This is a genomic window from Legionella yabuuchiae (assembly GCF_900640115.1).
GTDB lineage: Bacteria > Pseudomonadota > Gammaproteobacteria > Legionellales > Legionellaceae > Legionella_A > Legionella_A yabuuchiae.
Genome location: NZ_CAAAIW010000012.1, coordinates 1 through 57,671 on the forward strand (window position 1 = coordinate 1; position 57,671 = coordinate 57,671).

Sequence of the window (57,671 nt, forward strand, 5' to 3'; positions counted from 1 at the left end):
GCTCAATTAGCTCTATTCGATTACATTGAAGTGTTTTACAATCGCAAACGCATCCATTCATCTCTAGGGTTTCAAACTCCCAGCAATTTTGGAATGGTTGCATAATGTTGGTGTCCGGTTTTTCGAGGCAGGATCAGTTTTACGCGCGTGCGTTATATACACACACTAAATATTTATGAGTTATGAGGTAGGTCGGCCTGGAGAATTTGCCTTTGACGGGTTTTTGTATCTTGATCTGAGATAAGTGAAGCTGCATCAGCATTTTGAGCGGACGGGTTTGGGACGGGTTTACATGACGGGTTTGGGTCGGCCTTGTTTTGGATGGATTGATGCATCGAAAAATTTAGTTTTTTTTAAAGCAATTTGCATTTTGCACCCACTGATCCCAGTAATAGATTTTAGGAGTTAACCCAATATTGTCAATAAAGAGATTGGGTTAGTTATTAAATGAACTTGAATGATATTACTACAAAAGGGTGTTATTAAAATTTGCGTTTTACATTTGGTTTCTAGTTCATGTTTGCTCAATGATGTAAAGCCGTAGCATTTGCTCTGTACTTTCATTCATGTTGGTTGGTCCATTGCCCTTTTTTTCCCATTCACTGACAGCTTTTTGCAATTCATGCACCACTTTCTCTGCAAATTCTCTTAATGGCATGGAAAAATAGGAGCGAATAAATTTAACTTGATTGCCTGTTAAAGGAGTTTCTTGGACAGCCAATTGTTTGATGGCTTTATCAGCGACGGCGCGAACATCTATTTTTGGTTGCCATTCACCGCTGATATTAATTATTTCAATATTTTCAAGTTCAATAGGCAATCCCAATCCTTCATAGGAGAAAACAGGTTCGATTTTTGTTGGCATGGTATTTCCTCTTTTCTTAGGGATATTCTCTTCTTTATATTATTCAGTGTTGTTAACAATTTTCTCAATTCGTTTTATATGTTCTAAGGTTTCATCAAAATCAGGGGCATTACCAAAAAACATATCACCCATCTTGGCATGATCGGCTTTTAATTGATCGATAAATGCTTCATTAGGATATAAGCGCAAAGAGCCAATGACTGCTTTATCATAGTTTGCCCATTTTGCAGGAAAGTAAATTGATTTATTCCTTCTGACATCCTCTAGCAATTCAATATCTTGCATGGCTTCTTGGGTTATATTTTTTTTATCCAACATAATAATATCGTAGTAATGTCGATATAATCGACGAGGAAGAGGTTTTTTGGGAGAGCGATGGTATTCTGCATGCAGTAATGTGATCTTTTCCCAATAGGTACGTTTGGCTAATAACGTTGGTACAGTTATTTCTGGTGCTTCCGTACCAAGTTCTGGTAGCAATTGTTGGCAATAAGAAGTTACATTTTTATTTTCATAAGGGCTTATATCCCCACGAGCGCCAAACTCCAATTTGATAGCCGATTGAATGTAGTCATTATCTTTTTTAGGGACATTGGTTGGGTAGTGGAACTTAAGACTTTGAGCATCGTCTTCATCTAGCTCTAATTGCCACTGAGACTCATCAAAGTAATCTGAAAGACCTTTTTCAAATTGAGTCATTAAGATTGGTTTTATCTCTTCACCAACCTTATTTTTAACCTTATTGCTTAACTCATCTAAACGTTTTTTTTGTTGTTTGCCTGATACTCCTTGTGCTGGATCATTTTCACTGTCTATGCCAATATATGTTTTGCTTAAAGTTAAATCAATATCTTCCGAAAAACGTTGGATGATATTGTAACATTTTGACAGTGACGTCCCCCCTTTAAAAATCACATGTGAAGAAAGAGCGGCGTTAGTGAATATTTGACTGAGAGTCCAGCATACCCAAAAATCTTTCTCAATGATGATTGGATTTTTAATTGTTGTGGAGCGAGCCGTAGCTTCTTCAAAAACTTGTTGACGCTCTTTTGGACTAAATTCCAATAGTTCTTTCATTATTATTTTCCTAGGATTTTTAATACAACGTGAATCATCCAATCTGGTAATTGATTCAAGATTTTTTTAAGTTGAGTTTTATCTCTTTGAGACAATATTTTTTTACTTTTTTGCACGATTTCGGCAGTAATATTATTTTTCCCAATATGGTGTATCCCATTAAGCACCCTAATCACATTTGGATTTAAGGGTATGCTTTTTATAAATTTCGAATGACTAAGCTTTATGGGATAGCCAGCAATTTTCTTTTGCCGAGCAGTACCAGAAGTAATATAGGAAGGTGTTGCTGATACTTGCTCATCAAAACCTAGCTGATTGGCCAATTGAGCGCCACCTGGTTGAATAGTGTCACCCTTTTTTGATGCAACGGCTCTTGCTATTGCATCTGGATTTGCTGATAACGTCCCGAGTTTTGAATGTTTGACAGGAAAATCATATATCCCGTGTCCAATTTTCCTGATAATACCTTTTTCAACTAGTCTGTGTAAGGTCACGCCTACGGTATTGCGAGGCGCAATATCAAGAAAATCTTTAGGCGTGAAAACCCAGCCTCGTTGTTTCGCTCTGATTCGCCTTAATATACTGTCACTCGCGGATTTCATGATTGACCTAATGTAATAAAATTAACATAAAAAACATTACATAAAATTATATAAATATTTATTTATCTATATGATAGATAACATTTTTATAGGTTATATAATAAATAAGTGCTTTTTGTTATTATAGCATGCACTATTTAAAGAACAACATTTTGAGCAATAAACTTTCAATTTGCAAAAATTTGAAGGTGAAACAATTAAAAAAACACGCCTTTGCACTTAAAGGTCAGTTATTTCCAAAATGGAAAGAACTAAGTCTGGGCTTAGCTCCAAGGAGCTTCATTGCTTGAATTTAGGTCTAAATTGTTAATCAGTTCAGCCCATCTTTCAAGCGCTTCTTTCCGCTGAGGAAGCATTTCATTTTTGTTGTAGGTTGCCATAATCTTTGGCATTTTATGCCCTAAGCATTTTTCAATCACAGCCGGATCAATATCCAAGGTTTCTCCTAAATGCGTTGCAAAGGTTCGTCTAAGATCATGGGCTGTCCATTGCGGTATACCCACACGCTGCTGTATTCGATTAACGGCCCTAGGTAAGGCTCTATCCGTTAAGACGCTTTGCCCGTCAATACCAGTTAAGACATAAGGTGATGAATTATTCCCTTTTAACTCATAAAAAAGGGCTTTAACAGGCTCCGCTAAATGCACGCGCATAGTCACATTGATCTTGGTATGGCTTGCCGGAATAACCCAAAGCGAGTTGTCAAAGTCAAATTCTGACCATTCGGCAATTCTAAGTTCTCCGCTTCTAACTCCCGTGAGTAATAATATTTTAAGGGCGTTTTTAATTTGCAGAGATATGACGTGATCTTTGCTGTCTAAAAATTGCCAAAGTATTTTAATTTCATCTAATGAAAGCACCCTTTCTCTGGGTTTTTCAATGCCGCCAATGTCTCGTGATCTGATATTCATGGCAGGATTAGCAGCCATCTCGCCACGGCTGACAGCGTAGTTAAATGCTTGTTTTAGCGTACTTAACACCTTATTAGCGTGCACAGGTGACCCGCGACCAACGATTTTATCCAGAGCTGCGGTGATATGATGGGCTTTTAGCTTTTCTAACTCCCAATCGCCCAGTAAAGGAATAATATCCGCATCTATTTGCTGCTTAATTTGTAAAGGTTGCTTGCGATTTTTTTCGATATAACCTGTGTACCAACTCAAAATGAGGGAGTGCACTGTTTTCTTTTGTTTTAATTTTTGTTGTTTCTGGTGCTCGATAGGGTGGATGCCTTTTTCTTTCAGGCTTTGTGCTTTTCTAAGTTTTTCTCGAGCATCCTTTAGCGAAATTGCTGGATACTTCCCCAGTGACATTTTGTAGCGCTTACCATCCATTGTGAAGCGGTAAAACCAAGATTTATTGCCGGAAGGCGTTACTCTTAGACCTAACCCTGAGACTTCTATTTTTTCCAACCAGGTGCGTTCCGGTTGTAAGTTCTTAATGTAATTATCCGTGAATTTCATAATATCCAACTGCATTTTGGTACCACTTTTGGTACCACTTTTTATGAGCTGGGATAATATTAAATGATATTTAATGAACAAGCAAACATATAAAAAATACTTTATAATCAAGGCGTAATTGGTTATTTTGATATTTTTTGATATTCAATGATATTGATAATTTTTAGCATGGGGCGCTAGGGGTCGCAGGTTCAAATCCTGCCGTCCCGACCAGTAAAAATACCATTGAAATCCGTAACTTAGCACTTTCTATTTAGAATCTTTCCATATCTTAAAATTATATTGGCTACAACCTTGGCTACACTTTTAATTTTTTTTATGTCTGGCTACACGGTTGATGATCAATTTTTGTTTTTCAATAATTAAAACCGGCCATGAAGACCTGTTTTAATTATTACCAAGTAAAAAAAGTGTTATCCCAGTTGTCGATTCACATTCTGCTGAATCCAGTGGTTGATTGTTTCTATATGCCAAGCTAAGGTCGTGCCATTGAGTTTTATCGGCTCAGGAAATTGTCCGTTAGTCCACCATCTTAGTGTAAGTCGGTTACGGCCAATGAGCTTTTCCAGATCGGTAATGAATAAAATTTGTTGTTGAATTTTGTTTGTGTTTTGCATCATTGAACTTCCTTTTCACGGATTTAATTTTTACTTAAATGCTTTTGAGAGAACGTTCTTCCAGCTCAATTGCTATGGCATATAGTTTGAGCAATTTAAGATGAGTCTCGATTGGCTCGAGTTTAGCCATTTTTCCCTAATCCGTTCGCCCTGAGGAGCGTGCGTAGCACGCGTCTCGAAGGGCTGGATCTTGAGCAGAAACCAAAAGACTATTTTTTATTTCGCTGAGCCAAATGGGATAGTTTTTCCTGGGCCTTGCCATTTCTAACTGTACTTGCTCCTTCAACACGATCGAATGAAACTGCAGGTCGTCGCCATAAAACATCCTTAGATTGGACGAGGCAAATGGTTTGTCTTGCCAGTCGTTGGCTTAAACGACAATGGATTTTAGTAGGTGACGGTGCCTATGCTTGTATGGATTTAGCCCTAACCTGTATCAAGCTCAATGTGGTGCTGATTTCTCGTTAGACGATCAATTTGGTCAAATAAGTATTTTTCAAAGTCTGAAAATCAGCTTGATTTAGATAAATGCTCAGAAGAAAAAATTAATTCGTTGATCTATCAGCTCACTTTAGCCGTTTAGAAAGCCCTTCGAGACGCGTGCTACGCACACTCCTCAGGGCGAACGGTCCTGGGAAAAATGGCTAAACTCGAGCGCTTAAGTTTGCAGATAGCAGGTGAAATTTGTTACAATGGTGACTCTTTCATAGAAAACGAGGTCTCGACTCCAATGCGAATTATCTCTCAATAAATCTTTAGTGCGTTTTTAACGCTGGCTTTGTTTATTGTTGAGGTGGTTTATGTCGATACTTTGTTCTATTCATCAATTATCATTAATTTATCCTGAAAAAAATTGTTTTGAACAGTTTGATGCACGTATTTATTCCCATCAGCGAATTGCTGTCATTGGCGATAATGGCTGTGGCAAAACAAGTTTATTGCGGATGATAGCTGGTCTTTCGCCCATTCTTGATGGAGATATTCGCTTTAGTCAGGAAATTCGTATTGGTTATGTACCGCAAATCCCAGAGGGGTTTGATGGCTTAAGTGGTTCGGAGCGTTTTCAAAAAGCGCTATCTGAGGCTTTGTCATGTCATCCAGAATTGTTAATTTTAGATGAACCGACCAATCATCTTGATACGGATAACAGGAAGCAATTACTGCAATTTTTGCAATATTATCCAGGTACGTTGTTAGTTTCTTCTCATGATTCGCAACTACTCTCTATGGTGCCTGATTGCTTGTGGTCAATTAAAACCGGAGAAATTGAGCAGTTCGATGGGCAATATGAAGATTTCCTACGAGAAAAAGAAATAAAATATGCCAAATTGAGCCAACAATTAGCATGTCTCGAAAAAGATAAAAGAGCGGTTCATCATCAATTAATGAAAGAACAGAAACGTGCAAGAAGTTCTAAAGAAATGGGAAAAAAATCCATTGAAAATCGCAAATGGCCTACCATTGTATCCCATGCCAAAATGCATCGCGCCTCACAGGCCTCGGGCAGAAAAAGAAAGCAAATTAGCGATATGCGTGATGATGTTATTGAGCAAATGAGTGCATTAGATAGACCTGAAATCACTGAACCTAAATTCCATTTGCCATCAGGATTTATTTCTCATAAATCATTGGTAATGATTAAAGACGGTGTCATTGGTTATGCGGAAAAAATGCTCACCCATCAGATTAATTTTCAATTGTTCGGTCAAAATCGCCTGGCAATCACAGGAAGTAATGGAAGTGGTAAATCAACATTGATTAAAGCAATTATGAATCACAAAGACGTGGTTAGAGAGGGGGATTGGCTTATACCTGCTCAGCAAGATATTGGCTATTTAGACCAGCACTATAATCAGTTATCGGCTAATGAGACGGTATTATCATCCCTTGAAGAAATCAGACCAGATTGGACGCACCAACAAATTCGATCCCATCTTAATGACTTCCTATTTAAATCAAACAGTGTTGTTAATCAATTAGTGGATAGTTTGTCTGGTGGAGAAAAAGCTCGGTTGTCCTTAGCTAGGATTGCTGCGTGTCCTCCAAAATTATTAATTCTTGATGAAATGACTAATAATCTGGATGCAACTACCCGAAACCATGTGATTCAATGCTTACAACAATATCCAGGACCAATGATAGTGATTTCACACGATGAGGATTTTCTAAGAAAAATTAATATTAAGGAATTTTATCATCTATGTTAACTGCAAATGCATCCAATAAAATTGTCCACACTAGTACGAAACTTGAGAGGTTGCCTATAATCAAGGCACTATAGAAGAAGATATATTATGACCAATAAAATAACAATAAGTTTTTGAGCTTTTATGCACAGCTAGCATTACGTAAATAGTCGATAATGGTCACAATATAACATTGGAGAACCATTATGACGTACATGAAAAATGAAACTTTTATTCAAGCAGTAAAATATGTTTACGAACATATTGATCAACCTATTGAGCTAAGACAAATAGCCGAGGAACTGGGTGTCTCGTTATCAACTTTAAAGCGGGCGTTTATTGAATCAACAGAGCGAACAGCTGGTGCTTTTATCCGTCGTTTACGCATGGAACTGGGTTTTCGAACAATAAACTCACGTCATGACACAATATTAGAGACAGCCTTAAGTGTTGGATTTGAAGATCATTCATCGTTTTCAAGATGCTTTAAAGACACTTTTGGTTATCCACCGACAGAGGTGCGTATTTCGGCTGATTCGAACGGTGATTACGGTTTTGATCCGAACGGCGATTTCACTGCATTCGAACGCTCGAGTCATAATCAAGAAAGATGATTATCTGTTAAGCCTTCCCAGTCTGTAAAGACTTATCCTTTTTTCTTAATGAATCACCATCTAATTCAATTTTAATCGCATTGTGCACAAGCCTATCTAAAATAGCATCAGCTAAAGTTTCATCATTTAAATGCTCATGCCAATTTGCAACGGGTAATTGGCTGGTAACAATGGTTGAGTGGTTTTGATATCGGTCTTCTACTATTTCTAATAAATCATGCCTTTGCTGCTCGTTAGGTGCCGCCAGCCCCCAATCATCAAGAATAAGCACATCGACTTTGGCCAGCTGGTTTAACCATTTTTGATAAGTGCCGTTTGCTTTTGCAATCAGCAACTCATTCCATAACCGAGGCAGACGATAATACTTGGATGTCATACCAGACAGGCAAGCCTTATGAGCTAACGCACAAGCCAAATAGGTTTTGCCACATCCTGTCGGTCCTGTAATAAGTATGTTCAATTTATTTTTAATCCAATTGCAGCTGCTTAAATCTGACACAACATTTTTTTTTAATTTTCTAGGGTGGTCATAATCGATGTCTTCAATGCATGCATTATCTTTTAATTTAGCTTGACTCAAGCGCCGTGCTAGTCGCTTGTTTTCCCGAGTTATCCATTCCCTCTCAATCAATATGGCAAGACGCTCCTCAAAGCTTAGCTCACTTACTGGCGAATTAAGCTGTTCAATTAAGGCTTCTGCCATGCCAGTTAATTTTAAGGTGCGTAATTTATCCAACGTTTGATTATTTAACATTTTTTTCTCCTATTGATAGTAATTAGAACCTCTAATATTTTTATGTGAGTTGATAACTGGTGTTTGATGGTTTTGATGCTCATTGGTGCTATCAAGCCTATTTTTTAAGATTGACTCAATGTGTTGATATCGATAAGCACCAACTTCAAGCCCTTTTTTGCAGGCCGCTTCAAGTCTGTCATTGCCATATCCTTTACTTAGGCGTAATAAACCAAGACATGAGCGAAAGGATTGTTCTGGGAATGACTTAGACTCAATCATCTTTTGAATAAAGTGCTCGGTGTGAAGGCCAATCTTATTCGCCCAATGCAATAAGCGCTTCGGTGTCCATTTGCCTTGTTCTTGGTGGGCTTTAGGCATGTGCTCTTGCACGGTTGTATGCTGATATTTATTACGATTGCGTTTGTGGGCTGCAATTCTCTTACCTTGATAAAAACATTCAATGATTTGGCTTGTGGCTCTTACCTCAATTTCTTGATGGATAAACTTGTAGGGCACGCTATAGTAATGATTTTCAAAGACAAAATGATAATCGATATTCACCTTGGCTTTTTTCCAAGTGGCATATTCATAAGCATATTGAGGCAAAGGTTGCAGGGCTGGCTTATCAATTTCTTCAAATAGCTGCTTTCTTGACGCATCCATTTTTTGGAATTTTTGAGTATTAAATTTTTCAAGCAAAGGCTTTATTGCCATATTGATTTCAGCAACACTTGTAAAAGTCATATCACGCAGTGGTGCCAAAACTTGGCGTTCTATGCAGCCCACTGCATTTTCAACCTTAGCTTTATCTTTTGGTGCGCCAGGCCTGGCCGGCACAATTGCAAACCCATAGTGCTCACCAACGTGTTGGTAATTTCGGTTGATATCAGGATCATACCGGTGGGATTTAGTAACGCCTGACTTTAGATTATCTGGCACCGTAATTTTGCTCACACCGCCAAAGTATGCCCACATTCTAATATGGGAGCCTATCCAGTCATGAAGCTGCTGACTAGCAGTTGCTTCTGCAAATGTATATTGAGATGCGCCTAAAGAGCCGACAAAAATCTCTGCCTCGTGAATTTCTCCCGTTGTTGGATCAAGCCAAGGCACAGTCATTCCAGCATAATCAACAAAGGTTTTTTCGCCAGCTTTATGCACTTGCTTCATCACTGGCGAAATTTGCTTTATATGTGCACGGTATCGCGTACAAAACTGAGTGTAACCAAGCCCATTAGGGTATTTATCTTTGTATTCACGCCAGAGCAGTAATAGAGTTACCCCTTTACGCCTTAGTTCTTGGCATACTTCATCCCAGTTCGGCAAAGGCCGATCTTTTTTAGATGATTGCGTTGGTAAAAATAGAAGTTTATATAGTTCTTGCTCGGTTACCTCTTCTGGCAATGGCCAGTTAATGCCCGCAGCCTTTGCGCGCTGCAAATACTCTGATACGGTCGATTTGCTAACGTTTAGGCCATGAGATATTTCTTTATAACTGCAATTTAGCTTATATCTCAGCCTTAATATCTCGCTTATCTTGTTCATCGATATTGGTCTCACGTCAAACACTCCAATTTAAAACACTGGAGTATTGTATTAAATTAATACGAATAGATTATGACGAGAGCGTTCGAATAAAACCGAAATACCCGTTCGGATGTTGCCGAAATCAGCGTTCGGATCAGAGTGAAATCACCGTTCGGATAAAACCGAAATGGCCGTTTGAATGTTGCCGTAATCGGCGTTCGGATCAAGCCGAAATACACATCGGGCGCGTAATTGATATCACCAATGAAAAGCAAAAAGCATGGTTGGTTAAAGTATCTGAGCAGGTTCCTCAAAAAGCCTCGTTAATTCCCAAAGAAAGAAGCTATAAACAGCACTTAAGCCACTATCAGCAGCAAGCAAACAAGATGGGGGTTTGTAAATTGCATGGCCTACGCCACGCTTATGCACAACGCCGTTATGAAGAGATTACCAAGTCACTCAATCCCTTAGGCAAAAAGCTTATTTGCCCCATAGCAGGAGGTAAGGCTTTCGATTCATTAGCAGGAATAGAAAAAGAAATTGATCGTAAAGCTCGCGCGCGAATAAGCAGAGAATTAGGACACTCGAGATTGAATATTACCAAAGCTTATTTGGGGTGAAGCTTATCAATTAATACCAAATAACTATATTCTCGAACTGGTACTAAATTGATGCCAAGAATATTATTTTGTTTGATAATTTTTAAAAAATTAGATGTTCGTAATTTATTGATTTAATGAAAGTGAACTAAGAACCGCAAAAAAACCTAATAATCAACTGGTACACAAATTAAACTGAAAAACATATGAACAAAGTATAATTTTGCCCTGCGACAAAAGCCTGACTTTTTGTGTAGGGCAACTAAGATAAACCAGTTCTATCTGAACAATGCTCCAAGTAGATTTCAACAATTTTGCCATTCATGTTCAGGCGATGCTAATGTTCCATCTGGAAGAACAGCGCAGAAATAGCTTTTTGCTTGTTTAAGTTGTTCTTGTGTTAAATTCGACCCTATAAGAATAGAACGATTAAAATTAACGCCTGAAACATTTGCGCCATTAAAATTACTAGACGATAAATTGGACTCTGATAGGTCCGCTTTTGATAAGTTAACATTTTCAAAACTAGAACCACTTAAATGTGCATTATTAAAATTGGCATGGGTTAAAACAGCGCCCTTAAAATTTGACGACATTGAGTAGATCCCATAAAAAGATGTACGCGTTTTAGTTAACACAGAATTAACATAACTTGAACCAGACATATGTCCACTTAGATATGCGTCTATCAAAATAGAGCCATCTAAAACAGCATTTTCTTTACCGTCAATCCTAGCACTAGTTAGATCACATTTTATGCATATATTGGTTTTTTCAAACTGCTTTAAGTCATTTTCTGAGTAAGTTACCTTTGCATAACTTATTGGTGAACCTATCAAAAAAGCAAGAACAGATATAATTTTTAGTTTAGTTGTAATCACAATCAACTTCTCCATTTTCTCCATTTTTATCATACACGGTTCCATCTGGGAGTGTTGCGCACTCATATGACTCCATTGAGTCAAGTTGCTCTTGAGTAATATTAGAACCATAAAAATTAGAATGCTGCATCCTAGCGCCTACAAAAACTGCTTTCTCTAGATTAGCCTGCATAAAAACACATTTATAACAACTTGCGTTTTTAAAGTTAGCATTCGATAAATTTGCGCGGGTAAATTGAGATTGTGAGTGACTTGAGTTTGAAAAATTTACTTGCTTAAGAGATGCGTCATCAAACCTACAACCCTGAAGACTGCTTGCGGTAAAATTGGCATTGTCTATTATTGACTTATTAAATTTTAAATTTTGAATGTCGCTAAGTACAAAATTTGATTTTTCAATATTTTTCTCTGAAAAATCAACAGTCCTATCATTATGTAAGGTGGATTTTGTCCAAAGGGAGTTCTTTAGGTCATTCGACTTAATCTCAATATGAGTCCAGTGCATTATTTCTATTTGGGTCAAATCACAACCAGTACACTCATCTGATTGCTGTACTTTTTCCAAGTGTGATGGGATATATGCATATAAACTTTGTAAATATAAGCTTAATATGCCTATAAAAACAGCTTTAATATTCATTCAAATAAATCTCCTTTTGCCATGTTGAATATGCGAAGCTATTTAACCATAAAATGACCTCTCAACAAATAAATCTTTGATGGTTGCGTAATTGATCCTTTCTCGATTGGCCGTACATCTTGTTTAAGAGATACAATCTCACCAGTAAGGATAGAAATGGTAAGAATTGTCTATAAAAAGACCTTATTTAGCACCAGCACTGCATGATATCCTTTGAGCGTTATGGAGCTTCTATGATCGAAAAAAGCTGAGAAATAGGATTTAATATTCATCGTAAATTTTCTTTAAACAAATAATGTGCCTGCAACCTGCTCGTAAGTTTTGGCAATGTGAAAAAGAAATTTTATAGTAGGAAAGATAATTACATGGATTTGCTGGGGCGAGCATGCGGGTGTCTGTAAACCACCTAAGAAATAGAACAACAATCTCACAAAAAGAAAACATTCTTTATCTGGTACCAAAAGTGGTACCAAGAATATTTTGTTTTATAATTTTTAAAAGTTGATGCGTTCGTAATATATTGATTTTATTAAGAAAATTTGGTCGGGACGGCAGGATTTGAACCTGCGACCCCTAGCGCCCCATGCTAGTACGCTACCAAGCTGCGCCACGCCCCGACTGGAGCGAATAATAGCAAGTTTAAGATTAGAAGACAATCGCAATTATGGTCTAGGGGTGTTGCTTTTTTCTTCGCTACGTTCTTCTTCAAGCTGATGTTCAGTTTCATCCATTGGGCTGACTTCGCCGGTGGTTTCAAATCCTGGGATGCCTTCACCGACCATGACGGCTTCGCCTGTGGTCTCATTCCCTGGTACACCATCTTCTAATGAATCCACCTCATCAGAGCCTATAAAAGAATTATGCAAAAGGTCATTGGACGATCCTTCTTGTTTTAAATCCGCTAATAATTTTTCTTCGGGCGTTTGTTCTGTATCTGATTCAGGAGTTAGTTTAACCATGGACTGTCCACTTTTAAGATGAATATACTATAAGTATAGACTCGTGATCTTTCAAAATGCGTAATTTAGCAGGGTAAACGCAGGTGTGATATAAAAAGTCCTTTAGAATTTTTTATGCGATTATTGACCTATTATCTACGACCCAAGGTACTGGATTAAGTCCGGCCCAAGCTTTTTTTTGTCCGCGGGCTCCAGGAATCTAATAATATCGGTGGATCCCGCGCATAAGCGCTGGACGTAGACAAATAGGGTAATTTACAACCACACGCGCTTTCGCCCTGCCGCATTTTAAAAAACTCGCAAGGGAATGAGCCGTTACTTGCTTTTTAAAATGCGACAGGAAAAAAAGGCGCCGAAAAACACGCCTTTTGAAAGATCACGGGAATACATCTCCGTGTAATTGTTTTAATTGGTTGTCCAAATCAGCAGCCAATTTATCTAACGTTAGACGGTGATTACTCCCCCGAGAAATACCATCCAAGGCGAGAGAAAAGTATCCGCTATCAGGACATGGTTTTAACTATAGGCCAGATTTTAAAAAAAGCAAAAAAAAAAAAAATAAAAAAATGCACTCTGTACGATACAGAGAAAAATGCATAAGAAATATTATCCGAACGCATTAATTCCGGTAATATGACGTCCCAATACCAACTTATGAACGTTATCCGTTCCTTCATAAGTAAATACTGATTCCAAATTGAGCATGTGTCGGATGACATGATATTCAAGACTAATGCCATTCCCGCCCAGTAAATTACGACAAGTTCTTGCGATGTTTAACGCTTCCCTGCAAGCGTTACCTTTTGCCAATGAAATCATAGTCGGTGTTTCACGGTCTTGGTCTTTTAGACGCCCAATTTGCAAATGAATCCATTGCGCTTTGACAATCTCAGTATACATTTCAGCAAGATCTTCTTGTATTAATTGAAACGAGGCTAAAGGCTTATCAAATTGTTTACGTTCTAATAGATAATCACGCGTAATATCAAAACACGCCATAGCAGCGCCCATAGCGCCCCAGCAAATACCATATCGAGCTTGGCTTAGGCAACTTAACGCGGCTCCAAGTCCGCGCTCACTTCCTGGCAAGAGATTCTCATCGGGCACAAAGACATCTTCAAATACCAGCTCGCCGGTTTTAGAGGCGCGCAAGGACATTTTTAACTTAATTTCTTGACGTTTAAACCCTTCAAAATCCTTTTCGACGATAAACCCTCGAATTCCTTCTTTGGTTTTGGCCCAAACAATAGCCAGATCCGCAATTGATGCATTGGTAATCCACATCTTTGCACCATTTAAGCGCCAGCCACCATCCACTTTTTCTGCATTAGTTCGCATGCCAGCCGGATCGGACCCAGAGTCAGGCTCTGTTAAACCAAAACATCCAATCATATCACCTTTTGCCATAGGTTTTAAAAACCGATTTTTCTGCTCTTCACTGCCATAACGAAATATAGGATACATACATAAAGAACTTTGCACGGAAACAAAGCTGCGTAAACCACTATCTCCTCGTTCTAGTTCCTGGCAGACTAATCCGTAGGAAACATACGAAGCTTCCGATCCGCCATATTCTGCTGGCAAGGTTAGTCCCAATAATCCAAGCTCGGCCGATTTTTTAATTAACGCTTTAGGAAATTCTGCGCGCTCAAATGCTTCTGGCATTAAAGGAATCACATCCTTCTCAACAAACCGTGCAACGCTGTCTCGTATCATTCGCTCATCGTCTTTTAATTGCTCATCAAGAAACAGTAGATCATCCACGAAAAATTCTCCTTAACAGTTAATTACTTATTGACAGTCGGATTAGAGTAAGCATTTGCAGCGCCTGTTTTCCTGGTGTCGTTAGCTGGGTCTTTCTGTAACGCTATCACGGCAGCTATAATGGCCTCGCAGCTAGGTAACACGTATTGCCAAGAATTTCCAAGGGGGATAAATGAATCTTCGCCGGTTAACCGCTTGAGTTTCAGCTTAGGGGAAAATTCAATAAGCATCGTCATTAACCCTTCACTGACCGAGCCGCTACGGCGCCCTTCATCCACGATTAATACCTGCTTGGCATTAATAAGCTCTTTCAATATGGCCTCTTGGGGCAAAGGATTAAGCCATTGCAAATCAATTATTTTCACCGAAAGTTTATGTTTTTCTTTTAAAATCTTTTCGGCTTGACGAGACAAGTAATAACCATTTCCATAGGTTAAAATAACCGTTTGCCCTTTACCATATACGCTGATCTCACCTAAGGCGATTTCTTCGTTTAGAGGTGGGTAATAATGGAGCCACTCATTATCCCCTGGTGTGTGTAAATCTTTCGTCATGTACAGCGCTATAGGTTCAAGAAACACCACTACACGACCCTTTAGATGCGCCAATCGCATGCAAGTTCGTAACATTTTTGCAGCAGCCGCTCCATTGGAAGGGCAAGCTACAATAACCCCTGGTAAATCACGCAAAACTGCTATCGAATTATCATTATGAAAATGACCGCCAAATCCTTTTTGATAAGCCAGTGAGGCGATGCGAAGCACCATTGGGTTTTGATATTGGCCTTTAGAAAAAAAAGACAGTGTTGCGGCTTCTCCGCGTAATTGATCTTCTGCATTATGTAAGTAAGCTAGAAATTGAATTTCTGGAACGGGCAAAAAGCCATTGTGAGCCATGCCAATAGCGGTTCCTAAAATAGTGGTTTCATCAAGAATCGTATCAAATACTCTTCTCCGGCCAAACCGCTGTTGCAAATCGGCGGTGACGCGATAAACTCCTCCTTTTTTTCCGACGTCTTCACCAAAAACCACCATGTTGGGGTATTGCATCAATAAATCAGTAAGCGTGAAATTTATAAGTTGCGACAAATTCCGTTTCATTTTAAGTTGTTTAAAACTTTCACCAAAAATGGCATTGCGTCGTTTTTCATCCGGCAAAGGAAACAATTTTTTTTCGGACTGATTCGGCACAATAGGTGCCATCACTTCTTTGGCCGAACTTAATTGCGGCGAATGTATCACTTCCATGGCTTTGGCTTGAATCAAAGCATGATTATTTTGATAAAGTTCCACTATGCCTTTAATACTTAAGATTCCTGCACGATGGAGTAACGCCGCAGTATGTAATAAAGGATCTAGCGCTTCGGTTTGTTCGATTTCACTAAGTGTACGATATTGTGACTCAATGTCTGAGCCTGCATGGCCTAGCAAGCGAACACAGCGCATATGTAGAAATACAGGCTGCTTGCGAATGCGGGCAATTTTTTCTGCTTCTTTGGCTTTGATATAACAATCGGCAACATTTAGTCCATCGCAACTGAGATAATGGATATTTGGACGGTATTTTATTGCTGACTCAATCCAGTTAGAAGGTGTTGGAACGGATATTCCTATACCGTTGTCTTCACAAATAAAAATGAGTGGTAAGGGATAAGGCTGGCTAGCTAACCAAGAGCAGGCATTGATCGCCGCTTGAGCGGTAGCATGATTAATAGATGCATCCCCAAACGAGCACAAAATGACCGAATCAGCAGGCAGATTACTAGTAATGCCAAGCTCTTTAGCTCGGATAATCGATAAAGCAGCCCCCAGAGATTTTGGTAAATGCGAGGCAATCGTTGATGTTTGAGGTGGGATATTAAGCGGTACGCTACCAAACACTTTATGACGACCGCCTGAGATAGGATCACAGGCTGCAGCAACTAACGATAACAATACATCACGAACGCCATCTTCCGTATGCACTTGTTTGGAACGCTGAATATAAAAAGCGCCGCTGCGATAATGGAGAAAAGCCATATCAGTGAAACGAAATACCTGCCCAAAGGCAGCGTTGCCTTCATGGCCGCTGCTTCCAATAGTGTAAAACGATAATCCCTTTTCTTTGAGCGCGCGAGCGATTAAGTCTAATTGCCGAGATTTGATTTGAGAATCAAATAAATCAATCGCTTTTTTTTTGTCAATTCCCGCTGAAGAAAAATCACTTGAACTACGTGTTGTGGGGAAATCACCTTGTGAAACACGCTTTATGAATTGCTCATCGATAATACTCGCCCGATCTAACATCATGTCATCCTATGTGTATTACATCCCTTGCTATGTCTAGGCTTAAGACTCGCTCCAGTATATACTTCTTAAAGAGCGAGTGCGAGATTCAGAAACTATATTTCATTAAATTTATATCCGTTGAAAGTAATATCACGGGTATCTACCTAACTCATGCTTCATCGTAGCATCTAATTGGAGAGTTCATTTATGAAATGGATATTACTAAGCCTGTGCTTAACCCAACTCACCGCTTGCGCCTGGTTTCATCCGGGTGTTGTGCACGATCGTGAAGTGTTGGTAACTGAGCCGCCGAATCGATTATTAGAACCGTTTACCTGCGGTGATATTTCTCTTGATGTAACCACCACGGTTAGAACTTGCAAATAGGAATACTATGTTTAAGCCTATAGTACTGTTTTTTTTAGCGTTTGTGAGCACAACCGTCCTATCATTGCCCGCTAATTTTGTCTATTTAAGCAACGTTGCACCAAATATTATTCAAGACATTCGATATGCAACAGCAAATAATTTTACTGCCCATCCTGTCCCTGGGTATGTTGCTCCACGTTGCATTCTCACGCGAGAGGCAGCTTTAAAACTAAAAGAAGTGCAGGCTTCTTTGAATGCACGTGGTTATGGTTTAAAAGTGTTTGACTGTTATCGCCCTCAACGCGCAGTCGATGCTTTTATTCGTTGGAGCAAACATCCTGATACCAGCACTAAACCACGTTATTATCCTTATGAGGATAAAAACCGCTTATTCCCAAAAGGTTATATCGCCGAATATTCCGGACACAGCCGCGGAAGCACGGTCGATTTAACTTTAATTAAATTAGATAAATCTCTCGAAAAATACTCTAATTTGGATATGGGAACCGAGTTTGATTATTTAGATCCCAGTTCTAATGTCTTTTATCGGAAATTAAGCCCTGTACAGAAAAAAAACCGCCTGTTATTACGCCACATTATGATCCGCTACGGGTTTAAACCTTATAGCAAAGAATGGTGGCATTTTACTTTAAAAAACGAACCTTATCCCCGGAGTTATTTTAACTTCCCTGTAAAATGATGTGAAATTGCTAACGCTTGAGTATTTTTCGGGCGATGGCTCCATTGTATTTAATGAGAAGCGGAGCAAATCCAAAAGAAATCAGCAATGCCCCAAGCACAACTTGTCCATAAGACATTGGTAATAATCGGTTATCCAATGCAAGCGCTAAGATGGCGAACCCGAATTCACCCCCTTCAGCAAGAATGATTCCAGAGCGAAGTGACGTTTCACGATCATAGCCTGAAGCTTGGCTTAACAGGATAATTAAAATAGATTTGCCAAACATCATGGCAAATAAGGTAATCGCTATCCAGAACCAGGTATCCCCCCAAGTTGCAATATTCGCAAGCATCCCAATTGAGACAAAAAACAAACCGAGCAATAGATCCCGAAATGGTCGCACTTCTTCTTGAATCTGAGATCGAAACTCCGTTTCTCCCAGCATAATTCCACTTAAAAAAGCGCCTAAGGCGTAAGTCATTCCCAACTGTTCAGTAATCCAAGCTGAACCCAGCGCGACAAACAAGGCTGCTAAAGTAAACAGTTCGGTGGCATTGATGGTTTTAATGCGATGAAATAATGGCTGCAAAAGCCAACGCCCAATGGCAAGAATAAGAACAATCGCCAATAATCCTCGGAAAAACGACCAGATTAACGTTTCCAAAAGAGGTTGATGATTAATTCCACTTAAACTTGAAATAATCACAAGAATGGGAATAAACGCTAAATCTTGAAACAATAAAACTCCGATCGTATTAATTCCATAGGTTGTGTATGCCTCGGCTTGGTCAGTCAGTTGTTTAACAACCAAAGCGGTCGATGACATGGCAACTACAAAACCAATCACTAAGGACTCAACAAATTGCATGTTGAAGCAAAAACCGATGAACACAGTAATCGCAATCGAAGCGATCACTTGCATGCCTCCCAATACAAAAACGGGATACCGCAACTGGATAAGACGAGTCAACGAAAACTCAAGACCTATTGTAAACATCAGCAACACGACCCCAAACTCGGCTAACTGCTGAATAGCATGAATGTCGGTAACTAAGCCCAATCCATGAGGGCCTACGCCGATACCTGCAATTAGATAGCCTAGAATAATAGGGAGTTTAAACGCTTGAAAAACAAGATTTACCGCAAGGACCATTAAAATAATTAAGAGAGTGGTTTCCAGTCCAATCTGTCCCATGTAAGTCCCTGCATTTCACCGGTATATCGAATTAGTATAACCTTCTTATATACCCAATCAACTTCAAAATGCGATATTTTAGGCGAAAAATAGATTGCTTAAAAAGCGCATTTTGAAGTTGATTGGGTATAGATGCTAGAAATTACTCCTTAATCGCAGTTGAATTTAAACGAACTAGTTCGGGTCTTACTTCCTTAAGCTGATTTTGTTCATCAACAAACACGACCGTCGGTTTAAAGGAGTAGCATGACTCATCCACCAACTGGATGAACGAGGCAATGATGATGATATCGCCAGGTGTTACAAGATGAGCGGCAGCCCCATTTACACAAACGTCCAATGATTGAGCTGGCCCCTCAATGGTGTATGTCTCAAATCGTGTTCCAGCCGTTACGTTCCAAACGTTGACGGCCTCGTTGGGTAAAATATTTGCAGCAACAAGCAATTCTGGCGCAAGCGTAATGCTGCCTTCATAATCTAGGCAAGCCTCCGTCACGGTAGCGCGATGAATTTTAGATTTTAACATTTTTCTATAAATCATAATTATCTCGGGTGGCTAGGGAATACCCCAAGCAAGGTTGAACACATCTATCGGGCAATTTTATGTTTATCAGGCAATTAATTCAACAAAGAGGGATTATGAGCAGCAACTCCTGTTCAAGTCTTTGCCAGAAACTAAAATTATGAAGTTGTGATTAGGTTAAGAAGCGCTTTTCTGTTTTATTTCTGCTTTTTCAAACAGCTTATAAAACGCATCAGCCTCTAGTGGTTCTGAAAAAAAACTGCCAAGTCCATATGTACAACCAAGTTTTTGAAGTTCTTGCTTAATCGCCTCGTTATCAATGCCATCAGCAATGACCTTTAATTCCATGGCTCCTGCCAGTTTTATAATCGCTTGTACAATGCTGTTCTTACGATCATCCGCTAACATTGCTGCCGTAAATGCTTTATTGATTTTGATTTCTGTTATGGGGAAATTCGTCAAGTACACAAATGAAGCATAACCGCTACCAAAATCACTGATTGAAATTTTAATGCCAATCTCGTTTAGACGATTTAAAACAGGAATGGTGTGCGTTTGATCGCTTAAGCAAGCTTGTTCGGTGAGTTCTATCCGCAAATACTCTGCAGGAACATTTTTTTCAGCCAAAAGTTTTTGCAACACATCGGGTAAATCCGGATCAATTGCTTCATACAAATAGACCCTAGTGAATAATTTTTTACCGGACTTATGCCAATTCTCTAACTGGCTTACCACATTTTTTAAAGTATAAAATGTTAAGCCTTGCACCACCCACGATCCATTTACAAGGGACATGATCTCTTCGGGACTCATGATGCCATATTTTTCGTTATCGAATTTAATAACGGATTCTGAGCCGATAATTTTACCGGTTTTTAATTCTACGACGGGCTTATATAAAACATCAAATTCTTCATTATCAATTGCAGACTTTAATCCCTTTAGAATCACTTGGCGGGTTTTAAAGTTTTTATCTAATCCCTGTTCGTAAAGCGCATAATTTTTTCGTTCTTTTTCAGCAGAGAGCAACGCTAAGCTTGCATGTTGAATTAAATCTTTTTCATCGTCACCATGGCCTGGATAGATAGCGACCCCGGCAGTTGTTCTAATATCAATTGGATTTCCATCAATGATAAAGCTCGTGGATGTTTCTACAATGATATTTTGAATGATTTGATCTAGGTTATGATCTTTTCTTAAGCGAGGAATCAAGATGGCAAATTCTGCGCCTTGTAAGCGCGCAACCATGTTCATCCCCATGTACGCCTGCAGCATATAAGGCTCTAACAATAAGGACTTTAGCTTCTCAGCAAACTGCACCAGCAAACTATTTGCGCTGTAATTTCCTATGCTGTAATTAATACCTCTGAATTGATCAATGGTTAATATGATCAAGACCAGCTCTTCGCCTTTTTTATTCTGTTCAATCCCTTGAGCGAGTCTTTTCACCAACAAACGATTATTTGGAAGGTTGGTTAAACTATCATGATTGCTTTCGTAGTGTAGTTTTGATGCCAAATCATCGCTTTTATGCGCGTATTCTCGTGTTTGATCTTCAATGATCGTTTCTGCGGTGCTTGCCAATTGATAACAAAATGATTGTCCCCAATAGGCGAACATAAAAGGGCTTAAATCCAAAGCCCATAAAGCAGGATTTGAGGCTTGGGCTTCAATAATTCCCGAAAGTGAAATTGTGCCAGTCATCTGGTAAGAGACAAGACACGTTGCAAATATTATACTCCCAATCGCAATGGATAATCCCAAGATGGTGTATTTATTCACTTGTCCTTTTAAAACGGAGGAACGCAGTACAAGTCGCTGTTTTATGCCCATTTCTAACCGTTCAGTTATGCGATTATTATTAATTTTAATCGGCTATTTTTTAATAAACTTTAATGTTAACTATAGACGAATAAATTCGTTTGCGGGCAATAATTGTTTTTTTTTGGAAAATGTTCAGAACTACGCTGACTTCAAAATGGAAGCAATACGCTGATGCAATTTAGTCATTCCCTCATGTGAAAATGATGCAATGTTTACTGTTCGTAAACATTGCATCATCTCATACAAGCGGCAATATTATTTATGAACGTATTTCAACTTCTTCTGCTTGTGGACCCTTTTGTCCTCTAGCGGCTTTGAATAATACTTTGTCGCCTTCACGTAATGTTTTAAACCCATCGGTTAAAATTGCGCTGAAATGAACGAAATAATCCTTACCTTCGCTTTCGATAAACCCAAACCCTTTACTCTCATTGAACCATTTAACAGTTCCTTGGACCTTCTCAGACATTTTATTTGACACTCCTTAATCTTAATTGCCAAAAGTCATCTGACTGACGACTTTACATTCATTTTTATCTAGTGGATTTTATTCTGTCAATAGGATAGGTTCTTTTTTTCAGGGGCTGAGCAAGAAATGTTTCTCACTCAGTAAGAAAAATAACTCGTCTTTTACAAGGATTCGTCGGTGCTACGATAGTCACAGCCTTCATGAGGGCAAATCACCTGGCGACCTGAACGTTTGGTTTCTTTGATGGTCAAAATAGGCCAACTGCATTGTGGGCAGGGCTTATTAATAGGCTCATTCCATAATGCATAATCGCATTTAGGATAATTGCCACAAGAATAAAATATTTTTCCTTTACGAGATTTACGCTGCAGAATAGACGCATCATGACATTTAGGACATTCAACACCAGTATCAGATGGTTTTTCTAAAGGCTCGATGTGTCGGCAGTTAGGATAATTACTGCATCCAATAAAACGCCCAAACTTACCTGTTTTGATGATAAGGTCGCCGCCGCATTCTGGGCATTTGCGATTTTCGACCACTTCTGGTTCAGTTTTTGAAGCCGATTGTTGACTTAAATCCTGAGTATAATCGCATTCAGGATAAGCCGTACATCCAATAAATCGGCCACGCTTTCCAAGTCTTATGGCCAACGCGCTGCTGCACTTGGGGCAGGTTTCATCGATCACTTCCGTCGTGACATCTTTGCGTTGTACCTGTTCATCAATGGAATGGATTTGATCAATAAAAGGCTGCCAGAATTCGCGTAACACTGGTATCCAGTCTTTTTCACCTCGGGCGATCGCATCCAGCGTATCTTCTAAATGTGCTGTAAATGTATAATCAACATAACGTGTGAAGTAGTTCGTTAAAAAGTGGCTTACAATACGCCCAACGTCTGTAGGATAAAAACGTTTTTTTTCGACCACGACGTATTCACGCTGCTGCAAGGTATGGATAATGGATGCATACGTGGACGGGCGCCCAATATCAAATTCTTCTAACGCTTTAACTAAAGAGGCCTCAGAATATCTCGGCGGTGGCTCAGTAAAATGTTGATTAGCCAAAATATCCAACAACGACACCTTGTCACCCACTTCAAAAGCAGGCAGAACGGTCGTTCCAGGCTCTTCTTCTTTAGACTCATCTTTAGCGTCGTCTTTCCCTTCGTCATAAACGCTTAAAAATCCTGGAAAAACAACGGTTGATCCACTGGCGCGAAACACATTTCCTTCACCACAAGCCAAATCCACGGACACGGTATCCAGGATTGCTTCTGCCATTTGACAGGCCACCGTTCTTTTCCATATTAACTGATACAGTTTTAATTGATCAGGCGTGAGTGCGTCCTTAACCATCGTTGGAGTACGTTTAATTGATGTTGGACGAATCGCCTCATGGGCTTCTTGTGCATTTTTGGATTTAGTCTTGAACACACGGGGACTCTTTGGACAATAAGAGTCGCCATACTGTTGGTTAATATAGGCTCGAATTTCTTCAATTGCTTCAGCGGCAAGATTGACCGAATCCGTACGCATGTAGGTGATTAGACCAACCGTGCCCGTCCCAATATCAATTCCTTCATAAAGCTGCTGAGCTATCATCATGGTTTTACGAGCTGTGAAGCCTAACTTTCTAGCCGCTTCCTGTTGCATGGTTGAGGTTATGAATGGGGCATAAGGATTTCGCTTGCGCTGTTTTTTATCAATATTCTTGACTAGAAGAACGCCATTAGCTTCTTTAAGTAATTCGCTTTTTACGTTTTGAGCTTTATTTTCTTCAGTAATTGAGAACTGTTGAATCTTTTCATCGTTAAATTGGATTAAACGAGCTTCAAAATTTGTCGAATCATGTGTGCACTTAGCTAAGATGCGCCAATATTCTTTCGGCTCAAAACGCTCAATTTCTTCTTCACGTTCAACAATTAATCTCAATGCAGGGCTTTGCACTCTCCCGGCTGATAAACCTCTTCTAACTTTTTTCCAGAGCAGCGGTGATAAGTTAAACCCCACTAAATAATCTAATGCTCGTCTCGCCTGTTGAGCATTAACTAAATCCATGGAAATTGTACGTGGGTGAGCGATGGCATCTTGAATCGCGGATTTAGTAATTTCATTAAAAAATATTCGATGTACTGGCTTATCTTTTAACAAATTACGATCATTCATTAACTCATAAACGTGCCATGAAATAGCTTCACCTTCGCGATCAGGGTCAGTTGCCAGCAAGAGAGCGTCTGCTTTTTTGAGCGCTTTCGCAATGAGTTCGATATGACGTGTATTCTTCTCAATAGGGCTATAAGTCATTTCAAAATCATGTTCAGGATCAACTGAGCCCTTACGAGCCGGAAGGTCACGCACATGACCATAGGAAGCTAACACATCATAGTCTTTACCCAAATACTTTTGGATGGTTTTGGCTTTAGCGGGTGATTCTACAATCACAAGATTCTTAGTCATGCAATATTAAACCTGTCCTGTGTTCTGATTAGTGAACGGTATACTCATTTTCTTTTTGATAGAGCACGAGGTCAAGAAATGCAAGTTGATCAGGATTGAGTAGGTCAGCCAGTACATTTCGAACCGTCCATTTCGTTTCTTCCAGGGTCACAATCCGCGAGTCAGAAAATATCAACTGATTTATAACCAATTCCATCGTATCCGGATGAATAACATCCCAAACCAGCATACGCATTAAAAATTGATAGCTCGCTTTGGTGAATTTCATTTGCTCATGATAGGTAAACACCCTCAAAGAAGTATATTTTGGGGATTGGAAAATTTCTGCTTTAATCGTTTCTGAAGAAAGTTCAGACTGAGAACTCAGACTACTTTGTGAGGCATTGTTATCTGATTCATTTTTAGGGGATGCGCTTTCTTTGATTTCTGACAAGGTTTTTTCAAATAAGCTCAGTAACATTTCAAACAAGCTATCTTTCATAGTGTACCCCTCATGTAGCCACCGGGAACTGCTTTTACAATTCCCTTAATTTCTAAATCAGCCAATTCACAGGCCACTTGCTCAACGCTATAGCCGCTGCGAGCACTGATTTGATCGATCGTGGTCACTTCAAATCCAATGCACTTTACTAGGTTTTCATTCTTGGATGCAAGCGCAATTGAATTATGGTTACTAATTGGCTGTGTTATCGCCAAATTTAATTCCATCAAAACATCCTCAGTGGAAGTCACTAATGTTGCACCTTGCTGCAAGAGATGATGACACCCTCTAGCTTGTGGATTATGGATTGAGCCAGGTATCGCGAATACATCACGATTTTGCTCTAATGCCATGCGTGCTGTTATCAACGATCCGCTTTTTATTGCCGCCTCAACAACCAAGGTGGCTAATGACAAACCACTTATTATACGATTTCTACGGGGGAAATGTCCAGGAATAGGTGACGTTCCCAAAGGAAACTCGGTTAAAAGAAGACCTTTATGGATAATTTGTTCGGCTAAGTGCTGATGCCTGCTGGGATATATTTTATCAATACCTGTTGCCATCGCAGCGATTGTCCGACCACTGGCTTGTAAAGCACCTTGATGGGCTTGAGCATCAATGCCTAAGGCTAGCCCACTAACAATAACGAGCGCTTGTTTTGCCAGCGCCAAAGCAAAACAACGTGCCGTTTCCGCGCCAGTGATGGTGGGTTTGCGACTACCAACCATAGCAACGGCAGGTAGAGTTAACGCAGTCAGATCTCCACGCGCGTAAAGAACCGGCGGGGGGTCATAAGTCTCGCGTAATAACATTGGATAATAATCATCCTCCCATGTGAGAATATGATTTAGCGGATCTTCTTCCCACTGGAGGTCGCTTTCAATGTGATGGAGATCAAAGGACGCGATCGCATGAGCAAGAGAAGCGCTAAGCCCTACTTGCTCCAGTTCATTTGCGCGAATATTAAACAACTCTTCAAGATTTTGCCAGCGATTTAACAGCTTCATAACGGTACGCGGGCCAATCTGTGGGATGCGATTTAAAGCCAAAAAATAGTGTTTATTCATGGGTTGGTAACAACATCCATTGGTCGGACCGCTCGGGTAGAGCGCACCACCAAAGCAAAACTAGTACACGAGAAAGTTCGAAAGACCATCACTTCTCCAAGACGCTCCGGAGGGAGTTCCACACAATTTGGCGGACATTTAGGGTTTGGCACCACTCTTGCAGGACTATATACTCCTAGAACATCACCCTCCTGTAATCCCGCGTTTTTGCCACGATTTAAAACCACGACTAAGCCCACCGCACCTTGCGTATAGTCTCCAGGAAGATCAATAACCATTCCTTTGACCGAAACATCAGGCGCTTTAGGTTCGAATGAGATATCAAAGCCAGGGTAGTTATTTGGCATGACGCGATCCATTTTTTCAACCCCTTGCCTGATCTCTGTCAGCAGAACCACCGCAGGATCACCCCCTTGAACGAGCTCACCATAACCCACCAAAATCGCTTTATACCCTAGAAATTCCTTGGTTTTGGGATCCTCATAGCCTCCGCAAGGGCGATAAATACCATAAGTAAACGCCGCGCCTGGAGGCGGAGGAGAGGGACAAAGATCTTTAACGTATACCTCATCTCCTTGTGCGCCTAACAAATGCTCTTTCGTAAATGCAACAATGTAAGGGGCATTAGAAAGACTGTCTTTATCTAACACCAAAGACCCATCCAAGAACGGGCGAATCTCACTTAAGGGAATCGGGGGAATTGCTTCTTCAAGTGGCATAGGTCTCATATAGGGCGACAACTTAATGGTCCCATTGGAGAGTACTTTTAGATAAGGGTTTTGTTGGTAGTAACTAAGCTCCAAAACAGCGCCAGGATACAGGCGATTTGGATTTTTAATCGTTGGATTGGCATGCCATAACGACTTCCATTCCCAAGGATGATCCAGGTAACGGCTGGCTATGTCCCAAAGCGTATCTCCCGGTTGTACCACATAACGGGTTGGCGCTTCAGCCAAGAGAGCAACAGCATGCACAGTCATGGACACTAAGAAGCAAAGTAAAAACATCATGTATCGCATGAACTAATCCTTGTTAGTCATTAGGTTGTATAGTGTCGTAGCTTAGGGAAGTTCGAAGAAAATCGAGGAATTCAAACCACAAATTCCCGAATTCGACTACGCCCTCATCCAGGCTACAAAAAATATAATCTTCAATCTCGTGGCCTTATCGTTATGAGTCAGGATGAATTGACGACTTACCCTAGTATTAGGGATAATACCATGCTTAACGATATTTGAAACAGATTTGATATGACCATTCGTAAGATTATATACCTCCCTGACCCAAGATTACGACAAGTCTCGGTGAATGTGGAATCATTCGATGATGAACTACAAACCTTAATCGATGATATGTTTGAAACCATGTATGATGCTAATGGTGTTGGGCTTGCTGCGCCTCAAATTGGCATTAATCTAAGATTGTCGGTCATTGATGTTATTGGGGATAAATCCCAGCAAATTGTCATTATTAACCCCGAAATTATCAGCAAAGAAGGGGAGCTAGAGTATCAGGAAGGTTGTTTATCTGTTCCTGGCACCTATGATACAGTTGTTCGAGCTGAAAAAGTTAAGGTCAAAGCCTTGGATCGCTTTGGCAAACCCTTTGAAATCGAAGCGCAGGGGCTTTTGGGGGAATGCCTACAGCATGAAATTGACCATTTAAACGGCATACTCTACATTGATTTGTTGTCTCCTTTAAAACGTGCGCTCGCCAGAAAAAAACTTGAGAAATTTAAACGACAGAAGTCTCGTTCATGAAACCATTGAAGATTGTATTTGCAGGAACACCTGAGTTTGCCTTACCAAGCCTTAAATCGATTCAAGAATCGGTTCATCATTTAATGGCAGTGTATACTCAACCTGACCGCCCTGCTGGCCGCGGCCGGAAACTTCAAGCTTCTCCCGTTAAAGCATGGGCCTTAGAACATAACCTTCCAATTGTTCAACCCCTCAATTTTAAACATCAGGGCGATGTTGAAGCGCTTCGAGTCCTAAAACCCGATGTCATGGTCGTGATTGCTTATGGCTTATTATTACCCACTTCTGTGTTGGAAATTCCTCGCTTAGGATGCATTAACGTTCATGCCTCATTACTGCCCAAATGGCGCGGGGCTTCCCCTATTCAACAAGCCATATTACATGGCGATGATGAAACTGGGGTTACCATTATGCAAATGGATAAAGGCATGGATACTGGCGACATGCTCACTACCGCACGATGCCCTATCTCACAAGACGAAACCGCACAAGAATTGCATGATAAGCTTGCCAATCTTGCCGTTGCCCCCTTATTAAAAACACTGGATCAATTAGCAGAAGGAACGAGCCACGCCACCCCTCAAACCCATGAAACTGCCACCTATGCCCCCAAAATAAAAAAGGAAGACGCACTGATTAATTGGCAGGAATCTGCCGAAGCCATTGATCGAAAAATCCGCGCATTTAATCCTTGGCCGGTGGCGTATACGCATGCTGAAGAGGCTGTTTTACGCATTCATCAAGCACAGATTATTTCAGAAAATAGCCAACTTGCCCCTGGAACAATCTTAAACCTTGATAAAAAAGGGATTTTGGTTGAAACGGGTGAGCACCGATTATTGATCACGCGCATCCAATTTCCGGGCGGGCGGGCTATGAGTGTATCGGAATGGCTTAATGCAAGACGCGGTGATATAAACGTCGGTCTGGTTTTAAAATGAAGAAAAATGAACGGTTACAAGCCTTACGTATTCTAACAAAACTGCTGCAAGAAAAAGTCTCGCTCTCAAGCTCTCTCCAACAGCCAGATCTTACTCCCCTAACCAAAGAGCTATGCTTCGGGGTATGTCGACAATATTTAAAACTAGAATGCTTGGCGGATGCGTTAATCCCAAAACGTCCGAAATCCTTAGAAGTTTGGCTGGCTTTATTAATAGGCATTTATCAGCTTCATTTTTTAAGAATTCCAGACTATGCCGTAGTAAAAGAAACGGTGGCTTTAATGGATTTTATTAAAAAATCCTGGGCAAAAGGCTTGTTAAACGCGGTATTGCGTCGTTTTTGTCAGCAACACAGTCATCTAATTGCTGAATGCGCATCTAATCCAGTTTTTAAGTATAATCATCCTGATTGGTTTATCACACGGATGCAACAGAGTTGGCCAGGCCACTGGGAAGCTATACTGGCTGCAAACGATACACACCCACCCATGAGTCTTCGAGTTAACCAACGACTTAATACCCGTAAGCATTATCTCACTCGTTTAGCCGATTCAAATTTCGAAGCTAAGCCACTAGCCTATTCCTCCTCAGGCATAGAACTAAAGTCCCCAGTTAATGTTCATGAGTTGCCCGGATTTAGTCAAGGCGATGTCTCGGTGCAAGACCAAGCCGCTCAATTAGCCGCTTTTGAACTTGATTTAAAACCAGGGTTGCGCGTGCTAGACGCATGTGCTGCCCCGGGTGGTAAAACGTGTCATATTCTTGAAGAAGAACCACAACTCTTAGAGTGCGTGGCATTAGATATTGAAGCCAAACGACTTAAGCGCGTTGAAGAAAATCTTGCCCGGCTAGGGCTTAAAGCCGTGGTAACATCAGGTGATGTGTTAAAGCCTTCTACCTGGTGGGATGGTCGGAAGTTCGATCGCATTTTGCTTGATGCGCCCTGTTCTGCCACAGGAGTTATTCGTCGCCATCCTGATATTAAGTTGTTGCGCACCCCAGAAGAAGTCCTTTCGGTTGTTCTTCTTCAAAGAGAAATGCTTCATTCCCTATGGCCATTATTAGCTCCAGGCGGACTTCTTCTGTATGCCACGTGCTCTGTTATCCCAGAAGAAAATGAACTCCAAATGGCTGAGTTTGCAAAATCGAATTCGGATTGTACGATTAATCAAGAACCAAAACCCTGGGGTAGAATCATTCGCTATGGCTGGCAGATTTTACCTGGGGATGACAACATGGATGGATTCTATTATTGTGCCCTTAGGAAATCATAAATTCGCAAAGAGTACGCTATGACACTAAATTGGCCGCTAATCATTTTGTTAGTTGTACTTTGTCTACCTGGAATTTACATAGCCATCCCGCGTTTGATTCATTTTTTCCTTAAGGATAACTCAGACGAATTAAAAAAACGCATCAGCCGCCTTGCTATGGGGCAGACCTTGCTGATGGTGTTTATTATGAGTTTAGCAGGCAGCCTTCTGTCAAAAGCCTCCCCCTTTGATGCTCCGATGTTATCCCCTCTTTTAAAAGGTGAACCTCTAAGATTAAATATTCAGAATAGTTTACTGCCGGTGTTTGGGATAACTATTAGTGGATTGACTGTTTTTTTAGGATTGTATTATGGTGTGTTTAATCGCTTCCTAGACAAACATAATCAAGCCGTAATGACTTCCTTACGAGGTATTATAGGCCTTGATGGGTGTGTGCTTTATAGTGGCGTGGTTGATGAAGTCATTGCACGCTGGGGGTTAATGAATGTTACGGCATTTTTCGGTGTTCTGTTCATCGGCCACTATAGCAATGCCATTATTTGGACCGCGATTATCGCCAGTGGCGTTATATTCTCGCTTGGACAGCTTCCAATGTATCTCGCTGCAGGTTGTATAGCGAGCCGTTCCTTTCTTTACACTCTTGTGAGTTTAAACGTCTGGCAATCCATCGTGTTTGGATTAATCTTTTGGCAATATGGAATAGTTATGGCTATTTTGGCGCATATGATTTTTTATATTGGCTGGTGGCAATATGATAAACCAAGCGCTCAGGTTAACGTATGACCATCCAATTTAGAAGGTTACCGATAGAACAGCTTCATCGCGGGAAATACCAGCCGCGGGAATCCTTCGAGCCGGAGAGCCTTAATGAATTGGCTGCCTCCATCAAATCCCAAGGGCTTATTGAGCCGCTGATTGTTCGCGAGAAGGCTCCCGATTGGTTTGAAATTATTGCCGGTGAGCGACGATGGCGAGCGGCACAACTTGTAGGCTTAGCAGAACTCCCCTGTCTCATTGGAAATTATACTGAAGAACAAACCGCTGCTGTGACGCTCATTGAGAATATCCAACGCCAAGATTTAAACGGTCTGGAAGAGGCTTCGGGGTACCAACGGTTAATCAATGACTTTCACTTTCGACAAGAAGAAGTCGCCACGTTAGTTGGAAAATCCCGCAGTCATATTGCCAACTGTTTACGGCTATTGACCTTATGCCCAGAGGTTCAAACACTAATTCGACAAAATAAACTTTCCCAAGGTCATGCCCGTATGCTGGTTGGCTTATCGCCTATAGCGCAAATTCAACTGGCCGGAAAGATTAATCAGAGCGGCTGGTCGGTTCGACAGATTGAAAAAGAAGTCCGCAGCATCAAAACGAATTCCGCTTCAAAGAATACTTCTGGTCCTTCTAGCGATATAAAGCACTTAAGTAATCACCTCGCAGAACAGTTTGGCGCACCCGTCGAAATATCAACCGATCCCGAACAAGGTGGATGGCTCAAAATAAAATTTTATGATAATGATACGCTTGCAGGTCTTCTGGAAAAATTAGGGATGAGCTATGATTAGCATTCAAAACTTAGTCTAAGGTCCAAAATGAAACGGATTTTGTCTAGTGTATTTTTTATTCTGTTTACATCCACTATTTCAGCCGCTAGTCTACAAAAAGCAGCCGATCGATTAATCGATCAGGTTGATCCCTCAATTAACATTGGCGTATCAGTCGTTGATTTAAATACTGGTGAAACGATTTATCAACGAAACCCTACTCGCTCATTTATCCCAGCCAGCAACATGAAGTTATTTTCGGACGCTGCGGCGTTAATGGCGCTAGGGCCAGACTATCGCTATAAAAATCAATTAAGCACGAACGCTTCAATGATTGAACAGGGTGTATTAAAAGGCTCTCTCTATCTTCACCTTCCTGGCGACCCGTCTTTTAACCAAAATGATTTAGCATCACTCTTGGCCAGTTTAAAGTCATTAGGGATTAAACGAATCCAAGGAAATGTTGTCATCCTGAGCCAGAATCGTTATATCACTCCACAAGCGCCAGGATGGATGGTCGAAGATTTAAAACACAGCTATGGAGCGCCTATAGCGCCTTTAATCCTAGATGAAAACCGCTTAACCGTGACTGTGAATCCAGCCCACAAACCAGGCATTCCTGCGCTGGTCGAAACCGATAATCCCAGTGGAAATTGGCTGATTAACAATCAAGTTAACACCAAACCCAATGGTCGTTCCTGTGGGGTTGATTTCAGTATGGATCGAGAAAACCGCTTGACCGTTCGCGGATGTGTAGGCGTAGGTCAATGGGCGGTGCAACAACGCATCCCCATTCAAAATCCTCTGCGGTATGCACAAACGCTTGTTCGTCAAAAGTTATTGGATATTCATATTAAACTCGATGGCGACATCGTTTTAGGAAACAGTCCAGGAAATTTACTGCTGTTAAGCACGCAACGCTCAAAGCCGATTGCGCAATTAATGGCAGATACGCTAAAACCCTCTGATAACTTATACGCGGATAGCTTATTTTTACATACGGCCGCAAAGCTGAGCGGCACGCCATTAAATTGGAAGCAGGCTCAAGAAACCGTTAAAAACTTTCTGCAAAAGCAAACCGGAGTCAATCTTGAGAACGCTGTTTTAACCGATGGGTCAGGCTTATCCCGCTACGATCAATTAACGCCCCTGCAAACGGTGGGTTTATTACGATACTTACACGATCGTTTCCCATTAACCTATGAGTACATCGCAGCATTACCAATCGCAGGTCATGATGGAACCTTACAGCGAAGATTTCGAAAACCCGAGCAACAAGGCTTCATTCGAGCGAAAACAGGTTACATGACGGGTGTTGTCAGCTTATCGGGCTATCTTTACACGGCCAACGCGCATACGCTCGCTTTTGCCATTTTTATTAATAATATGCCTGGCACTAGCCCTAAAATCTCTGGACGATATCGCTATTTGGTGGATGCACTGTGCGATCATTTCCTTAAGCAAAAACCAAAACATCATTTTATACAACTGGCAAAACACCCACATTTAAGAGTTGCGTACCAAAATAGTCCCGCAGAAGCCGAGGTAAAACGCAGTAAAAACGCTCGTTGGCGAGGGTTGGAATCGGCTTTAAAACATGAGTTAACCGGGGTTGCAATTATTTTTAGAGGGGATGAATTAATCCTTAATGATTATAATAAAGAGACCAATACAGTCTGGTCTTCATTACAAACCATCCGAAAAAAATATACGTTTGGCGTCACGTTAGAAAGCGCTAAAGCGCCTAATACTCAAAACAATCTACCGTTAATGCTATGGATTAAACAATCAAAATCCTCTACTAATCCTTATCGTATCTGGAAAGTACGTGAAACGGTAAGTTAAAAAATAACGTAACGGCTGCAAAATAACATAAAAAACCAAAATGCTTCATAAATTTAAGATATACTTAAGGTTTTAGTTTTAAACTATAAATAATTACTACTCTATATTGAGAAAATCCATGGGACAACCGCGCATTTTGGGTTATTTAAATAACTGCGGATTGCATTTAATAACGCCTGAACTAACAGCAGAAATTATTAAATACGCTACCAATAAAGATTATGATAACCAGCATAACGATGCTTATCAGCTTCTAAAAGATTGCTTTGCTGATTTTTACGAATTTGATAAAGCAACGTTCACCTGGGAAGAATTTAATAAAATATTAGCCCGATATAATCCCTTTGAAATCCAGATCGTGTTAGGACCTGTGTTACGGCTTTTCATGGAGCTTAAACGACCTCCTGCAGACAAATTAATACTCCCTTATCCTGACGAAGCCGATCTTATGGGATTAACTACTATTATGGAAAATGGACGATACAGAAATCTTGACCCTGAAGAAATCGTATTGTTTGTAACCCAGCATTTAGGATTTTCGATAGTTTATCAGAAAGAAGGGCAACCGCCTCGAAGAATTGATGTCGATAAGCCCATTGCTGATGTTTACATGTATCATCAAGATGCACTTGATCTAGGACACTGGGAACGAACCAACGATCCTAGAGAAATCAATGGCAAAGATGGGCTAAGCGTTTTTGATTGCGATCAATTTCAAGACATTGCCTTAAAGCTTGGTGAGGGTCAAGCTCATACGACCTTAGAAGCGTTAGAAGACTTAAGAAGTGAGGTAAATTCTCGGCATACCTATTCCCATGTCAAAAGACATTTACCCTCTCAAACACCAAATTATAGTTTTTTATTAAAAGCAGGGGCGGTTTTAGCTTCCGTCTTATGTGTCGCAGCGTTTGCAACGGCTGTGCTGGCTTTTGTTGGTTTGATTGTCATCGCCGGTGTTCCCGCAATCGCCGCCACCTCTGCTTTTGCATTGGCAGGACTCGGAGCTGGTGTATGCGCTTATGGATTATTTAAAAGCGCCCAACCCGATAAGCCAACAATAGAGCTAGAGGCCCCATGCTATGAATTGATATAAAGGATGCTCAGGGATTATCGACGTGTCGTTTTAAAATATCCAGTTCATCTTGCAGTGCGTTTAATTGATCTAATAACTCAAGAGCAAGCGCTACCCCTTGTGTATTAATTCCGAGATCATATTTTAATCTTAAAGCAGACTGAATCCTGGTCAATGAATAATAATCGAACGTGGATCGCTTTATATTGTTTGCTTGGATTTCAACTACGCCATGTTCCACCATTTCAATTAATTCTTCTTCAGAAATATCATACTGTTCACATACCTCAATAAACGTGACTGAGGCGTTGTCATCCATTAAGATGCCTGCAATGATTTTCTTCTCAGTCATGGCTTAAATCCTTATTGTTTCACGTGGATTAAACGGCATTTCTTCAGCCATTTTCTTGTATAACTCGCGAGCTGCATCCGTTTGGGGTTGGGGAATCACAATTTTTAATATCGTGTATTGATCGCCAGGCGGTGTTCCAGGCATACCGCGTTGTTTCAAACGAAGTTTTTGGCCGGCCTGTGAGCCAGGAGGTATTTTCAAATCCACTTCACCACCTAACGTCGGTACAGAAATTGTAGTCCCCAATGCTGCCTCCCAGGGAGCGATGGGTAACGTAAGATAAACATCCTTTTCTTTGACATCAAAATAAGGATGTTTTTGGATATGAACTTTCAAATACAAATCGCCCTTTTCACCGCCTCCGAAACCCGGGCCGCCTTTGCCTGAAAGACGAATATTCTGACCTGATTTGACACCCGCAGGAATTTTAACCCGAAGCGTTTGAGGCCTCAAATTGGGTTCGGCTGCTGGAATTCTTATTTCTTTAACCGTACCGCTATAAGCTTCTTCAAGACTGATATGAATATCACTATGGTAATCAGCGCCCTTATATGCCGGCTGCTGTCTACGCGCACCTGGGCGAGCGCCAAATATCGACTCCAAAAAATCTTCATCAAATGAGAACCCTTGCTCAGGACCCGCCCCCTGCCAAGTGTATTGCTGTGAGGTCTGCTCCCTTCGCGGGCCTTGCTCCCAATCTTGTCCATATTGATCATACAATTTACGCTTATCAGGGTCTTTTAAAACCTCGTAAGCTTCACCAAGCTCTTTAAATTTTTCTTCAGCATTCGGTTCTTTGCTAATATCAGGATGGTATTTGCGAGCCAGCCTGCGATACGCCATTTTAATATCCTTCTCGGTCGCATCGCGCTTAAGCCCCATAATTTGATAGTAGTCTTTCGGATCCATAAGAAAATAAAGCCTGTGAATTCGTTTAGTTAAGAAGATTAGCAGATACTGCTAAATTTTGCGATCCATCTGCCCCCTCAATGATCACAAATTGACTACACAAACCCAATTGTGTTAACATTGTGTAATTTATAAACTTTTTACTCTATCTTGCAATGGATTGTTGATTAACCATTGGGGCATCTATGAAAAAGCCAAATGATTTAAATGAACTTTACACGCTTTTAGACGCAGAACCTACTGGCAATCCCAATCATTATCTATTTTTACTTGGAACAGATACTAAATTTACCTCTAAGCCTTCGCCAGTCGGGGTCAAAGAGTATGTGCGAGGTGAAACACTCTCTTATGCCGCTCAAGTCGCTGCAACCGTTATGGGAGAAGTTGGTGAAGAAGGGGAGCAAGAATCCGCTTTATCGTTTTCTTCAGAGTCTGTGGATGTTTTAAACGGGCCAACCACGTTCGGCGCTGAAGTAGGACAACGAATCGCGCAGGCTGTGTTTTTAGCATTAAGAGCTGTAGCAAGTGGAAAAACAACTTTGGAGTTATCCGCACATAGTCGTGGCGCCGTTGAAGCGATCCTGGTGATGCATGAGCTTAAACGGATTAAAGAAGCCTTACGCACTCAGCCTGAAAAAACGCTGTATAATATTTTGTTAGAAACCCCTAGCAATCGAACTAAGACTGCTTTTCAATTTTTCTTTCACGCCAGCCCTGATTCTGCTGAAGACAATATTGACCGACGCACAACCCTTGGCGAACGGTTATCGCATTTGAAAATCAATGCCTTTTTAATTGATCCAGTCCCTGGCGATACCCGCTTTGCGTTACCTACATTCGGTTGGCATGATCCTCGGTTTTATTTGGAGCCGCCTGCTGATAAGGTTCAGTTGATTTTAAGTCGTGACGAACGAACCCATTGTTTTATTCCCATAATACCTGCAGGAGTTCATCCAATGGTATTGCCAGGCCATCATGGAACGGCTTCTGGTAATCTTTTCAGTCAGCGATACCAAAACCTACCCGAAACGATCGAGAAACGCGATACGTATCACGTTCAAGAACTTGTCTTATGTAAATTATTACAATTTTTTCATCAGACTTCTGCAACAACCGAATTTGACCTGCCAGGTGAGTTTGATCTTCATCATCCCGACCTAGACCGAGTTGTTCATGAATTTTTGATTCTTCCCGAACAGAAGCGCCCAGGTTACATGTTAGATTTATATGAAAAAATCCAGCAAAACAACGATGCCTATGCCTGGTTTCAGACTTCTTCGTACCCATATCTTGGACTGACCGACATCAATGGCCAGCGATATATCCATCTTCGAAGCCAAGATTACCACAGCATGGCCGCATTAACGCCTGCTATGAATGGTGATATTGTCAACACAGAGCACGCTGCCTTGGTAGTTAAGCGCGTGATCGATATTCCAAATATTCAAGAAACAGAACCCCGTGTAATTGTAACTGCTATTAATAATGCTTTAACAGAGGTAATTGCACAGATGAAAGAGCCAGACGGCATTGAACCATCTCCTCTTAGACGCCTGTTTAGTAACAAAGACCTTCCAGAATTATTTTTCGAAGCGTTATCAAATTTGGTTGACTCGGTTGGTCAAAAATATCTGAGCAACCATCTCACTGAAGAAGAAAAAATACGATTGCTAGAGATCTTAAAAGCTCCTTTTACAACACTCACTAAGGGCATTGAAGATCTTGGCATTGACGAAGACGTAAATAAAAACATCTTAAAACGTTGTCAAGAGATTTTGCAAACCGGGGTTAAACGCACCGTAGAATCGCACTACCACAATATTCTCGAGCAAGCAAAAAAAATCGATGATCAAATCACTTTATCGATTCAATATTCTGAGCCATCTCAAGTGATTGAAACGTTTCAACAAACCCTTGCAAACGATCCTGATTTTAATGAATTACATACCGCTCTTGATTCTTCTGAAAAAACGCCTGAAGTAGTTCAAACATTATTAACGCAGGAGTTCGAACGCATTTCCGGATCAACGCAATCTGACGAGAGTAAAGAGGCGCTTACGAATCGATTAATTCAATACTCGAGTTTGTTAAACCAATACCAAGATGCTAAGGATTGTTCTACTGAGCAATACCTGCAAATTTTAGAAGAACTGCATCATAAAGCCCTTAGTTTAAAATCAAACCATCCAGAGTTAAATAAACTGGTCGGGGACCAACCCTTAGAACTTAATCCTTACCAACTGGAGTTATGCAGCACAAGAATACTTATGCTCGCTGGTAAATTCTTAAAAGAACAAAACTATAATTTAAGCGTCATTCCCCAAGGCGTTGGCGGTGTATTTTTCGAACTTATTAAACCCCTAGCTATCGCATTAGGCGCTCCCTCGCCTGAAGCTCTTGATAGGATTCAGCGCCTTCAAAGCGTTGAGTTAGAAAATGTGACTCTTGAAGCACGACTTGCAATTCTTAACCAGGAGAAGGAAGCATTGCAGCAACATTCAAACGATCTAAATGTGGCTCTTGAAGAACAACTTGAAATTCTTAACCGCGAGAAGGAAGCAATGCAGCAACGATCACAAGCTCTAAGTGGTCGTTTTGAAACACGGTGCGGAGCATTAATTCATGACAAATTATTAGTCTTGACTGAGCAGTATCTTCATCACCTTTGGCTTAAAGCAAAGAAGTTTAATTCATCACTTCCCGCGAACCCTGATTTTAAGCAGCCTTTACCAGACATTGCTGCTGACGCTTCACAAGCCGATTGTTATAACAAAATTAAAGAAAAATTTGATGCTGTTTATAACATGAAGCTTGGTTTAGAAAATGTTGACCTAAAGCCAAGCGAACGTATACAGAACTTCATGACCTCATTAAGAGATAATGAAGTGAGACTAAAAACCCACCGTGATGCTTCCTGGAAGCAATTTGTCAAAAGCAGTTTAGCAGTGATCGCTATTATCATCACGGGTATTATTCCAGGCCTGATTGGACTCGGAGCATATTCTTTAGCCACTGGCCGCAGTCCTTTATTTTTTGCTCAAAGTAAAGGTAAGCATTTCGTAGAAGATTGTCGGCAAGTTCCAATCCCTGCACCTAGTTGAAAAATGCGCGCTTCTTCATAAGGCAAGGTCAAATACCTAGAGATTGTGGCCGCGTGAGGTAGAGTTCTTTCATCTTATTAAAATGGTCATCAATTAAATCTAGAACCATCATGGTGTCTTTAGCTTCCTGATGTTGCTTGCGATCTAGGCTGTATTGATACCAAAGTAGCCAACTGTGAACACATTGTTCCCAAAGAAGAGTATCTTCTTTGGGCAATGATCCTGCGATAATGCGATAACCTTCAAGCGTCGCACAAAAATTGGCAGAATTAAACCGACACATCGGAATTTCAGCCGCATTCAAAGCTAACCCTACAAGATCCACAAAGGGGTGAATTAAGCCAATGCTCTCCCAATCAATCAAATGCGGGATCGATTCTTGAGTCCAAATGACGTTGCCAGCATGCAAGTCGCGATGGCTGGTAACCCATTCCTCAAAGCGATGGAAACGGTTCTCATTGATGCGCTCAACACGTTGTTGCCAGCGGGATGGCATGAGAGCCTGATCCAGATTGAGTTTAGGAAAAGGTTTGGCTTCTTTTTGAGGTAAAGAACTCGCATGAATTAAAGCTAAGGTTTGGCCAAGAAGCTCAGACTGGCGAATAGACCAGTTTCGGCAAATTTCTCCTTCTACAAAAGGAATTAAAATGTACCATTTTTCAAGTTCAGGAATGAGATAATGTTGCCCCTGCCATAGCAGAGCAGCGTTAGTATTTTTTAATTGCGCGGCCACCAAAGAGGTTACTGATTCGCTAAACGTTATCTCTTGCTGTGTTCGTTTACCTAGCCATGTCAGAGGATTTAATTGTTTTAAAATGTATTTTCTTTGCTCAGCATGAATTAAATAAAGAAGATTAGTCGTTTGCTTGTTTAATGGGGTGATCGTATCGATAGGTAAGTTTAGATAGCGTTTACAAAGAAGGCGAAGGTGGGCTTCCTCTTCTTGGGTTATGTGTTCAATCATGCATTTGTTGTTCAATGTAGCGACGGCAGGTTAACGGCTTATTAATGTAATTGACCATTTGGCGTGTACCGCCGGTTCCTGTGATAACGAGCGAGCCATAATGCAAGAGACTTCCAAATATGGATTGGCTAATATCAATACTTTCAATTTTATTCATAGGAATATCAATGGTTTTTCTGACCAAAATTCCAGTTTTCAAAATCACTTGTTTATTTTTTATAGTTAAAAGAGAGAACTCATAATTGGCCCACATCACTAAAAACCAAATAACAGCGACTAACCCTATGTACAAGGCGGGTTGTCGAATCATTTCGTACGTATAAGCAAGATATCCAGAAACGGCTAATAGAATTATAGGCCATAAAAATAGAACCCAATGAAGCCTTGCTTGATAGACAATATTATTTTCCGCCATTCAAAACCCTTTTTGTTAGTAAAGTACCAAAACAAGCGTTAAAATATACTTCATTTTATACCATTTTAAGCCAAGAGTCAGGAGTCAAGGATCAAGATTCAGCTGATTTCTGATTCCACCTGAGAGGTGACCCTATGATACGTCCTATAAATCGGTGTCTAAATGCTAAGCTAGTTGAAATTTGCAACCATGCCATGAAACTTGAAACGGTAAACCAAATTATAAAGTCCTACTTGCCTTCTTCTATGAAGGACTATTGCTCCGTTGGGAGTTTTAATAACGGATGCCTTAAATTAATCTTAACCGAACAAATCTTTGCTTCAGAACTTCGTTATAGTCTTCCTAATCTTCGGGACACGCTAAGGCGAGAAGCTGGATTATTTCAGCTTGCTTCAATAAAATTAGAAATTGCCGTTTTGGACAATACCCAGGAAAAAAAAAGGAAACAGAAGCTTTCCATTTCAGAAAATGCCCGTCAAGCGATTGTCAACCAAGCAGATATGATTGAGCATCAAGACTTAAAAGAAGCATTTTATAAATTAGCCGATAAGGATTAAACCATGACAATATCTTATGATGCATTTGAGCAAGTGGATTTGCGCTCGGGGACAATCGTGAAGGTTGAAGAATTTCCAAAAGCGAACAAGCCCGCCTACAAAATATGGGCCGATTTTGGTTCCGTAATAGGCATTTTACAAACATCAGCGCAAGTAACTAAACACTACTCTCCAGAAACGCTACTTGGTCGTGCAATAGTCGGGTGCGTTAATCTTGGTGAAAAGAATATCGCTGGATTTATTTCCCAGTTTTTACTGGTTGGTTTCTCAGATAATAACGGGGATATCTGCTTAGTAACAGTTGAACCTAATGTGCCAAATGGTAAAAAATTACACTGACTTGCGGAAAGGTGGAAGCGAATTAAATTACACTTCCAACGGAATTAAACCGGCAGGAATTGCAGGCTGATAATTTTCGGCATCGAAATAAGTGTACTCCCAAGCATCCTGACGAGCCATGAGTTCACATAAAAGCTTATTATTCAGCTCGTGACCAGATTTATAACCCTCAAACGCACCAATTAAACCCGAGCCTAAAAGATATAAATCACCAATAGCGTCCAGCACCTTATGTTTTACAAACTCATCATCAAAGCGCAAGCCATCTTCATTTAACACGCGATAATCATCAACGACAATCGCGTTGTCTAAGCTACCACCTTTGGCCAAATCATTTTCTCTTAATTTTTCATAATCAGAAAGAAAGCCGAACGTTCGCGCACGGCATACCTCTTTAACATAAGAGGTCGTGGAAAAATTAAATTCAGCGGTTTGAGGCTTGTTATTAAATGCAGGATGATCAAAATCGATCTTAAAGGAAACTTTATAGCCGTTATAAGGAAGAAATTGCACATACTTGTCCTGCTCTTCAATACGAATGGGCTTTAAAATTCGGATAAAGCGCTTTGCAGCATTTTGCTCCCGTATGCCTGCGGATTGTATTAAAAAAACAAAGGGCGCAGCACTCCCATCCATAATGGGAATTTCTGGAGCATTAATATCAATATAAGCATTATCAATACCAAGCCCAGCAAGTGCGGATAATAGATGCTCAACGGTAGCTATTTTAATGTCATTTTGATGAAGGGACGTACATAGCATGGTATCGCAAACATTTTCATAGGATGCAGAAATTTCCACAACCGGGGAAAGATCGATGCGACGAAAAACGATACCGGTATTAATAGGCGCAGGCCTTAAGGTTAAGAGCACTTTATCACCGGAATGCAAGCCGACACCTGTCGCTTGAATTACTTTCTTCGGAGTACGTTGTTTTATCATTCAGTGCTCACCTTATAAGCTGACCTAAATTTACTGGCGTAAAACCCCGAAATATTATCAACAATTTATTGATTAGTCTAATTTTTTTTATCAGTATAGCGCATGTAAAGAAATGATTCAAAGCAAAAACGGCTCGCGGCCGTTTTTGCAAGTTTAAACTTCTTCTTGTCGACGTAAAAAAGCAGGGATATCAAGATAATCCACATCCGGAATGGTATCAGCATTTGATTTAGAAGAAGAGGTGGGCGCTGCGGTAGCTGCTTGCTTACGCATCACGGCAGGCCGGTCTAACTGCTCATAATCCAGAGAGCCATCACCGCGACGGGTTTCTAGTAGTCGCGCTTTCCCAGCAACCGATTGCTGTTGATTTTGACGACGAGCATCCCCTAGCCCGGTAACAATCACAGTAACACGCATCTCTTCAGTCATTTCGGGGTCAATTACCGTGCCAACAACCACCGTTGCATCGTCCGAGATAAAGCCTTTAACCACATCGCCGACTTCTTCAAACTCGCCTATGGACATATCCAATCCGGCAGTAATATTCACTAATATGCCACGAGCGCCCGAAAAGTTGACGTCTTCTAATAACGGAGAAGCAATAGCGGCTTCAGCGGCTTGGCGAGCTCTTTGTTCGCCTTTGGCGTTACCTGTACCCATCATGGCCATTCCCATTTCAGACATCACCGTGCGAACGTCTGCAAAATCAACGTTAATTAATCCTGGGCGTGTGATTAAATCGGCGATGCCCTTAACTGCTCCCAGCAATACATTGTTAGCTGCTTTAAACGCATTGAGTAAACTAATGTTTTTACCAAGAACACTGAGTAATTTATTGTTTGGGATCGTAATTAAAGAATCTACATGTTCTGCAAGTCGACGAATGCCTTCTTCGGCAGCCATAGCTCGCTGTTTGCCCTCAAAAGAAAAGGGTTTGGTGACCACTGCAACGGTTAGAATATCTAGTTCTTTAGCCACTTCAGCAAATACAGGGGCAGCGCCTGTCCCGGTTCCTCCTCCCATACCCGCGGTGATGAACACCATATCAGCGCCTTGCAACACTTCTTTAATGCGCTCTCGATCCTCTTCAGCAGCCTCTCGGCCAATTTGCGGATTCGCTCCCGCACCTAGCCCTTTGGTGAGCTGCTCGCCTAGCTGAATATGAATTTTGGCATTAGAATTTTTCAAGGCCTGCGCATCCGTATTCGCGCAGATAAATTCTACTCCATCGATATTTTCAGCAACCATGTGCTCAACAGCATTTCCGCCACCACCTCCAACACCTACGACTTTGATCACGGCATTGTCTTGTTGGCTATCCATTAATTCAAACATTACTTTACCCCATGTGGTTAAGTTGATCCTATGCGGCCTGAAAATATAATGCGAAAGGGCTTAAATTCTCCCGTTTGCCTAGGGAACATCCCTTAATGTATTTTCTGACATCCCACATCTAACTTTTTTTTGGATATGATCATCATCATATTCGACAAAAATGACTATTCAAATTCACACCATCTATTGCTTACTAGTCTATCGTATAGCAAGATCTCCCAATGGTGCAAATAAGCCTATTAAATACTTGTTTAGAAAACATACGAACCATTCCATTGGAATAACCGACCTGTTCTAAAATGCCTTCTAATGCGCTCGACTCAGAGACGTTTAAAAATTTCCTTGAAACCAGCTTTTCATTCGTGTCCATATACCACTGGCAGTATCTTTCAATACAGGCACATTGTATCCACCTTCATATTGCTGTTGAAGCCCATGCAATAATAGCCCAACCCCAGTGGCTAACGAAGGATTCGTAGCGGCTTCATTCAGTCCGGAAATTTGATGAGCGCACCCATGGCGAACCGGCATTTCAAAACAAAGCTCAGCTAGTTCGATTGCCCCTTTTACGTTTGAAGCTCCTCCCGTTAACACCATGCCGGCAGCAATGAGATCTTCAAAACCACTACGACGTAATTCATTTCTTACCAAGGTAAATAACTCTTCATAGCGTGCAGATACCACATCAGAAAGGACTTTGGCTGATATTTTTCGACCAGGGCGTTCATTGACGCTTAAGACTTCAATCATTTGATTTGCATTAGCAAATTCAGGCAAAGCGCTACCATAACTTAATTTGATGGCTTCAGCCCCTTTACTGGGTGTTCGAAGCGCCACTGCGATATCATTTGTGACCTGATCGCCAGCAATAGGAATAACTGCCGTGTGTTGTATTGCGCCTTCTAAAAAGACCGCAATATCGGTTGTGCCACCACCGATATCGATTAAGCAGACGCCCAGTTCTTTTTCATCTTCTGTTAAAACAGCATGGCTGGATGCGAGCTGCTCTAAGATAATGTCGTTGACTTCAAGACCACACCGTCGCACACACTTTGCAATATTTTGTGCAGCGCTGACCGCTCCAGTGACAATGTGAACACGAGCTTCTAAACGAACCCCAGCCATACCCACTGGCTCTCGAATGCTTCCTTGGTTATCGATGATAAATTCTTGTGGCAAAATATGAAGAATTTTTTGATCGGCAGGAATGACTACCGCTTTGGCGGCATCAATAACGCGCTCAATATCAACTTGGGTCACTTCTTTATCGCGAATAGCAACTATTCCATGGGAATTTAAACTACGAATATGGCTACCAGCAATTCCAGTATAAACGGATCGGACTTCACATCCTGCCATCAATTCTGCTTCTTGAACAGCGCGCTGGATTGAGTTCACAGTTGCTTCAATATCAACGACAACCCCTCGCTTCAAGCCACGCGATGGATGTCGACCGATGCCAATAATCTCAATAGAGCCATCGGGCGTAACCTCTCCCACCAAAGCGACAACTTTCGAGGTACCGATATCGAGACCAGTGATGATATTTTTTTCAGATTTTTTAGCCATTATCTTCCCGTTTGTTGTTTCCATTGCACCGCCATACCGCGGGCATAACGTAAATCAACACTAGACAGTTGCTCTTGTTTATCTGCAAACACCGCAGGATAAGCCCTACAAAAACGCTCTAATCGCGGTTCTAAATCCCGCTTACCCAAACGCAATTTAATGCCATTCGTTAACGTTAAATCCCAGGCCTGATTTTCACGTAATTGCAGTGAAGAAGCACTCAAACCATTTATTGCTAATAGCTTACTCAATTTTTGATAATTTTGTAAGACGTCTAACTGCTGATTCTCGGGACCATTTAGCCTTGGTAACGACGAACTGTACAAAGCAACATCATTTCCCAGAAATTCTCCCTTAGCAGTAATCAATTGATTGTTCCAAATGGCAACCGGTTTTTTCTCAATCAAAGTGATTTTCATGGTGTCAGGCCATACGCGATCGATTTCAACTTGCTCAGTCCAGTCTAGCGCGCGTAGTTGATGCAGGAGCTCCCCTGTAGGAAGAGTAAAATAACTTGACCCCATGTAATTCGATAGAATTTTTTCAAGTTGAGTACGGCTAATATGCTGATAAGTCGCGGAAATTTGTATCGTATTAATTGGGAAACGCGACGGATCGGCGATAAATAAATAAAGCAAGCGCAAGGACAGTAATAACGCAAAGATAATCAGCAGTGTTAAATGGCTTGAATAGCGAAGTCGCGCTTTACTCGATTCCATCCCGTTGTTCCACGATATGTTTTAAGAGAGGTCAGGGATCAGAATTTTATCCTAAGCTTGTACGCTTGCTTAGTCCGCCCCTCTCACCCGCGGCTCTGATGCCTCTTACCTGTTACCTGAAGTGTAACAACTTGAAGAAATTATTGGTAGTGGGTAACTAATTGCCTGCGCACTTGATGTTGAGTACGTGCTAGATCGATTAACTCAGTCAGCAAATCTTTATAGTTTAATCCTGAAGCTTCCCATAACTTTGGATACATGCTGATGGTTGTGAAACCAGGGATGCTGTTGATCTCATTAAAATAAATTTCATCCTGTTCTTCATCATAGAAAAAATCAACGCGAGCCATTCCTTTACACTTTAAAATAGTGAAAATTTCACGAGCCGCTTCTTGTAGCCGATTGACGACTTGATCGCTGAGCAATGCTGGAACACACAGCTCGGTCATATGACTTTCAAGATACTTAGCCGTGTATGAGTAAAATCCATCGCGGTGCTTAACTCTAATTTCTCCAGGTATAGACACTTTAGGGGGAGCAGAAGGATTCTTGTGCTCTAATACCGCAAGCTCGATTTCTCGACCTTTGATAAATGCTTCAACGATGACTTCAGTATCGAATCGCCCAGCGTCTTTCACAGCGGATATGAGTTCCTCCATATTGTTCACTTTGTGAATCCCAACGCTAGATCCCATTGAGCAAGGTTTTACAAATAAGGGCCATCCATAACGGGATGAAATTTCATGGCATATCGCTTCGGTTTCCTGAGCCGTTAGCCGTGAAGAAAATGCTTGATAACGCGCTGATTTGATGCCTTGAGCTTTGGTTAGTCTCCTGGAGATGTCTTTATCCATACCCAAGGCTGAAGCCAGAACATCGCAGCCAACATAAGCCACATCAGCCAATTCCAGAACCCCTTGCAAACAACCGTCTTCATATAATGGGCCGTGCACCACAGGAAATACAACATCTGCATGAAGCGCTAAACCACCATTAACAATTAAACTATCCAAAGAGCGGGAGTGGTTTGTATGAACGGGGAGTGACTCTTTATAAGACAGTAATTCTTCATAGTTATTTATGAAAAGACGTCCTTCCTTATCCATGCCAATAGGAATAATCTGATACCGCTCACTATCTAAATAAGCTAGAACCGAAGCCGCTGAAATTAAGGATATCTCGTGCTCGCCAGATTTTCCGCCATAGAGTAAAGCCAGAGTTATAGGCTTAGACATTGATTAGTCTCCAATAATATGTACTTCGCGAATCAGCTCATAGGCTGTTTTTTCTTTTACCACATCTTGAACCGTTTGAATCAACTGTTCAATATCTTTGGCTGTGGCTTTGCCATCGGTATTAATAATGAAGTTGGCGTGCTTTTCTGAAACCCGCGCGCCCCCAATAGAATATCCTTTAAGTCCAGAAGTCTCGATTAGTTTCGCAGCAAAATGATTGGGTGGATTCCGAAATACAGAGCCGCAATTGTATTCACTGGTAGGTTGCGTTGCAGCTCGACGTGCCAGTAAGTCCTTAATGACTTGAAGTGAAGCTTCTTTATCTCCTGGTTGTAGACGACAGGTGGCTGAAACAAACCATTCGTCGTTTGCCAATCCCAAAACCTGGCGATAGGAAACATCAAACTCTTTTGCAAGGCGTGTTTTGATTTCACCAAAGCGATTAATCGTTTCGACTTCGATGACGTAATTCCATGTTTCACCATTGAAACAACCTGCATTCATTCTTAACGCCCCACCCATGGTGCCTGGAATGCCAGCCCAAAACTCGCCACCCGAAAGATGATTGCGCGCGCAAAATCGTGCCATTTTAGCGCAGGACACGCCCGCTTCAACCCGAATGGTTGTGTCATCAAGCAAGGTTAATTCATTCAAATAATTTTGGGTTAAGATAACGGTGCCTAAAAAGCCGTTATCTCGAATCAAACTGTTGCTGCCCAAGCCTAGCCACAAAATAGGCTCTGAGCTGGGCAAGGATTTTAAAAACTCTGCTAAATCTCCAAGACTTGCGGGTTTGTAGAGCGCCTTGGCTGGGCCACCCACTCGCCAAGTAGTGTAATCGCCCAAAGGTTCATTCAAACACAGCTCACCTTGGTACGTTCTTATCGCCTCAAGGGCAGAAGAAACAATGGTATTCACGCGGATTCTCGTAAAGTTTGCATTAGATTAACAGCCAGCTGACCAATGCTGCCGGCTCCCTGCATTAATACAACATCGCCTTCAAGAATTAAAGAATTTAAATTTTGTTCTAAATTCGTTTCCGTGACTAAGGTTACCTTAGGAAATTGACTACGAATTTCTTTGGCCAGCGCTTCGCTACTTATTCCAGGTATAGATTGTTCTCCAGCAGAATAGATGTCAAGCAGTAGCAACTCATCCGCTAATGACAATGACTGTACAAATTGTGGAAAAAGTGACTGGGTCCGAGTAAAACGATGCGGTTGAAATACGTGAACTAATCTACGATCTGGCCAAACCGAACGAAATGCTTCGATGGTCGAAGTAATTTCTTTAGGGTGATGTCCATAATCATCAATAATCATGGCCTTACCATGCTCAAATCGCCGCTCTCCAAGCATTTGAAAACGTCTGCCGACACCTTGGAAGTTTAACAGTCCTTTAATAATGGAATTATCGTCTACACCAAGTTCGGTTGCAATTGCAATGGCGGCTAACGCATTGAGTAAATTATGTCGACCTGGCCATTTAAATTGTATATTTAACGGCTTGTGCGGTTTTGGGCGATGAACCTCAAACTCACTTAAAAGCCCTTGTTGACGAAAATTTACGCCGCGGTAATGTGCCCCTTCACGAACACCATAGGTGATCGTCGGGCGCTGGATCATAGGCATAATTTGACGTACTTCATCATCTTCAATACATAACACTGCCAGCCCATAAAATGGCAAGTGGTGCAAAAACTCCACAAAAGTATTGCGTAAGGTATTAAAATCATTGCCATAAGTGCCCATGTGATCAGCATCGATATTGGTTACAACCGCCATCATGGGTTTTAAAAAGAGAAAGGAAGCATCACTTTCGTCGGCTTCTGCCACAAAATAAGGCGATTTGCCAAGCTGCGCATTACTACCGCAGCTGTTTAATTTACCACCGATAACAAAGCTTGGATCCAAGCCACCCTCGGCTAAGAGACTGCTGACTAAACTCGTCGTTGTAGTTTTACCATGTGTTCCAGCAATGGCGATGCCATGTCGAAAGCGCATCAACTCAGCCAACATCATGGCCCGAGGAATAACCGGTATCATTTGTTCGCGAGCGGCCTTAACTTCTGGATTGGAATCTTCAATTGCCGTAGAACGAACCACGACATCAGCGCCATACACATTCTCTAACCGGTGACCAATATAAACCGTTATACCGAGCGATTTCAATCGCTGTACGGACCGACTTTCAGACATATCGGAGCCCGAAATATGATATCCTTCATTATGCAACACTTCTGCAATCCCACACATGCCAGCACCACCGATGCCAACAAAGTGAATGTGTTCTACTCTTCCCATTCTAGGGGTCAAAAAACCATGTTTGTTTTTCAAAATTGTCTCCCCTTGCTCTTGAGGGTCTGTTTAATCGATATCGGCAAATTCTCAAAACACATTAGCGCTTTATCCTAGAGAAAGCAGTTACGCCCTAGGCAGCGTCCCTAAAGTTTCGCAACTTGCGAAACTTTAGGGACGCTGCCCAATTGTTTGCCACAAATTTTTACTTAACGAGGAAAAGTTAGGCTAATCCTAATGCATGCCAGCGATTTTCATGATCGATACGCACTAACAGAGCCGTCACACATAAGCAAACGATCATACTAGCGCCACCGTAACTCATCAGCGGCAGAGTTAATCCTTTAGTGGGCAAAAGCCCTGAATTAACTCCCATATTAATAGCCGCTTGTAGCCCCAGCCAAAAGGTAATACCGTAGGCTGTATAGGCTGCAAATAATCGCTCTTGAACGTAAGCGTTAAACCCTATCATTAATCCTCTAAATACCAATATACTATATAGTGCAATAACCAATAGGATTCCAACTAATCCTAACTCTTCGGCTAATACTGCAAATAAAAAGTCCGTGTGCGCTTCAGGCAGGTAAAACAGTTTTTGAACGCCATCTCCTAAACCAACCCCAAACCAGCCGCCTCTTCCAAACGCAATCAAGGATTGAGTTAATTGATAACCGGTATTAAATTGATCGGCCCAAGGATTTAGGAATGCTGTTAGACGAGTCATTCGATAAGGCGAAGAAATGGCAAGAAAAGCTAGCGCCAATCCCACTAAAAAAACAAGGCCGACATAATATCGTAATTTAACGCCGGTGAGGAATAACATCGCCATAGCTGTACAGGCAATCACTACCGAAGCACCAAAATCCGGCTCCAGCAACAGCAGAACCGAAAAAAGGGACAAGATTATCATAGGTTTAATAAATCCCATAATACTCTGTTCAACTTCGGTTTTTTGCCGAACTAAATAGCCTGATAAATAAAAAATGATGGTAACTTTAGCAAGCTCTGAGACTTGAACGCCGATGGGCCCTAGTGACAGCCATCGGCGGCTGCCGTTTACCATGCGCCCTATTCCAGGAATGAGAACTAAAATTAACAGGATAAAACATCCTAATAATAAAGGGATGCTGAGTTTTTCCCAAACACTGCTATCCGTTCGGAGAATGATAAACACCATGACTAGCCCAAATGCCAAATAACACGCTTGACGAATAAGGTAATGGAACGGCTGATGAAAGGTACGTGTGGAAATCATGACGGAGCTAGATGCCACCATCATCAAACCAATCATAACTAGGCCAGCTACCGCCAAAATCAGCCACTTATCATATAGCGCCAAAGGGTTGTGGGTGGGTTGACCGCGTTGATTGAGGTGCCGAGGGCGCATAATACTCACAAAGTATTAACCAGAGCCATAAAATCATCTCCACGATGATTAAAGTCTCGAAACATATCGAAACTGGCACAGGCAGGCGATAATAAAACGACATCGCCCGGTTTCGCATGTCGTCGCGCTTTTTTAACGGCATCCTCCATCGTACCTGCGCGCACTACGTCCACCGATTCGGGAATAATTTCTTCTATCTGATCGGCATCCTGACCGATTAAAACAACCGCTCGTACATACTCCTTTAAGGGATGCTCTAAGTCACTAAAATCTGCGCCTTTTCCTTGGCCTCCGGCAATTAAAACGATTTTACCTCGCATGGAACCTCCTATTCCTAAAATGGCAGATATCGTTGCGCCCACGTTGGTTGCTTTAGAATCATTGATCCAATCGACCTCATCCAAGGTTCTGACCCATTGGCTTCGATGTGGTAACCCCGCAAAACGTTCCAAGACCTCGATCATATACTTTTGAGCGACGCCTGCGGCATCGGCTAGGGCACAGGCAGCGAGTGCATTAAGCCAGTTGTGGGCACCTCGGATTCGCATTTGGTCAGCAGACATTAGTCGTTTTTGCCCCTTGGCCAAATAGATTTTATCTCCCTCTCGGATAATTCCCCAATTCAGGTCATTATCAGGTGCATCACTGCCAAAACTAACACTTTGCAATGCTAGATTATCTGGCGCTTGGAGATCAGTGTTTTTATCATCGCGATTGAATACAACCACTTGCGATTGATTATATATACGCTGCTTGGAATTAATATAGGCCTGAAAAGTATGATGCCTATCAAGATGATCCAGTGTAATATTTAAAATCGTGGCTGCTAAGGGAGCTAATGAGTGGGTCAAATCAAGTTGGAAACTAGACAATTCCAAAACCCATAAATCATACTGAACCCCAACATCTAAAATATCCAAGACCGGTAAACCAATATTACCAGCAACGGCCACAGTTAGACCGGATGCCTTTGTCATCTCCCCAACTAAAGTTGTTACAGTTGATTTACCATTTGTGCCTGTAATGGCGACCACAGGCTCTTTAATTTCACGAGCCAAGCAATCAATGTCACCAAATATTGGGATGCCCTGCGCTCGTGCTCGTTGTAAAAAAGGGGCATCTAGGGGAACCCCGGGACTACATATAATTCCATTTAAACGTTGATACATTGAATCTGGGAGTTCTCCTAAATACAAATCCACCCCAGGAAATCCCATTTTAAACTCCGCAGCACCTGTTGGACTTTTACGAGTATCGAACACCGCGAAAGGAACATGACGTCGTTGAAGATAACGAGCAATGGACAAACCCGTCTGACCTAATCCAACCACCAAATGAAGCGCTGAGTGCATAAACACCTACCGAAGCTTTAATGTGGCTAATCCACACAATACAAAAATAACAGTCATAATCCAAAAACGAACAATCACTTTGGGTTCTGACCACCCTTTTAGTTCAAAATGATGATGTAACGGAGCCATACGAAATATTCGTTTACCGCCAGAATATTTAAAATAAGCCACTTGCAAAATAACGGACAGTGTCTCAATCACAAAAAGACCACCCATAATTAATAACACCAGTTCTTGGCGAATAATGACAGCAACAATTCCAAGCGCCGCCCCCAGAGAAAGCGATCCAACATCACCCATAAATACTTGGGCAGGGTATGTGTTATACCAGAGAAAGCCTAAGCCTGCGCCGACGATCGATGAACAGAATATGGTCAACTCTCCGGTGTTTGGGACAAAAGGAATCGCAAGGTAATGAGCATAGACAGCGTTACTGGCCACATAAGAAAAAACGCCTAAAGCACCAGCCACCATAATAATAGGAACAATCGCCAATCCATCTAAACCATCCGTCAAATTCACGGCATTGCTGCTGCCTACAATGACGAAATAGGCTAATAGTGGAAACAGCGGGCCAAGTTCTACAAGAATATTTTTGAAAAAAGGAATCGTCAGCTGTGTATGTATCGGAGCGCTGGCATTAACATAGAGAAACAGCACCGCTACAATTGCAATTAATGATTGCCAAAGATATTTCCACCGACCAGCCAGTCCTTTACTGTTTTTTAAAACTAATTTGCGATAATCATCTACCCATCCAACCACGCCAAAACTTAAGGTAACCAGCAACACCACCCATAAGTTAGTTTGACGAAGATCCCCCCAAAGTAAGGTGCTGATGGTAATGGCTAGGAGAATCAGAACACCACCCATTGTGGGGGTTCCTGCTTTCGACAAATGGCTTTGAGGACCATCATTGCGAACCATTTGACCAATCTGCAATCCACGCAACCATTTTATTGTCCGTGGTCCGCAAAAAAGACCGACCAGAAGCCCCGTCAGCGCGGCTAAAATTGACCGAAACGTAATATATTGAAACACTCTAAACGCATGATACTGTCCTTGTAGTAATTGCGTTATCCAATATAACATGTATAACCCCTATTTATGATACTTTAGCTGGCCAGACGACCCCTGCCCCAGTAAACGTTTGTTACGAATACGATGGTTAAACGCGCAATTATAGCCGCGAGAAGTCGATTATCCAAAATCGATTAACGGATTAACAACATTCTCCATCGCGCTTGAACGTGACCCCTTCACTAAAACCACTGTGGTCTTATCTAGCTTTTTCAATAAGCATTCCGCTAATTCCTGATGACTAGTAAAGTGATAGGCATGCTCACCAAACGTCTTGGTGGTATGTTGGCTATGCTGCCCATAGGTATATAACTCATCAATATCTAATTCTTTTGCAGCTTGACCAACCAGTTGATGATGTTTTTTAGACCAATCGCCCAGTTCCCCCATATCTCCAAGAACAAATATACGCTTGCCTTCATACTGCGACAGCACATCCAACGCTTTCAGTGCGGATTGTAAATTGGCATTATAGGTATCATCAATAATTAAAGCGCCTTGCTTACCAATCCGGTGAGTCATTCTTCCAGAGACACCACAAAATTGATTTAATCCTGCTTTAATGTCGGATAAACCAATCCCAAGCGCGTAAGTGCATGCTGCAGCCGCCAGAGCATTGTTCACATTGTGAAGCCCAGGAACCTGTAGTTGTATTGCGGCTTCTCCTTTTGGAGTCATCAGCATAAACTGAGCGCACTTATTCGTTTGCAAGGTGATCTTATGAGCATAAACGTCAACTGGCTTATTTAAAGAGAAACGCACAATGTTTTTGTCGATTAATGACGAATCCCAGAAATGCGCATACTCATCATCGTCATTAATGATGGCTGTTCCGCCAGCTGCCAACCCTTGATGAATTTCTCCCTTTGCCAGCGCTACCCCATCAATTGAGCCGAATCCTTCAATATGTGCAGGAGCAATGTTGTTGATTAGGGTTACTTTAGGTTTCACAATAGAAACGGTATGAGCGATTTCATTAGGGTGATTCGCTCCAAGTTCAAAAACGGCGTAACGATGATTTGAGTTTAATTGCAATGCGCTCAGAGGAACACCAATATGATTATTTAAATTGCCTTTCGTCGCAAAAGCCGGTTGCGGCAGGATAGCTGCGATCATTTCCTTAACCGTCGTTTTACCGTTACTGCCAGTTAAAGCAATCACACCACAAGTAAATTTTGAACGATGATAACAAGCAATATCTGCCAATGCAGCTATGGTATCTTGAACGATAAACTGCGGAACATTCACATGGTCAATTTTTCGCTGGCAAACCACAGCACTTGCGCCCATGGAGATAGCTTCCTTGATAAAATCATGGCCATCAAAACGCTCGCCTTTAATGGCTACAAACAAACTTCCAGAGTTAACTCGCCGGCTATCAATACAAATATCTTGCAGCTCAAAGTTCTCCGTGCAAACGGCATTAAGTACAGATGCAACCTCAGCTAACATCATCATAGTTATCCCCAATATCAATTTATCATTTGACGTTCATCTTGTTGTTTATTAAGGCGTGCGTAATACCGCTGCAGACGTTCGTCATTTAAAGGACGCTGCTCATCATCTAATAAAAAAGTATTCAAATCTTCACTTAATTGTTTTGCTGTTTCTAACATAATGTCAAAGCGTTCAAGATCGATCGTAGGATTACCACTGGCCTGCATAAATAAACAAAGCCCTCGAACGCTGAACGCACCAATATTCTGTAAATCAAACACACCCGTTGGGGTCGCAGCAGCCAAGCTGCACAGCACAGGCCCCTGGCCGTTGCGTTGTTGATGGCGATGAAACAAATGTCCTTCACCAAATCTTAGCCCGGCAGCAAGAATCGTCTGCAAGAGTTCATAACCCGCAAGCTCACGATTTTCTTTTGCTAATAAAAAAAGCATTAGAGATTCAACGTTTGGCTCAATCACGACTCGATTAGACTGTTTAGAAGGACTAACTTTAGGGTGTGACTTTGACTGGGTATCTTCTACTTCATGACTCGATATTTTTCTTATCGCAATAATATCATCCTGTTCCTGACCGAGCTCAGGACCTATCGAAGGTTGGCGCATTTTTTCACGAGTATTTTTATGCCTTACCCGCATCATTTGGCCAATGGCAATAAATACGCCGACTAGCAATAAGATATTCACAATCAAACTCCAGTTTGCCTGCATCATTAACTCCTATAAATCAATCCTATCTCAAGACCACAGGCCAATAAGTTAAGTCAATTGACAAAACATTGCCTAAGAACCTTGTTCTTTCTCAATGCTAAGATTTACACGTCAAGCCTCTATCGTGCTGTAACTCAACGCCTCTTCCACATCCACAGCAACAATTCTTGACACACCAGGCTCACGCATTGTGACGCCAATTAATTGATCCGCTAGTTCCATAGTCACCTTATTGTGTGTAATAAATAAAAATTGCACACAATGAGACATTTCTTTAACCAAAGCACAAAATCGTCGAACATTCGCATCATCCAGCGGTGCGTCTACTTCATCCAGCATACAAAAAGGCGCTGGATTCAGTTGAAAAATAGCAAAAACGAGTGCAACAGCCGTCATTGCTTTCTCACCACCTGAAAGCATGTGAATCGTGCTGTTGCGTTTTCCTGGGGGTTGGGCAATAACCATCACGCCCGCCTCTAGAAGATTATCGCATGTAAGTTCTAACTTAGCACGCCCCCCACCAAAAAGTCTTGGGAAAAGCATTTGAAAGGATTCGTTGACTTGATCAAACGTTGCTTTTAATCGGGTTGTTGTTTCTTCATCCATTTTTGCAATGGCTTTTTCTAACGTATTTAATGCTTCGGATAAATCTTGATGTTGGCGATCAAGATGTTGTTTTCGTTCCAGCTCGGTTTGATATTCTTCAATGGCCACAAGATTAATAGCACCTAAGCGCTTAATTTTCTCTTCAAGTTCTTTAACCACACTCTCGTGGTGGGCAAGTGAGGTTTCTTCAGTCATTGCCTGGAGTACCTCTTCAGGTGTTAACCCTATGGTGCTTAGGGATTCAACATATCCTTCTCTGCGAAGATGTAAAGCCTGTTCTTCAAGCTTTTTCTGTTGCAGTGACTCCTGCAACGTCTGAACAAAGCTTTCCTCCTGTTTTATTGCCTGGTTAATATCACTGATCTGTCTTTGCAGTTCTTCTATTGTTTCTCGCCAATTCGATAAGGAAACCTCGAGTTCATTAAACGCTTTTGTTTTTTCAATCAGCGGTTGGCGAAGAGTTTCTTCAGGAATATTGAGTGCTCTATGGCGTGCGGACAATTCTTGCTGTTTTTGTTTTAAAGATTCAATAGAGAGTTCTTCGCGTGTGATTGAAGTTTTATGTTGTTCGATCAATAACGCTTCGCGATCATGTTGCGATTGAGTTTGTCCTAACAGTTTCCGCATAGCCTCTAATTGATGCTGACTTGAGGCGTAAGATGATTCGGCTTCTTTCTTTGCTTGCAACAATAATTGTTCTTCGTCATTAAAGTAACAACATTCCTGTTCGAATGCTTTGGCTTTATCCTCAGCTTGTATTGCTTCCTCAGCCAAAGACTCAATGACTTGCGTTAAGGTTTCAATATCATCCCTTAACTTAAACTGCCGAGCTTTGCGTTCTTCTAAAGTCTTTTGCTTCTGGTCTTTAATCGCTTTTATCTGATGTAATTTATCTTGAATAGTAAAGATCGAGTCTTTTAATGACGCTACTTCAGCTGAAATTTGGTTCAGTTTATCGTGCAAGTGAGTGCAGGAATTATGAAGTTCTGAGACATTGTCGTTTGCTTCTATTTTTCTTTGTTCAAGTGAGGCTAGCGCTTTTTGTCTGGTCAGAAGACTGGTTTCATTTGTGTTTTTTTGGGGAGCAATTTTTATCCAGCCTCGCCCCATCCAGATGCCATCAGCAGTGATTACAGATTGTTCTTCAGAAAGAGATGGCAACCACCGTAATGCGTCTTCTAAATGCTCTGCTGCGTATATTTGTTGAAGAGGATAAATCCAATTCGGGATAGGACCGTTCATTTTATCGATTAAGCGAGGATAACGAGCGTGAGTTTGTGTTTTTTCTTGCTTTACTACCAATACCGCAGAATGAGTAAGATGCTCGTTTAAGAAGGCCTCTTCCACGGTGCCGACAATAATCCCTTGAATACTGTCTCCAAGGGCGAGTTCAAGCGCGTATTGCCAAGCATCTTCTACCTGAATTTCATCAATCATGCGCGGCTTATCTTGCCATTGAGGTAAATTGCACGATTCATTTTTCGCTTGAATCGCCGCTTGCTGCGCCGCTGTTAACGATGCGTATTCTGTCGCGATTTGTTGCGCTTTTGCCTGAGCAATGCGAAGCTGCTGTTCTTGTTCGGTGATTTGAGTCCGTAAACTCTTGATTTGATTTTGTCCGCTCTGGTGTTGAACTTGAACTTGTTCTAAACGCAGCGCAATTGAACGTTCTTCATTGATTAATTGATTGACCTCTTGCTCTAAGTCTTCAATCTCAAGCTCATGTTGTTCTTGGTTTAAAGCCTCAAGCCGAACTAAGGAATCCTTTTTCCGCTCGGAGAGATGCTTTAGCTGCAATGAAGTCAATTCGGCCTCACGTAGCACTCGATTTTTCCTAGTTAAAAACGTTTCCCAGGCTTCCTGGTTCTGGTTGGCTTCAGCTTGCAAATGCTTTAACTTTAAAAGTTGCTTATCGTAATCCTCTTGTATAGAAATAAGACTTTGCTGTAACAACTTATAAGCATCATTGCTTTTAGCTAATTGTGCTTTATCGAATTGCACTCGTTCAGATGCGGTTTTTAAATCCCGTTCAACTTCTT

52 protein-coding genes, 1 tRNA gene and 1 pseudogene (1 of these 54 running past the window's edge) are annotated in these 57,671 nt (G+C 41.3%); 16 read left to right on the forward strand and 38 right to left on the reverse strand.

Annotated features, from left to right (window positions below):
• Positions 1 to 105 (forward strand): IS3 family transposase (locus E1O47_RS12250; RefSeq protein WP_165475047.1); only part of this gene is annotated, 105 nt, incomplete at its 5' end.
• A 409-nt stretch (positions 106 to 514) separates the two neighbouring features.
• Here E1O47_RS12250 and E1O47_RS05985 read toward each other — a convergent pair.
• The 5 genes from E1O47_RS05985 to E1O47_RS06005 all read right to left on the reverse strand — a co-directional run bounded on the left by E1O47_RS05985 (position 515) and on the right by E1O47_RS06005 (position 4,627).
• Positions 515 to 865 carry a hypothetical protein gene (locus tag E1O47_RS05985; RefSeq protein WP_133130355.1) on the reverse strand — a complete coding sequence of 117 codons (351 nt, stop codon included), beginning with the start codon at positions 863 to 865 and terminating at the stop codon, positions 515 to 517.
• Positions 866 to 904: 39 nt separating this feature from the next.
• Entirely contained in the window at positions 905 to 1,942 is a 1,038-nt protein-coding gene (locus tag E1O47_RS05990; protein WP_133130356.1) for a nucleotidyl transferase AbiEii/AbiGii toxin family protein, read from the reverse strand.
• 2 nt (positions 1,943 to 1,944) lie between these two features.
• Positions 1,945 to 2,544, reverse strand: a complete 600-nt coding sequence (locus tag E1O47_RS05995; RefSeq protein WP_133130357.1) for a DUF6088 family protein — start codon at positions 2,542 to 2,544, stop codon at positions 1,945 to 1,947.
• A 263-nt stretch (positions 2,545 to 2,807) separates the two neighbouring features.
• Positions 2,808 to 4,007, reverse strand: coding sequence for a tyrosine-type recombinase/integrase (locus E1O47_RS06000; protein WP_133130416.1), 1,200 nt, complete (start codon positions 4,005 to 4,007; stop codon positions 2,808 to 2,810).
• Positions 4,008 to 4,420: 413 nt separating this feature from the next.
• Positions 4,421 to 4,627, reverse strand: a complete 207-nt coding sequence (locus tag E1O47_RS06005; RefSeq protein ID WP_133130358.1) for a helix-turn-helix transcriptional regulator — start codon at positions 4,625 to 4,627, stop codon at positions 4,421 to 4,423.
• Positions 4,628 to 5,424: 797 nt separating this feature from the next.
• Between E1O47_RS06005 and E1O47_RS06010 the strand changes: the two genes are divergently transcribed.
• The gene (locus E1O47_RS06010; protein WP_133130359.1) at positions 5,425 to 6,831 is read left to right on the forward strand and encodes an ATP-binding cassette domain-containing protein; all 1,407 of its coding nucleotides are present in this window, start codon (positions 5,425 to 5,427) and stop codon (positions 6,829 to 6,831) included.
• Positions 6,832 to 7,016: 185 nt separating this feature from the next.
• Positions 7,017 to 7,424: a helix-turn-helix domain-containing protein gene (locus E1O47_RS06015; protein ID WP_133130360.1), complete on the forward strand. Its 408-nt coding sequence runs from the start codon at positions 7,017 to 7,019 to the stop codon at positions 7,422 to 7,424.
• Positions 7,425 to 7,431: 7 nt separating this feature from the next.
• Here the strand turns inward: E1O47_RS06015 and istB are convergent, their stop codons facing one another.
• Both istB and istA read right to left on the reverse strand, forming a co-directional pair.
• Entirely contained in the window at positions 7,432 to 8,178 is a 747-nt protein-coding gene (gene istB, locus E1O47_RS06020) for an IS21-like element helper ATPase IstB (RefSeq protein WP_133130361.1), read from the reverse strand.
• Between the two features lie 9 nt (positions 8,179 to 8,187).
• A complete protein-coding gene (gene istA, locus E1O47_RS06025; RefSeq protein WP_133130362.1) occupies positions 8,188 to 9,720 on the reverse strand; it encodes an IS21 family transposase in 1,533 nt (510 codons plus the stop codon).
• Between the two features lie 206 nt (positions 9,721 to 9,926).
• Between istA and E1O47_RS12700 the strand changes: the two are divergent.
• Positions 9,927 to 10,307 (forward strand): annotated as a pseudogene (locus tag E1O47_RS12700) (phage integrase N-terminal domain-containing protein); the annotation flags it as partial.
• Between the two features lie 284 nt (positions 10,308 to 10,591).
• Here E1O47_RS12700 and E1O47_RS06035 read toward each other — a convergent pair.
• The 6 genes from E1O47_RS06035 to E1O47_RS06060 all read right to left on the reverse strand — a co-directional run bounded on the left by E1O47_RS06035 (position 10,592) and on the right by E1O47_RS06060 (position 16,815).
• On the reverse strand, positions 10,592 to 11,167 hold the full coding sequence (locus tag E1O47_RS06035) for a pentapeptide repeat-containing protein (RefSeq protein WP_207384296.1): 576 nt from the start codon (positions 11,165 to 11,167) through the stop codon (positions 10,592 to 10,594).
• Complete coding sequence (locus E1O47_RS06040) at positions 11,154 to 11,807, reverse strand: pentapeptide repeat-containing protein (protein ID WP_133130365.1); 654 nt, start codon at positions 11,805 to 11,807, stop codon at positions 11,154 to 11,156. The genes E1O47_RS06035 and E1O47_RS06040 overlap by 14 nt, the downstream gene beginning before the upstream one ends.
• Before the next feature lie 540 nt (positions 11,808 to 12,347).
• Positions 12,348 to 12,424, reverse strand: a tRNA-Pro gene (locus E1O47_RS06045).
• 45 nt (positions 12,425 to 12,469) lie between these two features.
• The gene (locus E1O47_RS06050) at positions 12,470 to 12,766 is read right to left on the reverse strand and encodes a hypothetical protein (RefSeq protein ID WP_133130366.1); all 297 of its coding nucleotides are present in this window, start codon (positions 12,764 to 12,766) and stop codon (positions 12,470 to 12,472) included.
• 606 nt (positions 12,767 to 13,372) lie between these two features.
• Complete coding sequence (locus tag E1O47_RS06055) at positions 13,373 to 14,530, reverse strand: acyl-CoA dehydrogenase family protein (protein WP_133130367.1); 1,158 nt, start codon at positions 14,528 to 14,530, stop codon at positions 13,373 to 13,375.
• 23 nt (positions 14,531 to 14,553) lie between these two features.
• Entirely contained in the window at positions 14,554 to 16,815 is a 2,262-nt protein-coding gene (locus E1O47_RS06060) for a thiamine pyrophosphate-dependent enzyme (protein WP_133130417.1), read from the reverse strand.
• Between the two features lie 189 nt (positions 16,816 to 17,004).
• Here E1O47_RS06060 and E1O47_RS06065 point away from each other — a divergent pair, with 189 nt between their 5' ends.
• Positions 17,005 to 17,184 carry a hypothetical protein gene (locus E1O47_RS06065; RefSeq protein WP_133130368.1) on the forward strand — a complete coding sequence of 60 codons (180 nt, stop codon included), beginning with the start codon at positions 17,005 to 17,007 and terminating at the stop codon, positions 17,182 to 17,184.
• 7 nt (positions 17,185 to 17,191) lie between these two features.
• Positions 17,192 to 17,866: a M15 family metallopeptidase gene (locus tag E1O47_RS06070; RefSeq protein WP_133130369.1), complete on the forward strand. Its 675-nt coding sequence runs from the start codon at positions 17,192 to 17,194 to the stop codon at positions 17,864 to 17,866.
• 10 nt (positions 17,867 to 17,876) lie between these two features.
• On the opposite strand, the gene E1O47_RS06075 is transcribed toward E1O47_RS06070, so the two are convergent.
• From E1O47_RS06075 to E1O47_RS06110, 8 genes are all read right to left on the reverse strand, one after another.
• Positions 17,877 to 19,043, reverse strand: coding sequence for a cation:proton antiporter domain-containing protein (locus E1O47_RS06075; protein WP_133130370.1), 1,167 nt, complete (start codon positions 19,041 to 19,043; stop codon positions 17,877 to 17,879).
• A gap of 142 nt (positions 19,044 to 19,185) precedes the next feature.
• Entirely contained in the window at positions 19,186 to 19,584 is a 399-nt protein-coding gene (gene panD / locus E1O47_RS06080; protein ID WP_133130371.1) for an aspartate 1-decarboxylase, read from the reverse strand.
• A gap of 159 nt (positions 19,585 to 19,743) precedes the next feature.
• Positions 19,744 to 21,399 (reverse strand): putative bifunctional diguanylate cyclase/phosphodiesterase, encoded by a 1,656-nt coding sequence (locus E1O47_RS06085; RefSeq protein ID WP_133130372.1) that lies wholly within the window; start codon positions 21,397 to 21,399, stop codon positions 19,744 to 19,746.
• 250 nt (positions 21,400 to 21,649) lie between these two features.
• A complete protein-coding gene (locus E1O47_RS06090) occupies positions 21,650 to 21,859 on the reverse strand; it encodes a cold-shock protein (protein WP_133130373.1) in 210 nt (69 codons plus the stop codon).
• Between the two features lie 161 nt (positions 21,860 to 22,020).
• Positions 22,021 to 24,318, reverse strand: a complete 2,298-nt coding sequence (topA, locus tag E1O47_RS06095) for a type I DNA topoisomerase (protein ID WP_133130374.1) — start codon at positions 24,316 to 24,318, stop codon at positions 22,021 to 22,023.
• Between the two features lie 28 nt (positions 24,319 to 24,346).
• Positions 24,347 to 24,799 (reverse strand): DUF494 family protein, encoded by a 453-nt coding sequence (locus tag E1O47_RS06100; RefSeq protein ID WP_133130375.1) that lies wholly within the window; start codon positions 24,797 to 24,799, stop codon positions 24,347 to 24,349.
• Complete coding sequence (gene dprA / locus E1O47_RS06105) at positions 24,796 to 25,869, reverse strand: DNA-processing protein DprA (RefSeq protein WP_133130376.1); 1,074 nt, start codon at positions 25,867 to 25,869, stop codon at positions 24,796 to 24,798. The genes E1O47_RS06100 and dprA overlap by 4 nt, the downstream gene beginning before the upstream one ends.
• The gene (locus tag E1O47_RS06110) at positions 25,866 to 26,888 is read right to left on the reverse strand and encodes a LysM peptidoglycan-binding domain-containing protein (protein WP_133130377.1); all 1,023 of its coding nucleotides are present in this window, start codon (positions 26,886 to 26,888) and stop codon (positions 25,866 to 25,868) included. Before E1O47_RS06110 ends, dprA begins: the two co-directional genes overlap by 4 nt.
• A gap of 231 nt (positions 26,889 to 27,119) precedes the next feature.
• Between E1O47_RS06110 and def the strand changes: the two genes are divergently transcribed.
• From def to E1O47_RS06145, 7 genes are all read left to right on the forward strand, one after another.
• On the forward strand, positions 27,120 to 27,629 hold the full coding sequence (def, locus tag E1O47_RS06115; protein WP_133130378.1) for a peptide deformylase: 510 nt from the start codon (positions 27,120 to 27,122) through the stop codon (positions 27,627 to 27,629).
• Positions 27,626 to 28,570 (forward strand): methionyl-tRNA formyltransferase, encoded by a 945-nt coding sequence (fmt, locus tag E1O47_RS06120; RefSeq protein ID WP_133130379.1) that lies wholly within the window; start codon positions 27,626 to 27,628, stop codon positions 28,568 to 28,570. The genes def and fmt overlap by 4 nt, the downstream gene beginning before the upstream one ends.
• Positions 28,567 to 29,844, forward strand: coding sequence for a 16S rRNA (cytosine(967)-C(5))-methyltransferase RsmB (rsmB, locus tag E1O47_RS06125; protein WP_133130380.1), 1,278 nt, complete (start codon positions 28,567 to 28,569; stop codon positions 29,842 to 29,844). Before fmt ends, rsmB begins: the two co-directional genes overlap by 4 nt.
• Positions 29,845 to 29,862: 18 nt before the next feature.
• Entirely contained in the window at positions 29,863 to 30,627 is a 765-nt protein-coding gene (locus E1O47_RS06130) for a CPBP family intramembrane metalloprotease (RefSeq protein WP_133130381.1), read from the forward strand.
• The gene (locus E1O47_RS06135) at positions 30,624 to 31,412 is read left to right on the forward strand and encodes a ParB/RepB/Spo0J family partition protein (RefSeq protein ID WP_133130382.1); all 789 of its coding nucleotides are present in this window, start codon (positions 30,624 to 30,626) and stop codon (positions 31,410 to 31,412) included. The genes E1O47_RS06130 and E1O47_RS06135 overlap by 4 nt, the downstream gene beginning before the upstream one ends.
• Positions 31,413 to 31,439: 27 nt before the next feature.
• The gene (gene dacB, locus E1O47_RS06140; RefSeq protein ID WP_133130383.1) at positions 31,440 to 33,236 is read left to right on the forward strand and encodes a D-alanyl-D-alanine carboxypeptidase/D-alanyl-D-alanine endopeptidase; all 1,797 of its coding nucleotides are present in this window, start codon (positions 31,440 to 31,442) and stop codon (positions 33,234 to 33,236) included.
• A gap of 118 nt (positions 33,237 to 33,354) precedes the next feature.
• On the forward strand, positions 33,355 to 34,329 hold the full coding sequence (locus E1O47_RS06145) for a hypothetical protein (RefSeq protein ID WP_133130384.1): 975 nt from the start codon (positions 33,355 to 33,357) through the stop codon (positions 34,327 to 34,329).
• A 7-nt stretch (positions 34,330 to 34,336) separates the two neighbouring features.
• Here E1O47_RS06145 and E1O47_RS06150 read toward each other — a convergent pair whose 3' ends face one another.
• Both E1O47_RS06150 and E1O47_RS06155 read right to left on the reverse strand, forming a co-directional pair.
• Positions 34,337 to 34,660, reverse strand: coding sequence for a chaperone modulator CbpM (locus E1O47_RS06150; RefSeq protein WP_133130385.1), 324 nt, complete (start codon positions 34,658 to 34,660; stop codon positions 34,337 to 34,339).
• Positions 34,661 to 34,663: 3 nt separating this feature from the next.
• Positions 34,664 to 35,569, reverse strand: coding sequence for a DnaJ C-terminal domain-containing protein (locus E1O47_RS06155; protein ID WP_133130386.1), 906 nt, complete (start codon positions 35,567 to 35,569; stop codon positions 34,664 to 34,666).
• Between the two features lie 185 nt (positions 35,570 to 35,754).
• On the opposite strand from E1O47_RS06155, the gene E1O47_RS06160 reads away from it, so the two are divergent.
• Positions 35,755 to 38,670: a hypothetical protein gene (locus E1O47_RS06160; protein ID WP_133130387.1), complete on the forward strand. Its 2,916-nt coding sequence runs from the start codon at positions 35,755 to 35,757 to the stop codon at positions 38,668 to 38,670.
• Between the two features lie 28 nt (positions 38,671 to 38,698).
• Here E1O47_RS06160 and E1O47_RS06165 read toward each other — a convergent pair whose 3' ends face one another.
• Both E1O47_RS06165 and E1O47_RS06170 read right to left on the reverse strand, forming a co-directional pair.
• Positions 38,699 to 39,634 (reverse strand): phosphotransferase enzyme family protein, encoded by a 936-nt coding sequence (locus E1O47_RS06165; RefSeq protein ID WP_133130388.1) that lies wholly within the window; start codon positions 39,632 to 39,634, stop codon positions 38,699 to 38,701.
• The gene (locus tag E1O47_RS06170; protein ID WP_133130389.1) at positions 39,627 to 40,049 is read right to left on the reverse strand and encodes a PH domain-containing protein; all 423 of its coding nucleotides are present in this window, start codon (positions 40,047 to 40,049) and stop codon (positions 39,627 to 39,629) included. The genes E1O47_RS06165 and E1O47_RS06170 overlap by 8 nt, the downstream gene beginning before the upstream one ends.
• 134 nt (positions 40,050 to 40,183) lie before the next feature.
• Here E1O47_RS06170 and E1O47_RS06175 point away from each other — a divergent pair, with 134 nt between their 5' ends.
• Together E1O47_RS06175 and E1O47_RS06180 are read left to right on the forward strand one after the other, a co-directional pair.
• Positions 40,184 to 40,606: a DciA family protein gene (locus E1O47_RS06175; RefSeq protein WP_133130390.1), complete on the forward strand. Its 423-nt coding sequence runs from the start codon at positions 40,184 to 40,186 to the stop codon at positions 40,604 to 40,606.
• Positions 40,607 to 40,609: 3 nt separating this feature from the next.
• Positions 40,610 to 40,945: a tRNA-binding protein gene (locus E1O47_RS06180; RefSeq protein ID WP_133130391.1), complete on the forward strand. Its 336-nt coding sequence runs from the start codon at positions 40,610 to 40,612 to the stop codon at positions 40,943 to 40,945.
• A gap of 27 nt (positions 40,946 to 40,972) precedes the next feature.
• Here E1O47_RS06180 and lpxC read toward each other — a convergent pair whose 3' ends face one another.
• The 13 genes from lpxC to smc form a co-directional block, all read right to left on the reverse strand.
• Positions 40,973 to 41,887: a UDP-3-O-acyl-N-acetylglucosamine deacetylase gene (lpxC, locus tag E1O47_RS06185; protein ID WP_133130392.1), complete on the reverse strand. Its 915-nt coding sequence runs from the start codon at positions 41,885 to 41,887 to the stop codon at positions 40,973 to 40,975.
• A gap of 153 nt (positions 41,888 to 42,040) precedes the next feature.
• On the reverse strand, positions 42,041 to 43,222 hold the full coding sequence (gene ftsZ, locus E1O47_RS06190) for a cell division protein FtsZ (RefSeq protein WP_133130393.1): 1,182 nt from the start codon (positions 43,220 to 43,222) through the stop codon (positions 42,041 to 42,043).
• Between the two features lie 330 nt (positions 43,223 to 43,552).
• A complete protein-coding gene (ftsA, locus tag E1O47_RS06195; RefSeq protein WP_165475049.1) occupies positions 43,553 to 44,791 on the reverse strand; it encodes a cell division protein FtsA in 1,239 nt (412 codons plus the stop codon).
• Positions 44,791 to 45,510 (reverse strand): cell division protein FtsQ/DivIB, encoded by a 720-nt coding sequence (locus E1O47_RS06200; protein WP_133130395.1) that lies wholly within the window; start codon positions 45,508 to 45,510, stop codon positions 44,791 to 44,793. Before E1O47_RS06200 ends, ftsA begins: the two co-directional genes overlap by 1 nt.
• Before the next feature lie 140 nt (positions 45,511 to 45,650).
• Positions 45,651 to 46,745, reverse strand: a complete 1,095-nt coding sequence (locus tag E1O47_RS06205) for a D-alanine--D-alanine ligase family protein (RefSeq protein ID WP_133130396.1) — start codon at positions 46,743 to 46,745, stop codon at positions 45,651 to 45,653.
• A 3-nt stretch (positions 46,746 to 46,748) separates the two neighbouring features.
• Positions 46,749 to 47,654, reverse strand: coding sequence for a UDP-N-acetylmuramate dehydrogenase (gene murB, locus E1O47_RS06210; protein WP_133130418.1), 906 nt, complete (start codon positions 47,652 to 47,654; stop codon positions 46,749 to 46,751).
• A 5-nt stretch (positions 47,655 to 47,659) separates the two neighbouring features.
• Positions 47,660 to 49,048 carry a UDP-N-acetylmuramate--L-alanine ligase gene (murC, locus tag E1O47_RS06215; protein WP_133130419.1) on the reverse strand — a complete coding sequence of 463 codons (1,389 nt, stop codon included), beginning with the start codon at positions 49,046 to 49,048 and terminating at the stop codon, positions 47,660 to 47,662.
• 217 nt (positions 49,049 to 49,265) lie between these two features.
• On the reverse strand, positions 49,266 to 50,429 hold the full coding sequence (gene ftsW / locus E1O47_RS06220) for a putative lipid II flippase FtsW (protein ID WP_133130397.1): 1,164 nt from the start codon (positions 50,427 to 50,429) through the stop codon (positions 49,266 to 49,268).
• A gap of 5 nt (positions 50,430 to 50,434) precedes the next feature.
• Positions 50,435 to 51,781 (reverse strand): UDP-N-acetylmuramoyl-L-alanine--D-glutamate ligase, encoded by a 1,347-nt coding sequence (gene murD, locus E1O47_RS06225; RefSeq protein WP_133130398.1) that lies wholly within the window; start codon positions 51,779 to 51,781, stop codon positions 50,435 to 50,437.
• A gap of 6 nt (positions 51,782 to 51,787) precedes the next feature.
• Positions 51,788 to 52,873 (reverse strand): phospho-N-acetylmuramoyl-pentapeptide-transferase, encoded by a 1,086-nt coding sequence (gene mraY / locus E1O47_RS06230; RefSeq protein WP_133130399.1) that lies wholly within the window; start codon positions 52,871 to 52,873, stop codon positions 51,788 to 51,790.
• A gap of 108 nt (positions 52,874 to 52,981) precedes the next feature.
• Positions 52,982 to 54,316: a UDP-N-acetylmuramoyl-tripeptide--D-alanyl-D-alanine ligase gene (locus E1O47_RS06235; protein WP_133130420.1), complete on the reverse strand. Its 1,335-nt coding sequence runs from the start codon at positions 54,314 to 54,316 to the stop codon at positions 52,982 to 52,984.
• 17 nt (positions 54,317 to 54,333) lie between these two features.
• Complete coding sequence (locus E1O47_RS06240; protein ID WP_133130421.1) at positions 54,334 to 55,026, reverse strand: cell division protein ZipA C-terminal FtsZ-binding domain-containing protein; 693 nt, start codon at positions 55,024 to 55,026, stop codon at positions 54,334 to 54,336.
• A 111-nt stretch (positions 55,027 to 55,137) separates the two neighbouring features.
• Positions 55,138 to 57,671: the 3' portion of a chromosome segregation protein SMC gene (smc, locus tag E1O47_RS06245; protein WP_133130400.1), read on the reverse strand. It continues 964 nt past the right edge of the window; the window shows 2,534 of its 3,498 coding nt (coding positions 965–3,498); its start codon lies off the right edge, out of view — the gene reads right to left on this strand; its stop codon occupies positions 55,138 to 55,140.

Coding starts and splice junctions, on each gene's coding strand:
- E1O47_RS06180 (WP_133130391.1), top strand. CDS start 40,610: ATGACAATATCTTATGATGCATTTGAGCAAGTGGATTTGCGCTCGGGG.
- ftsA (WP_165475049.1), bottom strand. CDS start 44,791: ATGGCTAAAAAATCTGAAAAAAATATCATCACTGGTCTCGATATCGGT.
- E1O47_RS06050 (WP_133130366.1), bottom strand. CDS start 12,766: ATGGTTAAACTAACTCCTGAATCAGATACAGAACAAACGCCCGAAGAA.
- E1O47_RS06090 (WP_133130373.1), bottom strand. CDS start 21,859: ATGTCTGAGAAGGTCCAAGGAACTGTTAAATGGTTCAATGAGAGTAAA.
- E1O47_RS06040 (WP_133130365.1), bottom strand. CDS start 11,807: ATGAATATTAAAGCTGTTTTTATAGGCATATTAAGCTTATATTTACAA.
- E1O47_RS06235 (WP_133130420.1), bottom strand. CDS start 54,316: ATGATGTTAGCTGAGGTTGCATCTGTACTTAATGCCGTTTGCACGGAG.
- E1O47_RS06205 (WP_133130396.1), bottom strand. CDS start 46,745: ATGTCTAAGCCTATAACTCTGGCTTTACTCTATGGCGGAAAATCTGGC.
- fmt (WP_133130379.1), top strand. CDS start 27,626: ATGAAACCATTGAAGATTGTATTTGCAGGAACACCTGAGTTTGCCTTA.
- E1O47_RS06130 (WP_133130381.1), top strand. CDS start 29,863: ATGACACTAAATTGGCCGCTAATCATTTTGTTAGTTGTACTTTGTCTA.
- E1O47_RS06085 (WP_133130372.1), bottom strand. CDS start 21,399: ATGGGCATAAAACAGCGACTTGTACTGCGTTCCTCCGTTTTAAAAGGA.
- E1O47_RS06170 (WP_133130389.1), bottom strand. CDS start 40,049: ATGGCGGAAAATAATATTGTCTATCAAGCAAGGCTTCATTGGGTTCTA.
- ftsW (WP_133130397.1), bottom strand. CDS start 50,429: ATGCGCCCTCGGCACCTCAATCAACGCGGTCAACCCACCCACAACCCT.
- E1O47_RS05990 (WP_133130356.1), bottom strand. CDS start 1,942: ATGAAAGAACTATTGGAATTTAGTCCAAAAGAGCGTCAACAAGTTTTT.
- E1O47_RS06160 (WP_133130387.1), top strand. CDS start 35,755: ATGAAAAAGCCAAATGATTTAAATGAACTTTACACGCTTTTAGACGCA.
- lpxC (WP_133130392.1), bottom strand. CDS start 41,887: ATGATAAAACAACGTACTCCGAAGAAAGTAATTCAAGCGACAGGTGTC.
- murD (WP_133130398.1), bottom strand. CDS start 51,781: ATGCACTCAGCGCTTCATTTGGTGGTTGGATTAGGTCAGACGGGTTTG.
- istB (WP_133130361.1), bottom strand. CDS start 8,178: ATGTTAAATAATCAAACGTTGGATAAATTACGCACCTTAAAATTAACT.
- E1O47_RS06065 (WP_133130368.1), top strand. CDS start 17,005: ATGAAATGGATATTACTAAGCCTGTGCTTAACCCAACTCACCGCTTGC.
- E1O47_RS06100 (WP_133130375.1), bottom strand. CDS start 24,799: ATGAAAGATAGCTTGTTTGAAATGTTACTGAGCTTATTTGAAAAAACC.
- E1O47_RS05985 (WP_133130355.1), bottom strand. CDS start 865: ATGCCAACAAAAATCGAACCTGTTTTCTCCTATGAAGGATTGGGATTG.
- E1O47_RS06240 (WP_133130421.1), bottom strand. CDS start 55,026: ATGCAGGCAAACTGGAGTTTGATTGTGAATATCTTATTGCTAGTCGGC.
- dacB (WP_133130383.1), top strand. CDS start 31,440: ATGAAACGGATTTTGTCTAGTGTATTTTTTATTCTGTTTACATCCACT.
- E1O47_RS06015 (WP_133130360.1), top strand. CDS start 7,017: ATGACGTACATGAAAAATGAAACTTTTATTCAAGCAGTAAAATATGTT.
- E1O47_RS06175 (WP_133130390.1), top strand. CDS start 40,184: ATGATACGTCCTATAAATCGGTGTCTAAATGCTAAGCTAGTTGAAATT.
- E1O47_RS06200 (WP_133130395.1), bottom strand. CDS start 45,510: ATGGAATCGAGTAAAGCGCGACTTCGCTATTCAAGCCATTTAACACTG.
- E1O47_RS05995 (WP_133130357.1), bottom strand. CDS start 2,544: ATGAAATCCGCGAGTGACAGTATATTAAGGCGAATCAGAGCGAAACAA.
- E1O47_RS06010 (WP_133130359.1), top strand. CDS start 5,425: ATGTCGATACTTTGTTCTATTCATCAATTATCATTAATTTATCCTGAA.
- E1O47_RS06060 (WP_133130417.1), bottom strand. CDS start 16,815: ATGTTAGATCGGGCGAGTATTATCGATGAGCAATTCATAAAGCGTGTT.
- ftsZ (WP_133130393.1), bottom strand. CDS start 43,222: ATGTTTGAATTAATGGATAGCCAACAAGACAATGCCGTGATCAAAGTC.
- murC (WP_133130419.1), bottom strand. CDS start 49,048: ATGGGAAGAGTAGAACACATTCACTTTGTTGGCATCGGTGGTGCTGGC.
- dprA (WP_133130376.1), bottom strand. CDS start 25,869: ATGAATAAACACTATTTTTTGGCTTTAAATCGCATCCCACAGATTGGC.
- mraY (WP_133130399.1), bottom strand. CDS start 52,873: ATGTTATATTGGATAACGCAATTACTACAAGGACAGTATCATGCGTTT.
- topA (WP_133130374.1), bottom strand. CDS start 24,318: ATGACTAAGAATCTTGTGATTGTAGAATCACCCGCTAAAGCCAAAACC.
- E1O47_RS06110 (WP_133130377.1), bottom strand. CDS start 26,888: ATGCGATACATGATGTTTTTACTTTGCTTCTTAGTGTCCATGACTGTG.
- E1O47_RS06155 (WP_133130386.1), bottom strand. CDS start 35,569: ATGGATCCGAAAGACTACTATCAAATTATGGGGCTTAAGCGCGATGCG.
- def (WP_133130378.1), top strand. CDS start 27,120: ATGACCATTCGTAAGATTATATACCTCCCTGACCCAAGATTACGACAA.
- E1O47_RS06005 (WP_133130358.1), bottom strand. CDS start 4,627: ATGATGCAAAACACAAACAAAATTCAACAACAAATTTTATTCATTACC.
- E1O47_RS06000 (WP_133130416.1), bottom strand. CDS start 4,007: ATGAAATTCACGGATAATTACATTAAGAACTTACAACCGGAACGCACC.
- E1O47_RS06150 (WP_133130385.1), bottom strand. CDS start 34,660: ATGACTGAGAAGAAAATCATTGCAGGCATCTTAATGGATGACAACGCC.
- E1O47_RS06075 (WP_133130370.1), bottom strand. CDS start 19,043: ATGGGACAGATTGGACTGGAAACCACTCTCTTAATTATTTTAATGGTC.
- panD (WP_133130371.1), bottom strand. CDS start 19,584: ATGATTTATAGAAAAATGTTAAAATCTAAAATTCATCGCGCTACCGTG.
- E1O47_RS06165 (WP_133130388.1), bottom strand. CDS start 39,634: ATGATTGAACACATAACCCAAGAAGAGGAAGCCCACCTTCGCCTTCTT.
- E1O47_RS06135 (WP_133130382.1), top strand. CDS start 30,624: ATGACCATCCAATTTAGAAGGTTACCGATAGAACAGCTTCATCGCGGG.
- E1O47_RS06070 (WP_133130369.1), top strand. CDS start 17,192: ATGTTTAAGCCTATAGTACTGTTTTTTTTAGCGTTTGTGAGCACAACC.
- rsmB (WP_133130380.1), top strand. CDS start 28,567: ATGAAGAAAAATGAACGGTTACAAGCCTTACGTATTCTAACAAAACTG.
- E1O47_RS06145 (WP_133130384.1), top strand. CDS start 33,355: ATGGGACAACCGCGCATTTTGGGTTATTTAAATAACTGCGGATTGCAT.